Source organism: Sphingomonas faeni (genome assembly GCF_040407565.1).
Lineage (GTDB): Bacteria > Pseudomonadota > Alphaproteobacteria > Sphingomonadales > Sphingomonadaceae > Sphingomonas > Sphingomonas faeni_F.
Window position 1 is genome coordinate 1 of the sequence record NZ_JAPZPR010000016.1, and the last position, 57,671, is coordinate 57,671.

The 57,671-nt window shown below is 60.5% G+C and carries 45 protein-coding genes and 2 pseudogenes (1 of these 47 running past the window's edge); 25 read left to right on the plus strand and 22 right to left on the minus strand.

What is annotated here, in order from left to right; translation table 11 throughout:
* Positions 1–673: pseudogene (locus O6Y00_RS21480) on the plus strand (IS5 family transposase); the annotation flags it as partial.
* 73 nt (positions 674–746) lie between these two features.
* Here the strand turns inward: O6Y00_RS21480 and O6Y00_RS21485 are convergent.
* From O6Y00_RS21485 to O6Y00_RS21495, 3 genes are read right to left on the minus strand one after another with little or no spacing between them, the layout of a single operon-like run.
* On the minus strand, positions 747–1,259 hold the full coding sequence (locus O6Y00_RS21485) for an MgtC/SapB family protein (protein ID WP_353444553.1): 513 nt from the start codon (positions 1,257–1,259) through the stop codon (positions 747–749).
* Complete coding sequence (locus O6Y00_RS21490; RefSeq protein ID WP_037535043.1) at positions 1,256–2,326, minus strand: sulfite oxidase; 1,071 nt, start codon at positions 2,324–2,326, stop codon at positions 1,256–1,258. The genes O6Y00_RS21485 and O6Y00_RS21490 overlap by 4 nt, the downstream gene beginning before the upstream one ends.
* 59 nt (positions 2,327–2,385) lie before the next feature.
* Positions 2,386–3,477 carry a YeiH family protein gene (locus O6Y00_RS21495; protein WP_183128845.1) on the minus strand — a complete coding sequence of 364 codons (1,092 nt, stop codon included), beginning with the start codon at positions 3,475–3,477 and terminating at the stop codon, positions 2,386–2,388.
* A gap of 110 nt (positions 3,478–3,587) precedes the next feature.
* On the opposite strand from O6Y00_RS21495, the pseudogene O6Y00_RS21500 reads away from it, so the two are divergent.
* Positions 3,588–4,465 (plus strand): annotated as a pseudogene (locus O6Y00_RS21500) (LysR substrate-binding domain-containing protein).
* A gap of 372 nt (positions 4,466–4,837) precedes the next feature.
* Here O6Y00_RS21500 and O6Y00_RS21505 read toward each other — a convergent pair.
* Together O6Y00_RS21505 and O6Y00_RS21510 are read right to left on the minus strand one after the other, a co-directional pair.
* Complete coding sequence (locus tag O6Y00_RS21505; protein WP_353444554.1) at positions 4,838–5,056, minus strand: hypothetical protein; 219 nt, start codon at positions 5,054–5,056, stop codon at positions 4,838–4,840.
* Positions 5,057–5,381: 325 nt separating this feature from the next.
* Positions 5,382–5,657: an SDR family oxidoreductase gene (locus O6Y00_RS21510; protein WP_353444555.1), complete on the minus strand. Its 276-nt coding sequence runs from the start codon at positions 5,655–5,657 to the stop codon at positions 5,382–5,384.
* Between O6Y00_RS21510 and O6Y00_RS21515 the strand changes: the two genes are divergently transcribed.
* A complete protein-coding gene (locus O6Y00_RS21515; protein ID WP_353444556.1) occupies positions 5,640–5,963 on the plus strand; it encodes a dienelactone hydrolase family protein in 324 nt (107 codons plus the stop codon). The genes O6Y00_RS21510 and O6Y00_RS21515 overlap by 18 nt on opposite strands.
* Positions 5,964–6,030: 67 nt before the next feature.
* On the opposite strand, the gene O6Y00_RS21520 is transcribed toward O6Y00_RS21515, so the two are convergent.
* The 4 genes from O6Y00_RS21520 to O6Y00_RS21535 form a co-directional block, all read right to left on the minus strand.
* Positions 6,031–7,290 (minus strand): ROK family transcriptional regulator, encoded by a 1,260-nt coding sequence (locus O6Y00_RS21520; protein ID WP_235518210.1) that lies wholly within the window; start codon positions 7,288–7,290, stop codon positions 6,031–6,033.
* A gap of 136 nt (positions 7,291–7,426) precedes the next feature.
* On the minus strand, positions 7,427–10,360 hold the full coding sequence (locus O6Y00_RS21525; RefSeq protein ID WP_353444557.1) for a TonB-dependent receptor: 2,934 nt from the start codon (positions 10,358–10,360) through the stop codon (positions 7,427–7,429).
* 187 nt (positions 10,361–10,547) lie between these two features.
* Positions 10,548–11,531 (minus strand): alpha/beta hydrolase family esterase, encoded by a 984-nt coding sequence (locus tag O6Y00_RS21530; protein ID WP_353444558.1) that lies wholly within the window; start codon positions 11,529–11,531, stop codon positions 10,548–10,550.
* Positions 11,528–14,410 carry a TonB-dependent receptor gene (locus O6Y00_RS21535; RefSeq protein WP_353444559.1) on the minus strand — a complete coding sequence of 961 codons (2,883 nt, stop codon included), beginning with the start codon at positions 14,408–14,410 and terminating at the stop codon, positions 11,528–11,530. The genes O6Y00_RS21530 and O6Y00_RS21535 overlap by 4 nt, the downstream gene beginning before the upstream one ends.
* Positions 14,411–14,769: 359 nt before the next feature.
* Here O6Y00_RS21535 and O6Y00_RS21540 point away from each other — a divergent pair, with 359 nt between their 5' ends.
* The 12 genes from O6Y00_RS21540 to O6Y00_RS21595 all read left to right on the plus strand — a co-directional run bounded on the left by O6Y00_RS21540 (position 14,770) and on the right by O6Y00_RS21595 (position 34,633).
* Positions 14,770–18,123 carry a glycosyl hydrolase 2 galactose-binding domain-containing protein gene (locus tag O6Y00_RS21540; RefSeq protein WP_353444584.1) on the plus strand — a complete coding sequence of 1,118 codons (3,354 nt, stop codon included), beginning with the start codon at positions 14,770–14,772 and terminating at the stop codon, positions 18,121–18,123.
* On the plus strand, positions 18,087–19,145 hold the full coding sequence (locus O6Y00_RS21545; RefSeq protein WP_353444560.1) for an ROK family protein: 1,059 nt from the start codon (positions 18,087–18,089) through the stop codon (positions 19,143–19,145). Before O6Y00_RS21540 ends, O6Y00_RS21545 begins: the two co-directional genes overlap by 37 nt.
* Positions 19,146–19,377: 232 nt before the next feature.
* The gene (locus O6Y00_RS21550) at positions 19,378–20,526 is read left to right on the plus strand and encodes a hypothetical protein (RefSeq protein WP_056484368.1); all 1,149 of its coding nucleotides are present in this window, start codon (positions 19,378–19,380) and stop codon (positions 20,524–20,526) included.
* A gap of 106 nt (positions 20,527–20,632) precedes the next feature.
* A complete protein-coding gene (locus O6Y00_RS21555; RefSeq protein ID WP_353444562.1) occupies positions 20,633–21,946 on the plus strand; it encodes a gluconate:H+ symporter in 1,314 nt (437 codons plus the stop codon).
* A gap of 29 nt (positions 21,947–21,975) precedes the next feature.
* Positions 21,976–23,148 (plus strand): mannonate dehydratase, encoded by a 1,173-nt coding sequence (gene uxuA, locus O6Y00_RS21560; protein WP_353444563.1) that lies wholly within the window; start codon positions 21,976–21,978, stop codon positions 23,146–23,148.
* Positions 23,145–26,621: a glycosyl hydrolase 2 galactose-binding domain-containing protein gene (locus O6Y00_RS21565; RefSeq protein WP_235518207.1), complete on the plus strand. Its 3,477-nt coding sequence runs from the start codon at positions 23,145–23,147 to the stop codon at positions 26,619–26,621. The genes uxuA and O6Y00_RS21565 overlap by 4 nt, the downstream gene beginning before the upstream one ends.
* Before the next feature lie 121 nt (positions 26,622–26,742).
* The gene (locus tag O6Y00_RS21570) at positions 26,743–27,567 is read left to right on the plus strand and encodes a class I mannose-6-phosphate isomerase (RefSeq protein WP_056484353.1); all 825 of its coding nucleotides are present in this window, start codon (positions 26,743–26,745) and stop codon (positions 27,565–27,567) included.
* A gap of 192 nt (positions 27,568–27,759) precedes the next feature.
* A complete protein-coding gene (locus O6Y00_RS21575; RefSeq protein WP_353444564.1) occupies positions 27,760–28,809 on the plus strand; it encodes a LacI family DNA-binding transcriptional regulator in 1,050 nt (349 codons plus the stop codon).
* Positions 28,810–28,868: 59 nt separating this feature from the next.
* The gene (locus O6Y00_RS21580) at positions 28,869–30,164 is read left to right on the plus strand and encodes a sugar MFS transporter (RefSeq protein WP_056484348.1); all 1,296 of its coding nucleotides are present in this window, start codon (positions 28,869–28,871) and stop codon (positions 30,162–30,164) included.
* An 866-nt stretch (positions 30,165–31,030) separates the two neighbouring features.
* Entirely contained in the window at positions 31,031–32,227 is a 1,197-nt protein-coding gene (locus tag O6Y00_RS21585) for an AAA family ATPase (protein ID WP_353444565.1), read from the plus strand.
* A gap of 62 nt (positions 32,228–32,289) precedes the next feature.
* Positions 32,290–33,330: a ParB/RepB/Spo0J family partition protein gene (locus O6Y00_RS21590; protein WP_353444566.1), complete on the plus strand. Its 1,041-nt coding sequence runs from the start codon at positions 32,290–32,292 to the stop codon at positions 33,328–33,330.
* Between the two features lie 103 nt (positions 33,331–33,433).
* Complete coding sequence (locus O6Y00_RS21595; protein WP_353444567.1) at positions 33,434–34,633, plus strand: replication initiator protein A; 1,200 nt, start codon at positions 33,434–33,436, stop codon at positions 34,631–34,633.
* Between the two features lie 660 nt (positions 34,634–35,293).
* Here O6Y00_RS21595 and O6Y00_RS21600 read toward each other — a convergent pair.
* The gene (locus O6Y00_RS21600; RefSeq protein ID WP_353444568.1) at positions 35,294–36,376 is read right to left on the minus strand and encodes an HAD family hydrolase; all 1,083 of its coding nucleotides are present in this window, start codon (positions 36,374–36,376) and stop codon (positions 35,294–35,296) included.
* A gap of 293 nt (positions 36,377–36,669) precedes the next feature.
* Between O6Y00_RS21600 and O6Y00_RS21605 the strand changes: the two genes are divergently transcribed.
* Positions 36,670–37,074, plus strand: coding sequence for a hypothetical protein (locus O6Y00_RS21605; RefSeq protein WP_353444569.1), 405 nt, complete (start codon positions 36,670–36,672; stop codon positions 37,072–37,074).
* Positions 37,075–37,091: 17 nt separating this feature from the next.
* Here the strand turns inward: O6Y00_RS21605 and O6Y00_RS21610 are convergent, their stop codons facing one another.
* Positions 37,092–37,550, minus strand: coding sequence for a hypothetical protein (locus O6Y00_RS21610; RefSeq protein ID WP_353444570.1), 459 nt, complete (start codon positions 37,548–37,550; stop codon positions 37,092–37,094).
* 448 nt (positions 37,551–37,998) lie between these two features.
* Between O6Y00_RS21610 and O6Y00_RS21615 the strand changes: the two genes are divergently transcribed.
* Entirely contained in the window at positions 37,999–38,394 is a 396-nt protein-coding gene (locus O6Y00_RS21615) for a hypothetical protein (RefSeq protein WP_353444571.1), read from the plus strand.
* Positions 38,395–38,463: 69 nt separating this feature from the next.
* Here the strand turns inward: O6Y00_RS21615 and O6Y00_RS21620 are convergent, their stop codons facing one another.
* The 5 genes from O6Y00_RS21620 to O6Y00_RS21640 form a co-directional block, all read right to left on the minus strand.
* Positions 38,464–38,847, minus strand: coding sequence for a hypothetical protein (locus O6Y00_RS21620; RefSeq protein WP_353444572.1), 384 nt, complete (start codon positions 38,845–38,847; stop codon positions 38,464–38,466).
* Positions 38,848–39,200: 353 nt separating this feature from the next.
* Entirely contained in the window at positions 39,201–39,968 is a 768-nt protein-coding gene (locus O6Y00_RS21625) for a HEPN domain-containing protein (RefSeq protein ID WP_353444573.1), read from the minus strand.
* Positions 39,965–40,996 carry a DGQHR domain-containing protein gene (locus O6Y00_RS21630; protein ID WP_353444574.1) on the minus strand — a complete coding sequence of 344 codons (1,032 nt, stop codon included), beginning with the start codon at positions 40,994–40,996 and terminating at the stop codon, positions 39,965–39,967. The genes O6Y00_RS21625 and O6Y00_RS21630 overlap by 4 nt, the downstream gene beginning before the upstream one ends.
* Positions 40,997–41,293: 297 nt before the next feature.
* The gene (locus O6Y00_RS21635; RefSeq protein ID WP_353444575.1) at positions 41,294–41,731 is read right to left on the minus strand and encodes an ASCH domain-containing protein; all 438 of its coding nucleotides are present in this window, start codon (positions 41,729–41,731) and stop codon (positions 41,294–41,296) included.
* Entirely contained in the window at positions 41,718–43,874 is a 2,157-nt protein-coding gene (locus O6Y00_RS21640) for a GNAT family N-acetyltransferase (protein WP_353444576.1), read from the minus strand. Before O6Y00_RS21640 ends, O6Y00_RS21635 begins: the two co-directional genes overlap by 14 nt.
* A 230-nt stretch (positions 43,875–44,104) precedes the next feature.
* On the opposite strand from O6Y00_RS21640, the gene darT reads away from it, so the two are divergent.
* Entirely contained in the window at positions 44,105–44,752 is a 648-nt protein-coding gene (darT, locus tag O6Y00_RS21645) for a type II toxin-antitoxin system toxin DNA ADP-ribosyl transferase DarT (RefSeq protein ID WP_353444577.1), read from the plus strand.
* An 8-nt stretch (positions 44,753–44,760) separates the two neighbouring features.
* The gene (gene darG / locus O6Y00_RS21650) at positions 44,761–45,801 is read left to right on the plus strand and encodes a type II toxin-antitoxin system antitoxin DNA ADP-ribosyl glycohydrolase DarG (protein ID WP_353444578.1); all 1,041 of its coding nucleotides are present in this window, start codon (positions 44,761–44,763) and stop codon (positions 45,799–45,801) included.
* Positions 45,802–46,408: 607 nt separating this feature from the next.
* Here the strand turns inward: darG and O6Y00_RS21655 are convergent.
* Complete coding sequence (locus tag O6Y00_RS21655; RefSeq protein WP_353444579.1) at positions 46,409–46,972, minus strand: recombinase family protein; 564 nt, start codon at positions 46,970–46,972, stop codon at positions 46,409–46,411.
* Positions 46,973–47,067: 95 nt separating this feature from the next.
* Positions 47,068–47,652 carry a recombinase family protein gene (locus tag O6Y00_RS21660; protein ID WP_353444580.1) on the minus strand — a complete coding sequence of 195 codons (585 nt, stop codon included), beginning with the start codon at positions 47,650–47,652 and terminating at the stop codon, positions 47,068–47,070.
* A 657-nt stretch (positions 47,653–48,309) separates the two neighbouring features.
* Between O6Y00_RS21660 and O6Y00_RS21665 the strand changes: the two genes are divergently transcribed.
* The 5 genes from O6Y00_RS21665 (at position 48,310) to O6Y00_RS21685 (ending at position 53,966) form a co-directional block, all read left to right on the plus strand.
* A protein-coding gene (locus tag O6Y00_RS21665) for an IS5 family transposase (protein ID WP_126849408.1) occupies positions 48,310–49,067 on the plus strand; the annotation gives its coding sequence in 2 pieces (ribosomal slippage) (positions 48,310–48,643 and positions 48,643–49,067; 759 coding nt in all).
* Between the two features lie 561 nt (positions 49,068–49,628).
* On the plus strand, positions 49,629–50,066 hold the full coding sequence (locus O6Y00_RS21670) for a DUF202 domain-containing protein (protein WP_056019268.1): 438 nt from the start codon (positions 49,629–49,631) through the stop codon (positions 50,064–50,066).
* A gap of 37 nt (positions 50,067–50,103) precedes the next feature.
* The gene (locus O6Y00_RS21675; protein ID WP_056019265.1) at positions 50,104–51,879 is read left to right on the plus strand and encodes an SLC13 family permease; all 1,776 of its coding nucleotides are present in this window, start codon (positions 50,104–50,106) and stop codon (positions 51,877–51,879) included.
* Positions 51,880–51,904: 25 nt separating this feature from the next.
* The gene (locus O6Y00_RS21680) at positions 51,905–52,186 is read left to right on the plus strand and encodes a hypothetical protein (protein ID WP_132833781.1); all 282 of its coding nucleotides are present in this window, start codon (positions 51,905–51,907) and stop codon (positions 52,184–52,186) included.
* 1 nt (position 52,187) lies between these two features.
* The gene (locus tag O6Y00_RS21685; protein ID WP_082445489.1) at positions 52,188–53,966 is read left to right on the plus strand and encodes a chloride channel protein; all 1,779 of its coding nucleotides are present in this window, start codon (positions 52,188–52,190) and stop codon (positions 53,964–53,966) included.
* Between the two features lie 28 nt (positions 53,967–53,994).
* Here O6Y00_RS21685 and O6Y00_RS21690 read toward each other — a convergent pair whose 3' ends face one another.
* From O6Y00_RS21690 to O6Y00_RS21705, 4 genes are all read right to left on the minus strand, one after another.
* Entirely contained in the window at positions 53,995–54,216 is a 222-nt protein-coding gene (locus O6Y00_RS21690) for a hypothetical protein (protein ID WP_056019259.1), read from the minus strand.
* A 299-nt stretch (positions 54,217–54,515) separates the two neighbouring features.
* Positions 54,516–55,934, minus strand: a complete 1,419-nt coding sequence (locus O6Y00_RS21695; RefSeq protein WP_056056390.1) for a YncE family protein — start codon at positions 55,932–55,934, stop codon at positions 54,516–54,518.
* Positions 55,931–56,299 (minus strand): CopM family metallochaperone, encoded by a 369-nt coding sequence (copM, locus tag O6Y00_RS21700; RefSeq protein ID WP_353444582.1) that lies wholly within the window; start codon positions 56,297–56,299, stop codon positions 55,931–55,933. Before copM ends, O6Y00_RS21695 begins: the two co-directional genes overlap by 4 nt.
* A 35-nt stretch (positions 56,300–56,334) precedes the next feature.
* Positions 56,335–56,814, minus strand: a complete 480-nt coding sequence (locus O6Y00_RS21705; protein WP_277970858.1) for a hypothetical protein — start codon at positions 56,812–56,814, stop codon at positions 56,335–56,337.
* Positions 56,815–57,058: 244 nt separating this feature from the next.
* Here O6Y00_RS21705 and O6Y00_RS21710 point away from each other — a divergent pair, with 244 nt between their 5' ends.
* On the plus strand, positions 57,059–57,671 hold the 5' portion of the coding sequence (locus tag O6Y00_RS21710) for a YncE family protein (protein WP_019054675.1). The gene runs 557 nt beyond the window's last position; only the first 613 of its 1,170 coding nucleotides appear in the window; its start codon is at positions 57,059–57,061; its stop codon lies off the right edge, out of view.

Here is a 57,671-nt window from a genome sequence, read left to right on the forward strand (position 1 = left end):
ACGACCGGCGGGTGTTGAGCGGCATCGTTTTCGTGAATCGCAATGGGCTGCGCTGGCGTGATGCGCCCAGCGACTACGGCCCGCACAAGACGCTCTACAATCGCTGGAAACGGTGGGGTGAGATGGGTGTGTTCCTCCGCATGATGGAGGGCTTGGCTGCCGCTGATGCCGACCCAAAGACCGTCATGATCGACGCGACATATCTGAAGGCGCACCGCACGGCATCGAGCCTGCGGGTTAAAAAGGGGATCTCGGGCGCCTGATTGGTCGCACCAAAGGCGGCATGAACACGAAGCTCCACGCCGTGACCGACGCAAACGGCCGTCGGCTCAGCTTCTTCATGACCGCCGGACAGGTCAGCGATTACACCGGTGCGGCCGCATTGCTCGACGATCTGCCCAAGGCGCAATGGCTGCTCGGCGACCGCGGGTACGATGCCGACTGGTTTAGGGATGCCTTGCAGGCCAAGGGCATCCAGCCATGCATACCAGGTCGGAGGTCTCGGCTTGAGCCCATCAAATACGACAAACGCCGCTACAGGTGCCGTAGCCGTATCGAGATCATGTTCGGACGGCTGAAGGACTGGCGCCGCGTTGCGACCCGCTACGATAGGTGTCCGACAGTCTTCTTGTCCGCCATCGCCCTCGCTGCCACCGTCATCTTCTGGCTTTGATCAACGAGTCCTGACCCTCATGAAGTCCTCCGTCTGCAAAACTACTGGTGCACCGTTTCGCGCCAAGGATTATTCAGGGTTTCTGCTCGGCGTCCCGCCGGTCCGCTTCGGCCGGGGTCTGCCGAGCGCGTTCGCGGATACGGCGTTCGAGCGGTGCGCCGACGAACAACACTAGCATCGCCAGCAGCAGACCGCCCACAAGTAGTGGCCACACCGCCAATCCCGCTGCCGCTCCGAGCGTCGCTGACACCCAGATGCACGCCGCCGTTGCTAGCCCGTGCACCTCCTGCCCGCTGCCAACGCGCAGGACCGCGCCCGCGCCGATGAAGCCGACGCCGGATAGGATGCCCTGCATCACTCGACCTGCTGCATCGGCGTTCACGTTCGGCAAGCCGCTGTGGACGATCGCCTGGATGGCGATGCAACTCGCGAGCCCGACCAGCCCCAGCGTCCGCAGACCCATGATCTGTCGGTTCTCGCGTGACCGTTCCCAGCCGAGCGTCATGCCGGCCGCCGTCGCCACGATCATCCTGCCGATCGCGTCGACCCAGAAGGCGAGATCGACCGACAAAGGCGGCGGATTCACTCGACCAGCACGTGGACGTGGTGCCAGGCCGTGCAGAGGTATCCGGCGAAGTTCCACATCGTATCGGGTAGTTCGGGCTGACCCTGGCCCGCATCGTCGAACGCGCGCACCACAAGGTGCTGGCGCCCCTTGGGCAGTTCCGCATCGAGCGACCAGCGCTGCCAGCTCCACTGCCCGTCCGGATCGTCGGAGAAATCGGCCTGCCGCCAGTCTCGACCGCCGTTCAGCGACACCTCTACCCGCGACACGTCGCGCTCATAGGCGACGGCATAGCCCTCGATCCGGACCTTGCCCGCGGGCAGACTCTCGCCCGAACCAGGCGAGCAGATCGCGGCGTTGAGCGGCATGGCGTTGATCGTCAGCCCTTGCGTCCAGTCCGCCGTCTCGCTGGTCACGTCGGCCGGAAAAAGCTTGTAATCGTGCGCCTGGATCGGCGCCTCGGAGGGCGTGTCCTTGACCTCGATCCGGGTCAGCCACTTGGCGCTACGCACGCCAGCATAGCCTGGCACGACCAGACGCAACGGCGCACCGTGCTCGGATGCCAGCGGTTCGCCGTTCATCGCCCAGGCGAGCAGCACGTCGGGCGCCCGCGCCTTGGTCATAGCGATCGAGACGCCGAACGGTGCCACCTCGCCTTCCACATCCACCTCGTCAGCGCCGGTGAAGCAGACGAACAGGTTGGACGCGTCCGATGCTCCAACTGCATCCAACAGGTCTGCGAGCCGCACGCCCGTCCACTCGGCATTGCCGATCGCGCCTATGTCCCACGGATCGCCTGAAGTCTTGCCCACCTGTTGGAGATCGGTCCGGCGGTTGCCGGCGCACTGAAGCACAGCCGTGACAGTCCGGACCGGAAAGCGCGCCTTCAACTCCGCAATCGAGATGGAGCACTCGCCCACACTGATCCCGCCCACCTCAATCCGGTGATCGGCCGGCAGGTCCGGCACGGGCCCATGGCTGCGCACATAGAACAGGTTCTGTGGCGTCAAGAACCGCTCGATCAAGGCGCCGGGCACCGGCTCGGCGTTGTAGGGCTCGGGGTTCCGCTCTATCATCAGCTCGCTCATGCTATTGTAACGCCTGACAATCGGTTTGGCCTCGGCCTCATCCTCACTATCTTGCCCGATCATGCGATGTGCAGCGCGGCCAGCAGCGTCAGGCTGATCGCGGCCAAGCCGAGCAACGACAACACGACGGCCATGGTCACGCGGCCCCCGGCCTTGGCGACGGTGCGGACGTCCACGCCGAGCCCGAGCGCCGCCATGGAAACGACGGTCAGCAGCGTGGCGCTCCGGCCGATCGGCGCGATGGCGACGGTCGGCACCAGACCCAGCGAGCGGCAGGCGACCAGTGCGAGGAAGCCGATGATGAACCAGGGCACGAGGTGGGCGAGGTCCATCCGCTTGGCCGTAGGCGCACCGGCGACGAACTCGCCTTCGGGAACCGACTGCGGCGCGAGACGAGGCGCCACCAGCGACAGAACAAGGCACACCGGCCCGAGCATCAGCACGCGCACCAGCTTGACGAGCGTACCCATCTGCACGGCGGTGGCGCCCAACGGCGAGGCGGCTGCGATCACCTGCGGCACGGCATAGACAGTGAGCCCGGCGAGCGCCCCGAAGGCGAGCCCGCCCATGCCGAGCGCAATCCCGAGCAGTGGCAGGCCAAGCACTACCACCACACCCAGTACCGCCGTGAACGCGATCGAGGCAGCTACGTCGTCGCTGTCGGCGCCGATTACCGGTGCCACGGCCGCGATGGCGGAGTTGCCGCAGATTGAATTGCCGCAAGCCACCAGCAGCGCCATCCGTGTCGGCAAGCCGAGCAATCGGCCGATCCCAAAGCTGAGCAGGATTGCGCTCACGACCACGCCGGCGATACCGGCGAGGAGCGGCAGCCCGGCCGCCAAGATGGTCGCGGCACTGACCGAAGCACCGAGCAGGACGACCGCCACCTCCAGTAAGTATTTGGCGCTGAATGCGATGCCTTCGTGCCACCTTTCATCCGGGGTCCAAAGGCTGCGCACGGCGGTGCCGATCAGGATGGCGAGCACCAGCGCCTCCAGCCACGCCTTGCCGGCCAGTGCGCGCTCGCCCGCCTCCAGCGCGTAGGCCGAGCCGGTGACGGCGAGGCAGAGGCCGACGCCGGGCAGCAGCGCGGGCAATCTGCTAGTCTGGACGGTAGGGAATATACGATCGGGATAGGCAAAACTGGCCACGGCGGTGTTCCTTCCGTCGCACGATCTAAACCCTGCCTACCGATCGCTCCAACTTAGCCTTGTTGTCATTCCGATCGTCAATCGTGATCGGTTTCTATATCAGGTGCGGTGTGACACTGGAGCAACTGCGCATCTTCGTCGGCGTGGCCGAGCGCAAGCATATGACCGTCGCGGCGCGGCCTTAAACGTCACGCAGTCAGAGGCTTCCGCAGCCATCGCCTCGCTTGAGGAGCGACACGCAACCAAGCTCTTCCACCGCGTCGGGCGCGGCATCGCTCTGACAGAGGCCGGACGGCTGTTCCTGACCGAGGCTCGCGGAGTTCTTGCGCGGGCCGACGCGGCCGAGACGGTGCTGGAGGAGCTTGGCGGGCTGAAGCGGGGCACGCTGCGCCTCGTCGCCAGCCAGACCATCGCCGCCTACTGGTTGCCGCCCATCCTTGCGGCTTTCCATGAGCGCTATCCGGCGATTAGTATCGAACTGTCGATCGGCAACACCGGGCAGGCCGCGGCACGCGTCTATGACGGCAAGGCCGATCTGGGTATTGTCGAGGGCGAGATCGACAACCCGGCGTTGGCGCATTGGCCGATCGGCGAAGACCGGCTGTTGCTCGTCGGAGCACAGCCTTTCGGCGACGCCGACATCGACGTGACATGGCTGCGACGAGCACGCTGGGGGCAACGGGAGCCTGGATCAGGCACGCGATCGACGTTGAATAGCGAGTTGCGCAGCTTGGGAGTCGATCCGGCTGCCCTCGACGTGGCGCTGACGATGCCGTCTAATGAAAGCGACCGAACGGCCGTGGAGGCTGGGGCGGACGTTGCTGTCCTGTCGGCGCTAGTGGTCGACCCGGCCATCAAGGCAGGTCTGTTGCACGTCGCACCGATCACATTCGCTCCTCGCCCCTTCTTCGGGCTGCGGCATAAGGAACGCTATCGCACGAAAGCCGCGGATGCGCTGTTGGACGTGATCGGGTTGCAGCGGCGGTAGGTACGCATCGGCATTCTCAAAACGCCATCCTTTTTGGGACCGCCCGCGATCGCCATCTCCTTCCTGAAACCTGTCTGACCGCACTCTACCAGATTTGCGCCATAGTAGGACGGGACATCGCCCACGAGCGGCCGGATCTGGCAGTAGCTGTCGTTCGGCAGACCGTGCCGGGACGACGCCCTTGTCCCAGAAGGCGTAGATTACGGCGGAAAACCCTGTCGCCATCCTGGATGCACGACAAACGGGTGTTTTACGACACTTGGTCGGATGACATGTAGCGCTGACAGGCATCGACGGTCACAAAGCTGCAGTCGCGAAAATTAGAACTTCTGCGACGCACCTTTTTGCAGGAGCCCTCGCAACCTCGCTGGCTTAGGCGAGGCGATCGAGGTGAGCCCGCAGTCCGACCGCCAATGATGCCAGATCGGCATGGTCCTGCTTGGGCAAGCTCGTAACGATGGATGCGAGTGTGGCATCCCGCGTCGCGGGCGATAGCTGCGGGTCGCGCTCGTCCTCGGGAAGTGCAAGCAAGGTCGTCACCGTGCCGACCCCGGCAGCATGGATCAGCGCCACCGCGCGATCTACGGGCATTCGCAACCGGCCCGCTCTCGCGATACGCTCCACCCGCTCGCAATACGTAGATCTGTAGCGTGACCACGGGGAGCCGTGCGGGTTCGTCACCCATGAAGACTGCATCAGCCTGGTAATCGCTGAAGTAGGTCCAGACGGTACTTCGCACCAGAGGCGAGTGCGGCAGGCGCTCGCAATCGAGCCCAAGCGTCATGAGGGCACTCGCTACCCGCTGCCGATCCGCCGCATCGAACGTGCCGGCAGGAGAATGAATCAACATCTTGGGCATGAGATATCTGAGGTCCGGAATGTGGGAGTACCTCGCGACAGCGGCACTCGCAGTGAATCACATCGTCTGTCCGCCGGACACTTCGATGCGCTGGCCGTTGACCCAGCGGTTGTCTGGACCGAGCAAGCTCGCGACCATGGGGCCGATGTCGTCAGGCAGGCCGACGCGGCCGAGCGCCGTCATGCCGGCGAATGCCTGGTTGTAATGGGGGATCTCGCGCACGGCACCGCCCAGGAAGTCGGTCTCGATCGCGCCGGGGGTGACGGTGTTGGCCGTGATGCCGCGGCTGCCGATGGCAGACTTGGCACGTTCGGCGTGTGCCTCGGTGGCCATCTCCCCTATCGGGCGGCACTCGATCCGCGGGTGTCTGCGGCCGCCTGCTTTTACCCCACCGACATCCACTCGGCCACACTCGGAGAAGGTGGGTCGGACGACAGCCTGAAGCGCATGTCGGACTTGAAGGCCGAAACCATGTTCGTTTGGGGGCGGCAGGATCCACACGTCCCCTTTGCAGGACGGGAGATGATCCGTGCGCGGTTGCAGGACGTCGCTGCGCACTACGAATGGCATGAGGTGAACGCACAGCTTGCGTTCCTGAGAGACGGAGGGCCGCGCTTTGACCCGGCGCTGTTCCTGTAGTCCGTGACGCTGACGTTGGACTTCTACCGCCGCGCCATGTCGGGACGCGACGATCAGGAGCAGGGCGTCAGCTAAGGTTCTTCATGAGTGCAGCGTGCGACGGCAACGTATGGGCTATGAACGGCAAAATGGCCGCACCGATCGCGACGGCGTCCTCGTCATGACTGGCTCGTTGGATCAAAGCCATGTTCGGGACCGCGCTTCCGAGCGCGGCGATGTTACGGTTCAGTTCGAGTATGAGGCTGTCCAGCAGGCACGACGGCAGTCGCGCGCCGATGAAGATCGCGGTCGGGTTGAGGAGGGCGTTCACCGTCATGATGGGGAGCGTAAGAGTCTTTGCCGCCTCTAAGGACCAAGCGCGGACGACCGGGTTGTGGCGTTCGACGTCTGCACGAAGTTCCGCCACGCTACCCGAATACCCCGCTTTCTCCAGCCTGAGTCTAAGTTCAGACAAAGACACGCAGTCCTGGACGGTCGGCCCTGCGGGATGGTTGAAGTCCGCAGGAAGCAGTCCGAGTTCACCTGCTCGCCCGTTTCCGCCGCGCACATACTCGTTGTCCACGACGACAGCACCGCCCAGTCCGGCGCTGATCAACACGTAGAAGAAGTCGGTGAATTGCCGTCCGTTGCCGAACTGCGCTTCCCCGATCGCCGCCGCTGCGGCGTCGTTGTCGCGGAGGACGGGCAGGCCCAGTCCATCTTGAAGTAGGAGTGAGACGTTCGTCGTTGCCCAGACGCCGTATGCCTCGGGCATCTTCGGCAGCGCGATCGTTCCAATATCGTCAGGTATCGCAAGACCGATGCCGATGAAGCGTTCTCGGTCCAGCTTCAATGCGTCAGTCGTCTCGGCGTACCACTCCTGAACGAAGTCGACGACCATTTCGGGGCTAGGAAAATCAACCTCCTTGACGGATCGCGCGCGAACGCCTCCCGCGAGGTCGAGGATCACCACGGCGACATGATCTCGATCGATGTTTACCCCTAGCGAAAAGCAGCCGTCGGGATCGATCGCGAGCCGCGAAGCGGGGCTACCTCTGGGGCCTTTGATGCGGGCGGTCTCGTGGATGAGACCCTCGTCGATGAGACGACGGGTGATGTTGGCTATGGTGGGAAACGTGAGGCCGGTCGCCGCGGCGAGTTCGGACCGCGAAACCTCGCCTCCTGCGACACGGATGGCTTGCAGCACCACCCGCTGGTTGAAGTCGCTGACGCGGACAAGATTGCTGCCAGACAGGCCAACGGTCAGCCGAGGCTGCCGGTCGTTGCCACGCATGCCGTCGTCCTTGGACACCGTCGCCACCATCTTGTTGTTACCGCTATCATTCATCCCCTCCATATTGCATCAAATACGGCTGGTGACGCGAACAAAAATATGGCCGCAGCGAAATGTCGCTGCGGCCTGAGTGAACCCCGTGAGTGGCTGGTCAAGGGGAGGAGAACCAGCCTAGGGTATCGCGTGAAGCTCAGTTGCGGATGCGGACGCCAAATGTCACTCGTCGTTCGAAGATGCTCGAGCCATACCAGAAGTTCTTGAACTGGGCGTATTGCTCCTCGTTCTCCTTGGTCAGGTTCGACCCTTGCACGAACATCGTGAACTTCGGTGTCACGTCATAGCTCGCGGACGCGTCCAGATAGCCTGTCGCGCGGTTCCAGACGGCCAGATTGTCATCAGCCGCGGCAACGAACCCGCCGAAGCGCTTGCTCCGATAGTTGTAGGCCACGCGACCCTGCACTGGGCCCTTCTGATAGAACAGCACCGCGTTGGCCTGATGCTTCGAGTTGTCCGGAACGGGCAGCGACTTGCCGAAGAGATCGACGTTTGAGCTGCCGCTGTCCGAGTAGGTGTAGTTCAGCTGGCCGCCGAAGCCGCTGAGCGCGCCGGGGAGCCAGTCGAAGACGGTCTGGAAGCCGACTTCGACACCCTTGATGGAGCCGCCCTTGCCATTGACCGGTCGCGTGACCGGACCGCCTTCGCGGACGACGCCATCGGCGTCAGGCTGCGCCTCGATCAGCGTGTTCGTCTGCAGGAAGCTCTTAACGTCGAACCAGAAGGCGGCGACCGAAAGGAGGCTGCTCTGGTTGAAGTACCACTCGTAAGAGACGTTGTAGTTGGCGGATCGCGGCAGTTCGAGATTGGGGTTGCCCGCAGATCCGGAACTGTAGCGCTGTAAGCTCGGATCGAGTGCCACCCCTTGATAGGTTCGCGTTCCGTTCACAGCGTACGACGATGCCAGACCGCGGCCGAACTGGGAGAGATCGAGTTGGCCGAGCGTTTTGGCGTAGGCGAAGCGGAGATACATGTCCGGACGCACGTGCAGGCTCAGGTTGGCGTCCGGCAGGAAGTCGTCGCTATCGTTGTTCGACTTGGTCGTTCCTGCTGCGATGGCGACGCCGTTGAACGAGAGATCGCCGATGAACTGGCCGTTCGTCGGGAAGGAGTAGATGCCGAGCTTCGTCTTCACGTAGCGCACGCCCGCGTTTCCGGTGAATTCGAGCGAGCCCACCGACCCGTCGAAGTTGGCTTCGGCGTAGGCGCTGATCTGGCGTTGGGTCACGCGATAGCTGTTCTGGGGGTCGAGGTAGGCCTTCGTGCCCGGGAAGAGCAGCGCGTTGTAGGCGTTCACGTCGTTCAGCGCGTTGGGCGAGATGGCAGGAACGTTGGGGATGCCGCTGATGGGTCCGAAGCCGCCCGCGGACGTCACCAGTCCTGGGAGATCGTTGAACTTGCGGATCGGTACCACGCTGTAGCCGACCGTGTCGACGATGAGGGGATCCTTGTAGAAGTACAGATGGCCGGCCGGACCGATAGGCGACAGATATCGGAATGCGTTGTTGCCGGCGTCGCGATTGCCGTACCTGCCGCCGATGCGGATGTTCTTGAGCGGCCCCAGGTCGGTATCGTATTGCGCGTCCGCGCGGTAGACGTCGAGCGTAGCCTTCTGCTTCGACGCTTGCGACCAGGTGGAGGTCAGGGAGTAGTTGGCTGGGTTCGTCACGTCCGTGAGGAAGTTCACCGAAGGCTCCGATCCGCGGAAGTCCACCGTAGCGCGAACGGCGGCCAAGCCGCCTGGGTTGGCGTAGCTACAGTTGGCCGGAATCGTGGCTCCCGCGCAGCTGGTCGGAAGCGAACGGGGAACGACGCCCGCTCTGGTCGCCCAGGAGTCGATGTCGGTCTGGGTCGAGCTGTTCCGCGAATCCCCGTGCACGTAGCGAAGGGTGGCGCTGAACGGCCCGTCGTTCTTGAAGCGGGCCTCGAGGTTCGTGTTGATCGACCGAGCCTTGCTGTAAGCGTTCAACGTGTGGACCTGGAACCGCGACAGGTTCAGATCGGCGAACTGGACGACGCCGTTGCTGTCGATGATCGACGACGGGAGGTAGCTGTCGTTCGAGAAGTTGCCGTGCAGCACGGCGGTGTTGCCCGAGTTCCTGTTGCGGAACCGCGTGTAGGCGACGTCGCCGATGAGCTGGATGGAATCCGTGACGTCGTATTGGACCGAAGCGTTCGCGCCGATCCGCTCGCGCTGCGTCTGCCCGTTGTCGAACTCGAGCGCGACGGGATTGTAGAAATAGTCCTTGTCGGCGAGCTTCTTGCTGTTCGTGATGTCGCCGTCCTTGCGGACGTCGAAGCCGGCCTGGGCATCGGTCGTCTTCAGGATGCCGTTGGTCACGCGCGGGTTCTTGTTGCTCAGGATCTCGTGGTCATACGAGCCGGCAAGGAGAAAGCCGATGCGACTGCCGTTGTATGCGACCAGGGCAGAAGCGTTCTGGCTCCAGTCCTTGGTGATGTTCCCGTACGTGTCCTGCACCGAGCCCGTCGCCGTCAGCCCCTTGTGGAGATCGAAGGGCCGGCGGGTCTTGAGAGCGATGATACCCGAGTTGCCGCCCGTGAGGTCGGCGGCCGTTGGCGACTTGATGACGTCGACGCCCGCGAACAGGGTGGACGGAATGTCCGTCAGGTTGGGCTGCGCCCCGGTGATGTTGGATGCGCCGAGGAACTGCTCGCCGTTCAGCGTCGTCAGGACGTTCGCCAGACCGCGGATGTTGACCGAGGCGCCCTGTCCGGCCGACCGCGTGATCTGCACGCCGGTGACCCGCTGAAGCGAATCGGCGATGGTTACGTCGGGCAGCTTGCCGATGTCTTCGGCGGCGATCGAGTCGACGATCTGCGACGCCTCGCGCTTGACGTTGATCGCCTTCTGCTGCGCCCCACGGACGCCTGTCACGACGATGTCCTGCTCGTTGGCGCCGTCCTGAACCGGTGGCGTTGCCGCATCCGGGGCCGCTGCTGCCGGACCGTCCGACGTGGTCTGCTGCGCCGTTGCGGACTGTGCGCCTAGAAGCGCTACAACGGAGCTAGCCGTGAATAGAACCGATCGGAGTGCTGTGAGTTTACGCATTGCCTTCATCCCCTCATCCTGACCGGGAGGGAACTCGAACGTGCACGGCGCTTCGGCGCAGTGTCATGTTCCCTCCCCCACTCGGCTCTTTCCAAGCCCTCTTGGTCTTGCCTGAAAAGCAGCTTTCATTTGCGTTTGCAATACTTATTCAATTTGATTGAATAAAAGTTGACGTGCTACTTTCCGCTTAGGGCTCTGGTGGGGCTGCTGGGTCACTTCTGAGTAGACGGCTATGCTCGGACATGAAGCGCCACATAAGCCGCGTGTCTGCGACGCCCCACTCGTGTGTGCCACTCCTCGTCACATAGGAGACTACGTCCACCCCCGGCTGGCAGCCGAGATAACGACGCTTCATTCTTCCAGACCTGCCAAGTTCAGTTTCGGCGACGCCTCGGCATCCATCAATGTCCGCCCAACGGCGCTCGGCTGCCAGCAACCCATACTGCCAATACCTCGCTCCACCGCCATCGATCGGATTTGTGGTGTCAGCGCCGCCCGAAAAGGCAACGACCGGCATAGGCCTTGTCGGCTGGCAGGTCTTCACGTCGGGTTTCGGAGGCGTCGAGCGATCTGGCGCACCCGCTCTAAGCCCTACCACCGGCGCGATCGCCGCCAGGCGATCAGACAGAACGCAGCCAAGCAGTGAGACCATCCGGCCGCCTCCGGATAGACCGGTTGCGTAAATGCGTTCTGGGTCGGTGCAGCCCTTGGCGATCAAAGTGTCGATCAACGCCAAGATGCGCGCGACGTCATCCGGCGCATCGGCGGGCGGCAAGGTCCCGGCCGTGGTCGGCACGCCTGGTATATTCCAGGCCAGGCCACCGGAGGGGAGAGTCAACCCCCCATCCGGCGAGGCCACGATCACGTGGTGGCGATCCGCGAGCTCCATCAATCCCGAACGGTCGAGCTGCTGTGCGCCATTCGAGCCGCTACCATGCAGGTTGAGAATGAGCGGCAGAGCCTTCCAGGACCGGGTCGCGTGAGGCACGTACAGCAATACCGGACGCGCCATGCCCACCGTCCCGATCTCGATGATCTGTCGCCCGGATGGCGTCAGTTCGCAGCGGGGACGTGCCGCGGATGCTGCGGCGCCGCCCGAAAGCGCGACAACCGCGATCACGCTCCGGACGATCCAACTGGCAAGCTGTGCAGACGCGTTCGTGCGTTTCATAGCCGTATCCGAACCCCGCCCAAGACGCGGCGTTCGAAGATGGCCTGATCGAGATAGAAGTTCTTGAACTGGGCGTAGCGCTCCTCGTTCTCCTGCGTGAGGTTGGTGCCCTGCACGTATACAGTGAAGCGCGGCGTGACGTCGTAGCTGAGTGATGCGTCCAGATAGTTCGTCGGTTTCGTGAAGACGGCCAAATTGTCGCTTCCGGCGGGGGTCAGGCCGTTGAACCGCTTGCTGCGGTAGTTCATTGCGACCCGCCCCTGGAATGGCCCCTTCTGATAGAAGACGACAGCGTTGACCTGGTGTCGGGAGTTGTCTGGAACGGGCAGCGTCCTTCCAAAGAGATCGACGTTCGAGCTGCTGCTGTCGGACAACGTGTAGTTCAGCTGCGTGCCGAAGCCGCTGAGCAGACCAGGCAGATAGTCGAAGGTCGTCTGGAGCCCAATCTCCACACCTTTGATGATCCCGCCCTTCCCATTAGCAGGGCGCGTCACTGGTCCCCCCTCGCGAACGACGTCGTCTTCGTCTGGCTGCGCTTCTATGGCCGTGTTCGTTTGTAGGAACGATTTGACGTCGAACAGGAAGGCAGCCACCGACAGGATGCTGTTGCGCGAGAAATACCACTCATAGGAAACATTGTAGTTCGTCGACTGCGGAAGCTTCAGAGATGGGTTTCCGGCGGATCCCGAGTTGAACCGTTTTAGATCCGACGGGAGGGGCTGCCCGTTGAACGTCCGCGAACCGTTGATGACGTAACTGAACGCGAAGCCCTGCCCGAGCGTGGCCAGATCGTAGGTCCCGACGACCTTGGCGAACGCGAACCGCAGTCGCATGTCGCTCGCCAGCTCAAAATTGAGATTGGCATTCGGTAGCCAGAAGTCGCTGTCGTTCTTGTATTTTACGGTGGGCAGCGCGAGCTGGACGCCGTTGTTGGCGTTCAACCCGACGAAGGCGATCCCGTTCGCTGGGTTGGTGAAGATGTCGAGCGAGTTGCGCGCGTAGCGCAATCCTACGTTCCCAGTGAACGGAACGATCAGCTGCCCGCCGACGTCCGCCTGAAGGTAGGCGGCGACGTCACGACTGTTGACGCGATACGACTGGGTCGGGTTTGCGAATTCCCGCGTACCAGGAAACAGTGCCTCATTGAACTGCCGGACATCGTTGAGCGCGGTCGGATTGATCGCTGGTAGGGCTGGAATGCCCGTAATGGGACCAAAGCCGGTGGCCATCGTGGTCAGGCCGGGAATGTCGGCGAACTTGCGCACCGGCACGAGGGAGCGGTTGAGCCCGTTTACCCGGTTAATGCCAGTCGCGTCCTTGAAGTAGTAGAGATAAGGCGTCCCCCCGAACGAGATCGGAGACAAGAGCCGGAAAGCGTCGTTGCTGACGTCACGCGTCCCGTATCGGCCGCCGAACTGTAGCTTTCGCAGAAGGCCGTCGTCGCTGACCTGGTAGGCCCCATCAATCCGATACGCGTCGAGCTGTGCTTCGGAGCGGTTTCCGAAGGCCCATGTGGACGTCAGCGAGTAAAGCGCAGGGTTCGTCACGTCGCTCGCGAACGACACCGCAGGGTAGTGGTTGCGGAAGTCGATGCTAGCGAGGACGCTGGGAAGACCGCCCGGATTGCCGTAGACGCAGGACGCCGGCGTCGTCGTGCAGTCGGCGACGCTCGAGCTCCTCGGAACGAGAATGCTTCTGGTGGCCCATGCATCGACGTTGCCGGAGATGTAGCTCGATTTCGAATCCGCCTGCACCCAGCGCGCCGACGCTGTCAACGGGCCTCCGTCGTCGAAGCGCAATTCAACGTTCGTGTTTAGCGAACGAGCCTTGGTATAGTTGTTGATGGTCGATGTGTGGAAACGGAACAGGTTCGCGTTTCCGACCTCCAGCACGCCGTTTCCGTCGATGATCGAACTGGACTGGTAGGCGTTGTCGGAAAAATTGTTGTGCAGCACGGCCGAAACGCCAGAGTCTCGGTTTCGCAGGCGCGTGTAGGCCAGATCTCCAATGAGCTGGAGCGAGTCCGTGATCTGATACTGCGCCGACGCGTTGGCGCCCAGCCTCTGTCGATCAGTGATCGAGTTGCTCATTTCGAAGGCGACGGGATTGTAGAAGTAGTCGCCATCGGCGCGCAGGGTGCTGTTCGTGATGTCGCCATCGCCTCTCGTGTCGAAACCCGCCGCCCTGTCCGTCGTCTTGCGGATGCCGTTGGTGATCGATGGGCGCTGATTTGACAGCGTCAGGTCGTCGTATGCTACCGCAAGCAGTCCGCCGAACCGGCCGTTGTTCCATCCGACTAGCGCCGAATACTGCTGGCTCCAGTCCTTGGTGCGGTTTCCGTAGACGTGCTGACCCGACACCGATGCGGTCAACCCCTTGGGTAGGTCGAAGGGGCGGCGCGTCTTGAGATCGACGATCCCGGAGACACCGCCGGACAGGTTGCGCGCCGTTGGCGACTTTATCACGTCGACGCCGGCGAAGAGTTCCGATGGGACGTCGGTGAGGTTTGGCTGCGCTCCCGTTATGTTCGAGGCACCTAGAAACTGCTCCCCGTTCAATGTCGTAAGCACCTGACCCAGACCACGGATGTTTAGGGAAGCCCCCTCCCCTGCGGATCGCGTGATCTGGACGCCGGGCACCCGCTGCAGAGAGTCCGCGATGGTCGCATCCGGCAGCTTGCCGATGTCTTCCGCCGCGATCGAGTCCACGATTTGTGCTGCATCGCGCTTGACGTTGATCGCCTTCTGCTGCGCGCCGCGGACGCCCGTGACGACGATATCCTGCGACACGTCCTCCTGTGCGGCAGACGATACCTCTTGCTGCGCCAATGCAGCGTCAGGATGCATCAGAATAGCTGCCGAGCCTGCAAGCAGGCGCATTGCGATGAGTTGTCTGCCCGTACGCATGGTGTCGTCCCCTGTGTTGATCGCGCAAGCGGGGACGAGCGCCGCGGTTGCCGCAGCGTCGAGTCCTCTCCTGTGACGACCGGTGTCTAAGCCCTGTCTTAGAGTTGCAGAGAAACACACTGAGAAGCCGAGATCAAGACTTATTCAATTTGATTGAATAAATTTAGGGAGGTGCTATCCCAGTCATCGACGATCGATCATGGCTGCCCCGAACTGGTAGGCAGCAAATGGTTTTGACGCCTGAGGGAGGAAGCATGAAGTATTTGGCGGTAGCGCTTGCGGCAACGGCGCTTAGCGGGTGGCAGGCCTCGGCTAGCAAGCCATCAGCCGTCATGGGCGGTCCCATCAACGTCGACATCGCGCGTGGCGGCGACAGCGTTAAGGTCCCAATCGCGGCGCGGTCAGCGAACGCTACGGCTCGAACCGGTGACTTCACACTGAGCGGGTGGGTATTGCCCAAGGACGCTTCGGCAGCGGACGCGCCGCTGATGGCGCAAGCTGATCAGGGGAAGGTCGCGTTCGCGCTGAACCTGGTCAAGGGGCGTCCTACATTCATTGCGGGCTCGACCAGAATTACCGCCAATGCGACGATGCCGGTCGGGCGTTGGACCCATTTTGCGGTGATCAACGATGCCAACGGCCTCGTCCTGTACGTCAATGGCAGAACCGCGGGGCGGGCTCGACGCCTAGAAGGGTTCGCTTCCCAGGGATCGATGACTGTCGCGCCACGCCAGTCCGGCTACCAGACGTTTGCAGGCCGCTTGGCGGACGTTCGCCTGGACCAGTCCGGGACCCCGTCAGCAACGATCGCATCTGAGGCGGGTCGGCTTCCTAATCCGGATCTCATCGGCTTCGCGACGAACAGCCCGAAATGGCCGGTGCAGAAGAAGCAGCAGATCGGTATGGAGGCGCCTCAGTCCGCCGATACGCTCCCGAAGTCAGGTGCGCCCTTTTCGGCTCCGATCGCCAAGCCGATCCCGGATCTGCCGGTTCTGGCGAGCGGCGCGGACGGGCGCTGGACGCTGAACGGCTGGCGCCTCGTTGCCGCACCGGACATCCACGACGCAGGAGCGGTCGTGTCCAGGGCTGGATACGACGTCAGCCGCTGGCACGTCGCCACGGTGCCGGGAACCGTCCTGACGACTCTGGTAGATCGGGGCGTCTATCCTGATCCTGGTTACGGCCTCAACAACATGGCCATTCCGGAGAAGCTCAGCCGACAGGCCTACTGGTATCGCACACAGTTCCGCGTGCCAGCGGGAAAAGCCGCGACGAACACGTTCCTTACGTTCAAGGGGATCAACTATGCCGCGGAGATCTGGGTCAACGGGCAGCTCGTAGGCGATGTGAAGGGCGCATTCGTTCGCGGCCGCTTCGACATCTCGAAGGTGGCCGCGCCTGGCACCATTGCCGCCGTCGCCGTGAAGATCCTTCCCCCGCCCCATCCCGGCATCGCCCAGGAGGAGTCCTTGAAGGCCGGTGCCGGCGAGAACGGTGGCATGCTCGTCCTTGACGGCCCCACCTTTGTCGCAGCCGAGGGCTGGGACTGGATACCGTCCATCCGCGATCGGAACATGGGGATCTGGCAGCCCGTGCTGATCGAACAGGTCAGCGCGGCGCGGATAGGCGATCCGCAGATCGTCACGACGCTTCCAAAGCCTGACAACAGCCTCGCGAACGTCGAGGTTCGCGTCCCGGTCGAGAACCTTACGGATCAGCCTGTCGAGACCGTCGTGCGCGCGAGCTTCGACGACGTCGCCGTCAGCCGTTCCGTTCAACTCGCCCCGCGGCAGAAGACCGTCGTCGCGTTCATGCCCGGCGAGTTCCCGCAACTCACCGTCCGAAACCCGCTACTCTGGTGGCCTAACGGCTACGGCAAGCCGAACCTCCACGATCTGCGCATCGAGACGTCGATCGCAGGGAGGAAGTCCGACGAGCGCACGACGCGCTTCGGGATTCGGCAGGTGACCTACGACATGTCGTTGATGGACGATGCGGGAGAGCTGCGTCGGGTCGGCATCGATCTTTCTCGCGCCAGATCGATGGGACAGCATATCGTCGATGGCACTCACGACGGAATCCGCAAGGTCAAGGGCGGCTGGGCCGCATCCCTGGCGCCAGGTGCGCTCAAGTCGGCCGCTGTAACGCGGATCGATGGCGAGGAGGAGCTCGCGCCGCATCTCGTCATCCGCGTGAACGGCGTCCGCATCGCCGCTCGGGGCGGGAACATCGGCATGGACGATTTTATGAAGCGCATCGAGCGCGACCGACTGGAGCCTTTCTTCCGCCTGCACCGTGACGGCAACATGAACATCATCCGCAACTGGGTCGGCCAGAACACCGAGGACGTGTTCTTCGATCTGGCAGACGAATATGGCCTGATGGTTCTCAACGATTTCTGGGAATCGACACAGGATTACAACCAGCAGGTCGACGATGTGCCCCTGTTCATGAACAATGCGCAGGACGTCGTGGCCCGGTATCGGAATCACCCATCGATCGTTGCGTGGATCGGCCGGAACGAGGGTGTTCCGCAGCCGTCGCTCAACGTTGCTTTGCAGTCGCTGATCGAAAAGGAGGACGGAACCCGGCTTTACATGGGCTCCTCCAATAACGTGAATCTTGCCGGAAGCGGGCCCTATGACTGGCGGGAACCCGAAACCTACTTCACCGAGCATGCCAAGGGTTTTGCGGTGGAACTCGGCACGCCGTCATTCCCTACTCTGGAAAGCTGGAAGCGCGCGATCCCGAAGGAGGATCTCTGGCCGATCAGCGACGCATGGGCCTACCACGACTGGCATCAGGATCGGGGCGGATCGGTCAAGACCTACATGGACGCCATGCGCGTTCGTTTCGGTGAGCCGACCAGCCTAGAGGACTTCAGCGGCAAGGCGCAGCTTCTGCAGTATGACTCGCATCGGGCCATCTTCGAAGGGTTCAACGCCGGCATCTGGAAGACGAACAGCGCTCGGATGCTGTGGATGACCCAACCTGCCTGGCCATCCAGCGCATGGAACATCTTCAGCTCGGATTACGATACGCAGGCGTCCTACTACGCGGTCCAGAAATCGTCGGAACCGGTCCACGTGCAGATGAACCTGCCGGATCACAAGATCGTGGTGGTCAACAACACGCGCGAACCGCTGCGCGGGCTGAAGGTTCGAGTGAGGATGACCGATCTGCAAGGCAAGTTCATCGCGGATCGTTCCGTGCAGTTGGATGCGGCTGGCGAAGGCGTTTCAGACGCCATGACGATCGCTCCTGAAATGCTGAGTTCGACTCCGGTGACGCTGGTCAGTCTCGAAGCCGTGGATGCAAAGGGCACGAGTCTCTCGCGGAACTTCTATTGGGAGGGCCGCCAGCCATCGGACCTGAAGGGTATGACGGCGATGTCGAAGGTCGGACTGACGGCGTCCACGACGGCACGGATCGACGGAGCGGAGACAGCCGCTACCATCACGCTTCGGAATGCCACTCAGACGCCGATCATCGAGGCGAAGGCCACGCTTTTCGACGCAGCCGGAAAACAGGTTCTGCCAGCCTACTTCACCGACAACTACGTCTCTCTTCTTCCAGGAGAGGAACGGGTGATCGCCGTGCGATACCCGACGAGCCGCGCGGCCGGACCGGTGAGCGTACGCCTTAGCGGATGGAACGTGACGCCTTCGACGGTGGTGGTGCGATGATGGAGGTGCACACTCAGGACATCCGTGCCGGGGTGGAGCCGACGGCTGAGACGATCCGCGGGGACTGCATCGTCGGGATAGAGCTTGGCGGCACCAAGATCATCTGCACACTGGCCCGAGACCATGACGAAATCGTCGAGACAAGACGGCTTGCAACGCGCGACCCGGTCTCGACGCTCGCCGACATCGAGAGGATACTCGATGGCTGGATGCGAATGCACGATGTGCGAGCGCTCGGCATAGGCAGCTTCGGGCCGATTGAACTGAACCGGTCGTCCGACGACTTTGGCCGCATCGGGAAGACGACCAAACCCGGATGGCATGGCGCCGACGTGGTCCAGCGGCTGATGCGACGCTATGACGTTCCGACCGGGGCCGATACGGACGTGAATGCGGCAGCGCTGGCCGAAGGTCGATGGGGTGCAGCCCGAGGACTTTCGAGCTGGACTTACATCACCGTTGGCACGGGGGTGGGTGCGGGCATCGTAGTTGGTGGGCAAACCGTTCATGGGCTCGGCCATCCCGAGGCGGGACACATGCTCGTGAGGCGCGAGCCTGGTGATGACTGGGAGGGCTCATGCCCGTTCCACGGGGACTGCGTCGAAGGTCTGGTTTCCGGTCCGGCGATAGAACGGCGGACCGGCATGTCAGGTGACGCCATCGCGGACGATCACCCGGTCTGGGAGCACGTCGCGGATGCGTTGGCGACCATGATGCACAACATGCTTTTCACTGTCGTGCCGGAGCGCATCCTGCTGGGAGGTGGCGTCCCATCTCGGCGGCCGTTCCTCATCCCCATGATCCGCAGCAGACTGGAATCGCGGATGGGCGGCTATGCCGGTTCGGACGTCATCGCGGCGCAGCTCGAGACGCTGCTGGTGGCGCCGGGTCTTGGCGACGAAGCTGGTCCGATGGGCTCGCTCGCGTTGGCTTTGGACGCTTTGCAGCAAACGATTGAACCTGGCGCTGTCGCTCAAGCCTGCTTTTCCGAAGTCATCCACGATCAGCGTGGATTGCTTTGATATCGAGAGAGAAAATCGATGAATTATTACCAGAGACGCTTCCGTCTCGAGATCAAGTGCGACGATGCGCCGAACGAGGCTCCTGCGGTGTCCGTTCGAGTATGGAACGTGGTCAACGCCGTCATCAAGCCTCGTTGATTAGGGCCGCAGGTTGCGGTGGCTGATCTAGCTTGCGGGTCCACGATGGAAGTCGGAGCCCGCGACATTCTTTCAGCAGTGGAGACAGTGCGTCATGCTGCACGGGATAAATCTGGAAGTCGCTGCCGAGTGGAACCGGCGGATGTTACTGCAGATTCTTCGAACGTCCGGTCAGAAGACCCGGCGCGAGCTTGCAGCGGTTACCGGGCTTTCCATGCCGGCGATCGCGAACATCGCGGGCCTTCTGATCAAGGACGGCTTCGTTCGGGAATCCGGCCGGACGAGCGGTGGCCGAGGCCAGCCGGCGATCCGATTGCAGATGGTGCAGGATCGAGCGATCTGCGTAGGCGTCGATGTCGGTTCCTCCGCGATGCGCCTCGTTGCCGTCAATCTGGCAGGGCAGGTGGTTCACCGACAAACACAGGCGCGGGATGTCGCGGACGAGACGGAAGTCTGCGCCGCGATCACCGTCGCCGTCGCTGACCTGCTCGCCAGCGGGATCCTTGATGCGAGCAAGGTCATCGGCGTTTCCGTGGCGCGGTGTGGTTCCCGGATCGATCGTGCAGATCAGGGTGAAGCGTCTACGACCAACGCGATCGGGAGGCTGGGAGGGCGAGCGGATCAGCATGCCTCGGAAAGCGAGTTCACCTTTGTCTCGAGCTACGAGGCGTTGGCGGCGATGGAGCCATTTCACCGGACCGGTCATGAGATCGGGCGCTTCGGATACGTCCACCTCAGTGCCTCCCCGTTGCTCGTAACGGTCACGGGAAGGTCTACGGGCCATCTTCACGTAGAGGCGAAGCGCATTCCGCAGGGAGCGAAGATCGCAGCGAGGCTTCAAGCAGCGAGCGAAGCGCAGCCAATCGTCGCAACAACGGCCGCAAGCAACGGCGCGGTGGCCGATTGCGCTGGGGATCTGCATCTTGCTCTGCACGAGGCTTACGGCAGGTCCGTGCCCACGACATTATTTGTGGGAGGATACGTAACGGACTCCGTCGCGATCGATCTGGCCACGGCGCTAGGCAAGCTTCGCGGAAGCGGATCGGTGGTATCTCCTGCGACCGAGCCCGATTACGCCGTCGCCATCGGCGCCGCCGCAATGCTGATCGAAGATCGCCTCATGCCTCAGGGCGTGCTTTGCCCGAAGATCAACGACGACATCGGCGGAGAGCTCGAGACGCTGGCTAGATCCAACTTCCGACTGGCCACCTGTGAACCAGTCGACCGAGGGGTGGCGAATTGATCGCCTCCGTCATGCTGTCGCCGTTGAGTTGTCATTCGGAAGCGCATGCGGATCGGCATGTTTCCGAACCACGTCTTCAGTGCAAAGTCATCCGCCGGAGTTCGATATGACCCTGCTCGCCGTGCTGGTCGCGGTGGGAGCGCTCGTGCTTCTGATCTCCGTCGTTAAGCTGCATCCCTTCGTGGCGTTCCTGATCGCCGCGATTCTCGCGGCCATGCTGCTCGGGCGTCCGATGGCCAGCATCACGACCAGCTTGAACCACGGCATCGGCGACATGCTGGGCTCGTTGACCGCGATCCTGTGCCTCGGAGCCATGTTCGGTAGGATCGTCGCTGACAGCGGTGCCGCACGGAGGATCGCGGACACGTTGATACGCGTCGCGGGGATGAAGCGTATAACGCTCGCCCTCGCGGCCTCCGGGTTCCTGGTCGGGATCCCGCTGTTCTACAACGTCGGCTTCGTCCTGATGGTGCCGCTCATACTGTCGGTCCAGCAGCGCTCACGCCTGCCTGCGGTATATCTCGGAATACCGATGCTGGCTGGTCTTTCGATCGCCCATGGATTTCTGCCGCCCCATCCCTCCCCTACCGCTCTCGTCGGACTGTTCGGCGCGAACATGGGAAGAACTCTCGTCTATGGGCTGATCGTCGGGGTTCCAACGCTGCTGATCGCAGGGCCACTGTTCGCCCACACGCTGAAGGGCATAGTGGCGAAGCCTGACACGTCCCGGCCGGATAGTAGCTCGACAAGTCTTCATGTTCCTGGCGTCGCCGCCAGTTTCGGGGTCGCGCTCTTGCCGGTCGCGCTGCTAGCCGGTGCAACCCTCCTCACGTCTTTCCACGGCATGCGACCAGAAGCGCTGATGGCGGCTGCCGTTGCCGGTGATGCGAACGTAGTGATGCTAAGTTCGCTGCTCGTCGCGACAATTGTGCTCGGCGTCGCGCAAGGTAGAAGCGCTTCCCTTCTGTCCGTCGGGTCCGTCGACGCTATCAAGGACATCGCCGGCATTCTCCTTGTCATTGCAGGCGCTGGCGCGCTCAAGCAGGTGTTCATTGACGGCGGGGCGGATGTTGCGCTGGGCGGCTGGCTTTCAGGACTTCACGTTCCGCCTCTTGTCCTCGGCTGGACCATTGCCCTTGCGATCCGGCTGGCTCTGGGATCGGCCACGGTGGCGGGCCTGACCGCTGCCGGCATGGTGCAGCCGTTGGTGGCCTCCCAGCACGTTGATCCCAGTCTAATGGTTCTCGCCATAGGTGCCGGCAGCTTGATGTGCAGCCACGTCAACGACTCCGGCTTCTGGATGTTCAAAGAATACTTTGGACTGAGCCTAGCGGACACCTTCCGGTCCTGGTCGGTCATGGAGACGCTGGTCGGCGTGTTCGGCCTGATTTTCACTCTCATGCTGAGCCTAATCGTATGAACGATCGGTCCCTTTCGTTTCCATACCCCATGGAACAGACAATGCGATGGTTCGGCCCGCGTGATCCTGTGTCGTTGTCCGACATTCGACAGGCCGGGTGCACGGGCGTCGTCACGGCGCTGCACGAGATGCCCAACGGCGCGGTGTGGCCTGTCGAGGCGATCGCGCATCGCAAGGCGCTCATCGAGCAGGCCGGTCTCAGGTGGTCGGTGGTCGAAAGCCTGCCGGTTCACGAGGCGATCAAGCTTGGCGGCCCGAGCCGGGATGACGCGTTGGCGAACTACAGAAAGAGCCTGGTCAACCTCCATGCATGCGGCGTCACGACGGTGACCTACAACTTCATGCCGCTTCTCGACTGGACGCGGACCGATCTTGCCTACGAGCTTCCCGATGGCGCGTTGGCCTTGAGGTTTGAACCAGAAGCGCTGGCGGCCTACGACATCCACATCCTGCGACGTCCTTCGGCGGAAGGGAGCTATCCCGATCACGTCAGGGCTCGCGCCGCAGTCTATTTCGCTTCGATGGACAGCGCGGCGCGCCACCGCCTGGAGCGCACGATTATCGCCGGACTGCCCGGTAGCGAGGAGAGCTTCGGTTCCGCGGAATTCCTTGCGGCGATAGAAGGCTACGCACAGATCGACGCGCAGACGCTGCGCGAGAACCTTTTCGGCTTCCTGCGCGCGGTATGCCCGCTCGCGGACGACCTCGGCATGCGACTGGTGATCCACCCCGACGATCCACCTTTCGAGCTTTTCGGCCTGCCGCGAGTGGTCGGATCCGCGGACGACCTGGGCAAGCTGTTCGACGCCGTGCCCAACGTCTCCAACGGTCTCTGCTTCTGCGTCGGCTCTTTCGGCGTCGCCGCGCAGAACGATCTGCCCGCGATGATTCGCCGCTTCGGCGACCGTGTTCACTTTCTCCATCTCAGAAACGTGCGGCGCGAAGCAGGTGGCGGATTCCACGAGGCCACACACCTGGGTGGGTCCAGTGACATGGTCGCGATCATGAAGGCTATCCGTTCGATATCAATGTCGGGACGGCGTTCGATCCCGATGCGTCCGGATCACGGTCACCGGATGCTCGACGACCTGGAAAAGTCGGGAAGCAACCCCGGCTATTCCGCGATTGGGCGGCTCAGGGGGCTCGCCGAACTGCGCGGGCTGGAAATCGGCATTGCCGCCCATGAAGGAGCATCTCAGTGAAGCGCATCGTCTTGAAGAGTGTCCTTCTCGCGGTAGTAGCCGGAGGAACGGTTCCCGGAATTGCGCAACAGATTGACTGGGCTTCCCCGCGACTTCCGCAGCCGAAAATGGATGCGTTCGGCCCCTACGACGCCGAGTTCATTGCTGGTGGGGACACCATATCGAAGCGCGCTCAGGGCTATGCCGAAGGCGAGCACATTCCCGCAGGTGCCGCATGGACGATGTCTGCCTGGATCAAACCGGCAAGGCTCGTGCCTGGCCGGGTCGAGGTCGCCGGCGTCGGCAGGCCCGGGGACGATGCTTCGCGATCGTTGGATCTGATTGATGGACGATTGAGCTTATCAATGGGTGAACGATCCCTCCAAGGCGGTGGGCCGCTCAAGATCGGCAGATGGCACCACGTGGTCGCAGTCAGCGACGGCGGAACAGCCCGTCTCTACGTTAATGGACGCGAAGTCGGTAAAGGGACCACGTCGGCGTCTTCGCCCGAAGCGCTGATCGTGCTCGGCTCGCGCACGCTAGACAAGCCAGGCTATGCTGGCCGCCTCGCGGCTTTCGTTGCCGCTCCGCAGGCTTACTCCGCCGAACGGATACGTAGTGAGGCTGCAGTCGTGCCGGACGAAGATATCGTCCGTTTCGAGACAAACAGCCCCAGTTGGCCGCTGCAGGTGCGAACGCAGTACGGCGAGGCCGTGCCGCAGCGGGCCTGGACCCTTCCGAAGGGCATCGCGCCGTTTTCGAGACCTCAGCCCTCGCCCGTGGTGGAAGGCAGCCCGCTGATTCCGGTTCGAGATGGCCTGTTCGCGGTCAACGGCTGGAGAATGGTCGAAGCTCCGAACGTCTCGAGCCCGCCGGAGCTGCTATCGAGCCCTGGCTACGATGCGAGCAGATGGTTTCACGCGACGGTCCCCGGAACCGCGCTGACGACCCTGGTCGATCGTGGGGTTTATCCGGACCCGCGCGTGGGACTGAACAACATGGCCATCCCCGAGCGGCTTGCACGGCAGGACTACTGGTATCGGACCGAGTTCACCCTTCCTCGATCGGAAGAGGGAAAGAGGCAGCGTCTTGTTCTGAACGGCGTCAACTATCATGCCGACGTCTGGGTCAATGGTCGACGGGTGGGGGACGTCAAAGGCGCTTTCGTGCGAGGTCGGTTCGACGTTACGAGCCTGCTGATGCCCGGTAGGTCGAACGCGATAGCGATCCGCGTATCCCCGCCGCCCCATCCCGGCATTCCCCATGAGCAATCGATGACGGGCGGGCGGGGCGAGAATGGCGGCGCCATGATGATCGACGGCCCGACCTTCACCGCCAGTGAGGGGTGGGATTGGATACCCGGCATCCGCGACCGCAACACCGGGTTGTGGCAAGGCGTCGAACTGCAATCTACAGGTGCCTTGGCTATCGGTGATCCCGAAGTGTCCACGGATCTGCCCAAGGACGATAACTCGCTTGCGGATGTCTTCATCGACGTGCCTGTGACGAACGTTAGTGATACCGCGCTGGATACGACCGTGATCGCCGCCTTTGACGATGTCTCCGTAGCTCGCCGGATCAGCGTACCGCCTAGGTCGACCGTGACGGCGCGGTTCAACCCATCGGAACACGCCGCCCTGCACGTTCGGAACCCGAAGCTCTGGTGGCCAAACGGATATGGCGCCCCGGCACTGCACCAGCTCAGGCTTGCCGTGGATGCTGGGGGCACGGTGTCCGATCGACGGCAGCTGTCCTTCGGAATGCGGAAGGTAACCTACGAACTGTCCTCGCTTGATCAGCACGGTGACTTGGAGCGCGTCGATGTCGATCTCGCGGAGGCGAAGCGACTTGGGACCCCGATCATCGACGAGCGGAACGCGGCTCTTCGAAAGGTCCCCAATGGGTGGGCGAACTCGTTGCGGCCCGGTTCCGAGCTGTCACCGGCGGTCCGCAAGGTCGTCAGCGACCCGCGCCTTTCTCCGAACCTCGTCCTGAGGGTCAACGGAGTCCGGATCGCGGCGCGTGGCGGCAACTGGGGCATGGACGAGATGATGAAGCGGGTGGAGCGAGAGCGGCTCGAACCCTATTTTCGCCTTCACCGCGACGCCGGTCTGAACATCATCCGAAACTGGATGGGCCAGAGCACCGAGGAGAACTTTTTCCAGCTCGCCGACGAATACGGCATGATGGTCCTCAACGATTTTTGGGAGTCCACGCAGGACAACAACGCGGAAGCCGAGGACGTCCCTCTGTTCCTGCAGAACGCGCGCGACGTCGTCCGACGTTTCAGGACCCATCCGTCAATCGTTATGTGGATCGGTCGCAACGAGGGCGTACCCCAGCCAATCCTGCAGACGGCGTTGCAGGACATGGTCTGGGAGGAGGATGGAGGCCGACTTTACAAGGGTTCATCACGAATCATAAACCTCGGCGGATCCGGACCATACAACTGGCGTTCCCCGGAAGGCTACTTTACCGATTTCGCGAAGGGCTTCGCGGTCGAAGTAGGCACGCCGAGCTTTCCCACGCTTGAAGCCTGGCAGAGGGCGGTCCCCGGGGCCGATCAATGGCCTATAAACGACACTTGGGCCTACCATGACTGGCATCAGGAACGAGCGGTCTCGGCGGCCAGTTTCATGGATGCGATGAAGCTACGCCTGGGGGAGGCGACGAGCCTGCCCGACTTCGAGCGCAAGGCTCAGCTGCTGAACTACGAGTCCCATCGTGCGATCTTCGAAGGCATGAATGCCGGGCTGTGGAGAACGAACAGCGCCCGCATGCTCTGGATGTCGCATCCCGCATGGTCATCGGCGAATTTTCAGATCTATTCGTCCGACTACGACACGCACGCTTCTTTCTATGGAACGCGTAAAGGGACGGAGCCCATCCATATACAGATGAATTTGCCGGATCGCAGCCTAACGCTCGTGAACACCACCAATGCCCCGTTGCAGAACGTCACGGTCACCGCTCGCATCGTATCGCCCAGCGGGCAGGAACTAGCCACGAAGTCGGCTGTGGTTAGCGCCGCAGCCGATGACATAGCCGATATACGTAATCTCGACGTCGGTAGGGATGCCGGATTGAGGTTCGTCAAGCTCACGGCGACGAGCGCCAAAGGCGTTCTGTTGTCTGAAAATCTCTACTGGGATGCGAGCGATCCGGCAGCGTTCAAGGCGCTCGACGACCTGCCCAGGATCCGATTGGAGATCGCGTTTGGTGGCACGTCACCGAATTCCGATGCCGGGATCGACGTCATCATACGCAACACCTCCACCGCGCCCGTGCTCCAAGCAAAGCTGACGCCGTTTGATGCGGCGGGAGTGCAGATACTACCTGCCTACTTCACGGACAACTACGTCTCCCTTCTCCCCGGCGAAACGAGACGACTGCGTCTGCAGATACCGGCTGAACGGAAGCTCGGTGAGCTTCGGGTCCGGGGCTGGAACGTCGAACCCGCGTCGCTTCCCTTTTCCTCCCGAAAGGGCGGCTGAAAACCGGGAGAGAGCATCGGTTCGACTAGAGATCCGAATCCGCCTTCACCTGCCCACCTTATTCGAATGGCCGGCCAAGAGGGCCTGCCACCCACCCTTCTCGATCAGGAACACACACGACATGCCTGCTGAGCTGCTCACGACGAAACGGGTGGAGAAACCTTGGGGTCGCCACAGCCTCTACGGGGGCTTCACGGACCCGGCGGAGAACGATGAACCGATCGGGGAGATCTGGTTTCAATCCTCCGAACTGTCCGACCCGGAGCTTCTGATCAAGTATCTGTTCACGAGCGAAAAGCTATCCGTGCAGAATCATCCCTCCGACATGGAAGCCGCAAAACGTGGCCTTCCGCGTGGCAAGGACGAGTGCTGGATCATTCTAGATGCGGAGCCAGACTCGACGATCGCTTTAGGTCCTTTGGAGCCCATGACCCGAGAGGTTCTGCGCACAAGCGCGGAAGACGGAACCTTGGAAGGCAGACTGGACTGGAAGACGGCCAAGGCAGGCGACTTCTTCTATTCGAAATCCGGGGTCGTCCACGCAATTGGGGCGGGTCTCACGCTGATCGAGGTTCAGCAGAACTCCGATACGACCTATCGCCTGTTCGACTACGGCCGACCGAGGGAACTCCATCTGGACGACGGCGTCGCTGTAGCGGAACTCGATCCTTGGACGGCGGAGCCCCAAGGCGGGGTCGTCGAACCCGGCCGTGAGATACTGGTGGAAGGCCCGACGTTCGTTCTCGAACGCTGGACCGGCGGTGATCGGAGAATCGATATGCCTGGGAATGCCCGGGGCTGGCTCGTTCCGGTCCGCGGCACGGGAAGCGTAGGCGGGATCGCCTGGAAGGCAGGGGAGTGTCTTATCGTGACGGGAAACGAGGATCTGGACGCGTCGGACGATGCGGATCTCCTGTTCGCCTACCCTGGCGCGGCCCGGATTTGACCGGCCTAGACGCGAGCGGACGCGACATGTCTCATGTCACTTGGGATAGACGTGTTGCGTCGCGCAGCGACGATCGTGACGCCACACGGTTCGCGGGCCGCCTGATGGGTGTGGCTCAGTGTTGAGCGGGCTTAGGTACAGCATGGTGTTCAGGATCCAGCATCAGCGGCTCCCGGCCGAGTTGATCGCCGGATGACCAGAAGATGCACTTCGTTCGACGTCGCCGAGGGGGCCGGGGTATCCCAGTCGACCGTCTCGAAGGCCCTGCGCGGCAGCGAAGGCGTCAGTGTCGAAACCCGCCGACGCGTCCTGGAGGTGGCGGCAGCGCTGGACTATCGACCGGACCAGCGAGCGGTCAGCCTCCGAAGCAGCGCAACGGGACGTATTGCGGTCGTTATCCTAGGCGATCCCAAAATTCGTGGGGCTCCGATCAACTCGTTCTACATGGACCTTCTCGCCCACGTCGCGGCCGCAGCGGCTGACCACGACCAGGAGATTCTGGTTTCCTTTCAACATGATCCTGCCAATTTCTTCGCCAGCTACTGCCAAGACCGAATCGCGGACGGGATCATCGTCATCGGGACCGCGAGAAACTCAGCGGGCTGGAGGTTCTTTGCAAAAGCGCGATCTCAGGGCGAAAACGTCATTTGTTGGGGAAGTCCGGACGACGTCCTTCCAACGCTGAGATGTGACAATCATGCAGGTGCGGCGACTGCTGTTCGCCACCTGGTTGCGACGGGTCGCAGGCGTATCATCTTCATAGGCCCAGGTTGGCGTCGCCAGCACGCGTACCGAGATCGCCGTTCCGGCTACATCAGCGCGATGAGTGAGCAGCGCCTTCCAGTCTTCGAAGCACAGGCAAGTTTGACGGGCACCCGCGAGCTTCAAGGATATGCTGCAACACTGGATCTCATGAACAACGATGTCCCGTTCGACGCCATCTTCGCGGCATCGGATGGACTTGCTGTGGGAGCGATGCAGGCGCTTAACAAATGCGGTCGCATCATCCCAGAAGATGTCGCCGTTATCGGCTTCGACGGCATTGGTTCCGCACCATACACGGTTCCCCCGCTGAGCACGGTCGAGCAGAACGGCGCCGTTGCCGGCAGTTACCTCGTTGAAGCCCTTCATCGAATGATAGCTGGCGAAGACTATCAGCTGCCAGCCGTCCCTTTAAAACTGATCTGGCGAGCAAGCAGCTGCGCATCCTCCACCAATAGCTCTTCGATAAATCGATACTAGACGCAGAAGAAACTAGAAATCTGTGCGTTACCCGCAATGTGCCACGAGGATTTGAAACGATGCACGTCAATACAGAGTCTGCTTTTGCGGCGGACGGCGATGCCAGCCACGGCTACAACGCACCCGACCTGCGCGTGTTTGTGTTCGCGCTGTTCTTCATCTTCGGCGGTATCACCTCGCTGAACGACATCATCATCCCCAAGATGAAGGAACTCTTCACGCTCGACCATGCGACCGCGATGCTGGTCCAGTCGGCGTTCTTCCTCGCCTATGCGCTGTTCTCGATCCCCGCCGCCGCGATCGTGCGGAAAGCCGGTTACATGCGGACCGCGTCGATCGGACTCGTGACGATGACCGCGGGCTGCCTGCTGTTCATTCCCGCCGCAGGCCAAGCGAGCTTCGGCATGTTCCTGTTCGCGCTGTTTGTGCTCGGCGCAGGCATCACCGTCGTGCAGGTCGTTGCCAACCCGCTGATCTCGGCGCTCGGCCATCCCAAGTCGGCGTCGAGCCGGCTGACTTTCGCGCAGGCATTCAATTCGCTCGGCACCACCATCTTCCCGTATGTCGGCTCCGCGCTGATCCTCGGCGGGCTGGCCTCGGTCGATTCCTCGAAGCTCACCGGCGCCGCGCTCGACGCGTACCGCACGGAGTCGTCGCGGACGGTCGTCCACACCTATATCGGCCTCGCGGTCGCGCTGCTGATCGTCGCTGCGGTTGTGTGGACCCGTCGCAACCGGCTCAACGAGGAGCAGGACCAGACCGGCAGCATCTTCCACGCGTTCACGCTGCTGAAGCGCCCGCGCTTCGCAATGGGGACGGCGTGCATCTTCCTGTACGTCGGCGCCGAGGTCGCGGTCGGCTCGCTGATCGTCAACTATCTGATGCAGCCAAGCGTGATGGGCCTGAGCGATGTCGCTGCGGGCAAGCACGTGCCGTTCTACTGGGGCGGCGCGCTGGTCGGCCGGTTCATCGGCGCGTACGTGCTGAACAAGGTCTCACCGGGCAAGGTTCTCGCGGGCGTCGCGACGGGGACGCTGGCGCTGATCCTGATCTCGGCGAACGCCGAGGGCGCTTTGTCGGGCTGGACGCTGCTGGCGATCGGCCTGATGAACGCGGTGATGTTCCCGACGATCTTCTCGCTGGCCTCGGAAGGGCTCGGCAAGCGTGCCGCGGAAGGCTCGGGCGTGATCGCCACGGCGATCGTCGGTGGCGCGATCATCCCGTATCTGACAGGAATGCTGGCGGACAAGTCGGGCAGCTTACACTTCGCGCTGCTGCTCCCGGCGATCTGCTACGCGCTGATCCTCGCTTATGGGCTTTATGCTCGGGCTCCGGCCACCAAAGTTACGATCTAAGTGGACGTTCGTTTACGAGACAGCGCTCGGCGCTTGATAGTGTACAAACAAGATCTGTTTCCTGCCTAAAGTTCCGCTTCGGGACCCTGACTGGACAGTCGAAAATCCAAATTTCAGTTAGGGTATACCCTTTTTTACAGCCATAGCCTTCCCATAAATCCGTCTGCCGACCATGATGATTTGGGAACGATTTTTGGGAAAATGTAGATCTCGGTCACTCGGTAAGGCGGTAGGATGATCCAGGCGGTGCAGCCCTGATCCGGCCCGCCACGTCTGCCGTCACACGCCGAATATCGCCTTGTGACAGCCTATTCCGGCCTCATCAGAGCATAAAAACCCGAACAGGCTGGTCCCTAGCCATTTCTCAGCGGGGGATCGTACCGACCTTGATCACGGGCGAGTTTTCGGACGGTCTGGATCCTTTTTGAGAAAGGCCGCAGCATCAGGCGACGTCCGCTAACGCCATGTGCCTTCCCAATAGCGGACGGGCAGCTTTCCTCCCCATTGTCGGCATTCAACGGCCCGAAGTGTGGAAAACCCGGTCGTAATCACCATTGTGCGACAAACAGGTGTTTTCGGCACATATCATTCCAATAGCCGGCAGCAGTGTCCGTATCGCAAAATCAGCACGTTCGCGACAAGGCTGCGACGGCGCGCTACGTATCGCTAACGGCGATCCGCTGTAGCGCATCTGCTTGCTGGTGAGAGGCAAGGCTTGTGCAGATAGGCACCTACAAGATCGCAGCGTAGCACGTTAATGCTCATACCGATTCATCCTAAACCTTTTTGTGCCGCTCTCTTACGTTTTGAATTTCATTCGCGTATAAATTCGGTCGAAAGCTTCAAATGAGCGATCGGACCGGTTCATGAATGCCATCGTCAACCATATCGGTGAACTTGCGGACGCGGGGGAGCGGATGATCGAACGCTTACGGCGCAAGGCATTCCTGCCCGAAAGCCGGAAGGGCCTCAATGTCCGCTTCGGAATCGCCGAGGCGGCGCAATTGCTCGGCTGTTCGACTAACCGGATCCGCATGGCCGAGGATGATGGTCGCCTCCCCCCTGCCCCGGCGGGTGAAAATGGGCGGAGACTTGGCTATTCGGTCGAGGAACTGCTGCAGATGCGCGAGGTGCTTGGCGCCTCTCCTGCCCGCGCGCCGCTTGATATCCCCGCGATCATCGCAGTGCAGAATTTCAAGGGCGGGGTGGGCAAGTCGACGGTTACCTGCCACCTCGCGCATTATTTCGCGGTGCAGGGGTACCGTGTGCTGGTGGTCGATTGCGATAGCCAGGCGACGACAACGACGCTGTTCGGGTTTAACCCCCATTTCAATATCACACGAGAAGAGACGCTCTACCCCTATCTGTCGATCGATCCGACCCAGGCCGACCTGCTGTATGCGGTCAAATCGACGCCGTGGCCCAACGTCGACCTTATCCCATCGAACCTCGAATTGTTCGACGTCGAATATGAACTCGCCGCGGCGGGATCGGACGGGCAGTCGGTGCTCGCCGCCCGCTTCCGCAAGCTCAAACAGGGGCTGGCCGATCTCGCGCGCAATTACGACGTGGTACTGCTCGATCCCCCACCTGCTCTCGGGACGATCAGCCTCGCGGTGATGCAGGCGGCAAATGCGCTGCTTGTCCCGCTCGCCGCGACGACGCCCGATTTTTGCTCAACCGTCCAATTTCTGTCGATGATGAACCAGGTACTACAGCAGCTCGCGCATGCCGGAATAGAGGTCGAATACAGCTTCCTCCGGCTTATATGTTCGAAGTTTGACAGCAACGATCCCAGCCACGCGATGGTTCGCACGATTATGGAACAGAGTTTCGGTCCAGCCTTACTCCCGGTGCCGATCTTAGAATCCGCCGAGATAAGCCATGCTGCGATGCGGATGATGACGATCTACGAACTTGAACGCCCGATCGGTACGCCCAAGACGCACAAGCGCTGCCGTGCCAATCTTGACGAGGCCATGGGGCAGATCGAGCAGCTTGTCCGGCAAGGCTGGGGCCGGGTCGAGCCCGCACGCGAGGAGGATCTACTCCATGTCGCGTGAGCCAGAATTGGTGCTGTTCTGCTCGGCAACGTTCCTAATAAGTCTAATGCGGGAGGTGCCGCATGGCGCGTAAGCAATCCGACTATCTGGCGGCCTTGCTGGCCGACGAACCAGCCGAAATTGACACCGGCGCGCGCCCTGCCCCGCCCGCGCCTGAACGGACGCGTGGGACGACACTGCTCAACCGCGAGACTGCGCTAGCGCGCGTGACCAGCGGGGAAGTGCGACAAGTGACGCAGCTGCTGCTTGACCCTGCACGCGTACGGATCTGGCCGGGTAATGCGCGTAGCTACCAGCATCTGACAGAAGAAGGCTGCCGCGAGCTGATCGATTCCATCATCGCCGAGGGCGGGCAAAAGGTTCCTGCAGTGGTACGTCGTGTCAACGGCGATCCTGCGCATGACTTCGAGGTAATCGCGGGCACGCGACGCCACTGGTCGATCAGCTGGCTACGCGCGCATTCCTATCCGGAGATGCAGTTCGTGGCGCAGGTTGCCAACCTCGACGACGAAGCCGCATTCCGGCTTGCCGATCTCGAGAACCGCGCGCGTAAAGATGTGTCAGATCTCGAACGTGCCCGTAATTATGCCGAGGCGCTCAAGGCGCATTACGGCAACCACCTGACGCGGATGGCGGAGCGGCTCAAGGTGTCAAAGGGCTGGCTGTCAAAGATGGTAAAGGTCGCACAGATCCCCGACGCGGTGATCACCGCGTTCGCCTCCCCCGCCGACGTCCAACTCAAACCTGCCTATGCATTGGCGCAGGCGCTCGACGACAAGGTTGCCGCTAAGGCTATTCAAAGTGCTGCTCGAGATCTTGCGCGTGAACAGGCCGCACGGCGCGATCGGGGTGCGGCCCCCTACCCTGCTGCCGACGTGCTGCGGCAGTTGCTCGAGGCATCGAACGATCCCGCCGACGCGGCGCCCCCGTTTACATGGACCACGCCGCATGGGCGCCCTGGGCTTAGCATCCAGTCGAGCAACCGACAGGGCGTGACGATCCGGCTCCATGCCGGGTCGGGCGCCGGGAACGAAGAGCTGGTCGACGCGCTGCGGCAGGCGCTAGTGCATCTGGAGGCCGAAGGCCGCGGACTGCAGCGATGATTGTGTTTCCCCGGGGAAACATGCTACGTCCCATATCAACGCGGATGGTGGCCCCCACCGCCCCGACGATGTTTTCCCCGGGAAACACTCAGGGCGTGGCGGCATGACCCGCGCCGATCGTCAGAGGGTGTCCGAACGGTTCGACCTGCTCCTCCCCTATCTCGCCGACCTACCGCTGCGCGACCAGCGCGAGATGATGGAGCGTCCGTTCTTCAGCCTCGCCAAATCGAAGCGCGTCAAACCGATCGATTATCATAGCCCCGACGGCAAGTTGTGGGTGCACGTCTCGGGCAACCCCGATTACGGGATGGCGACGATCTGGGATGCGGACATATTAATCTATTGCGCGAGCGTTCTTGCGGACATGGCCCGACGCGGAGTCAACGACGTTCCGCGCAAGCTCCACCTTATGCCCTACGACCTGCTCCGCGCGATCGGGCGGCCCACGACCGGACGCGCGTATGAGCTGCTCGGCCAGGCGCTCGACCGGCTGGTATCGACCACGATCAAGACCAACATTCGCGCCGAAAACCGCCGAGAGGCGACGTTCAGTTGGCTAGACGGCTGGACGCAGCTGGTCGACGAAAAAACCGAGCGGTCGCGTGGGATGACGATCGAGGTGTCGAACTGGTTCTGGGAAGGCGTGATGATGCAGGGCGGAGTGCTGTCGATCGACCGTGCCTATTTCGACCTGACTGGCGGGCGTGAGCGCTGGCTCTACCGCGTCGCGCGCAAGCATGCTGGCGGGGCAGGGGAGGTCGGCTTCGCGATCGCCATGCCGACGCTGTTTGAGAAGTCGGGCGCCGAAGGGCAATATCGCCGCTTTAAGTTCGAGATCGCTAAGATCGTCGAGCGCAACGAGCTGCCGGGCTATGCGCTCGCTTTGGAGACGCCGGCTGGCAAGCGCGAGCCATCTCTGCGGATGCAACGCCGCAGCGATGTCGAGCGCCCGCTGAAGACCGTGGCGGCGCACGGGGCAGGGGGCGCTAAGGCTGGAGCAAGGCCAACGTCAACCAACCCCGCTGCGACGGCCAACGATGCGAATGAGACGATTGACGTAACAGCGCTGCTGCGACGGTCGCGGACCAGTCTGGCGACACGAGCGACCGCTGGCGAAATCACCGACGCAACGATGGCAACGCTGCGCGCGGAATGCCCGGGATGGGATTACCAGACGTTGCACGATGAGTTTCGTACGTGGGTTGAGGCGGACAGCGCCCGAACGCCAGTTAGTTATCAGGCGGCGTTCATCGGATTTGTCCGGCGCTACCATGAAAAGCACCGCCACGAACTTGGGCGTTAAGACCTGTTCGTCTTACGAACCGCTCTGCCCCGGGAGGGCAGGGGAGCCGCGCGTACGTCAAAATCGATATAGACTGGCCCAACCGTTCCCGAAGTGTCGTGCTTGTGAATGTCCCTCCCGCAGGACGCTTGAGTACCTATCGCAATTGAACGTCCCTTCGGACAAACCTTACCGAACTGATTCAATTGCTCCGAAAAAATTACGCAATCGAACGCGCCTTCGACACTCCAGGAACAAGGCTCGGTCCTTCAGGAACGCAAAGTCGATCCTTCGGGAACCTTGTCATCGACACTCTAGGAACGAGACGACGACACATCCGGAACAGCGTTATCGAGCTAACTCACGGAAAACAGGGCAGTTAAGCCCATCAAAAAGCCACCTAACTCATTAACATTAGGTATAAACCCTCTAACCAGCGAGTTTCTATATCTTTGAAAAATGGATTGAGTCGTGCCTGTATCCGAGCATTTACGATGATGCGGAGGCCGATTACCGGCTGCTTGTGGATCGCTAAATGGAGTGGCCCGGTGGTCGAAAGCGAAAATAATCTAATCGCAGCGTAAACGCCATCGGTAGCGGACCAAACCGATCCGATCGGAGGTTCCCCAGGGCCGGCTAGCCGTTAAACGAGATACGCGCCTCCTGCCCCTTCCATGGCCGTTAGGCATGCTTTCGTGCCGCGATAGTCGCAATCGCGTTTCGCATCAGTCGAGCACGGCTGGTTTCAGCCTGATCGCGAGTATCAAAATGATCGTCCAGCGCGCGTGTCGCAGCTACCTTTTCTGCATCCGGGGCATCCGTAAGGATCTGCCGCAACAGACCCGCCCGAACCGCCCACCACTGGGCATGAAGGTGGTCAAGGTTCGCATCGATGCCGCTACGGACAAGTTCCAGCTCCGTCATTTGCGCAGCTTTCTGGCGATCGGGATAGGCGTGACCAAGTTTGCGAACAGCAATGAAGCGGCGGGCGTGGGAGGCACGGCCTTCGCGATCGACCCACCGCGCACGTGATCCGGCCTCCACGGCGCCGACGATGTCATCGCGCCAGGTGTCGCCCACCATCAGCAGTTCACTGGCCTCGCATCCCAGGTGTGTCGTCAGGCCTGCGTAGAACGCCCTGTCAGGCTTGATCGCACCTGCATCGAAGGAGAAGTGCCAGATATCCACCAGATCGCCCAGGAGGACCTTCAGCGGGGCCGCGTAGGGTAGAGCGAGGTTCGAGGCGACGGCGATCTTCACACCCTGCTCACGGACCTGCCGCAGCGCATCCAGTGTGTCGGGGTAGAGCGCGATCGTCGCCAATTCCTCCTTCAGCGCCGCCAGTTCGGCATCCGGTTGCGGCAATCCCAGCGCTGCGGCGTAATCGGCGAGGCCGATCGGCTGGATTATCGGCGAGGGCAGGGCCTCTGCCCGGTCACGGGCCTGCCGGATCAACCGCTCGAACGGATGCCGCTTGCGTCCGATATGGACCAGCGTGCCGAACGCATCGAATGCGACGGCGCGGGTAACCGGCGGCGGAGCATAGAGCCGATCGACAGCAGCGAGCAGGCGGTCGTACAGCGCGTCGTTGACACTGCCGGCGCGGATCATGGCATCGGCGACCACGGCCGCATCCGGATCGGTCGGCTCGCGAAAAACCATGACCGCTTCGTCTCCCCGATCACGGCGGGCGAGATCGTCCAGGACCGCCGCGTAGGCGGCATGCTCGGTCGGTGTGCAGAAACTCGGAAGGGCATCGCTCATGGCAAAGATCATCCTGGCTCGATGGGGTGATGACGATCGTCGAAACGTCCGTCTTTGTCGCAGGAGCTTGTCCGAAGCGTTCCCTTCTGCGACCATAGACCTGCGGTTCGGTCAATCCCGACCGTGGGGCGTGGAAACCCCGACAATCACGTGGTCCGGTCGAGCTTCTTGGCCGGGCGGCTGTCACGCATGTCCAAGGCTTGCCCAAAGGTGGCAGCGCCTTGTCCACGTGCAGGGTTTCCAACGCCCGGCTCTTCAGCCGGGTCTGCCTCTATTCCAAACGAGGAGGCAGCATGACCGACAAGCTGGAAAAACCCGATAAGCAATTTGCGGATCTGGAATACAGAACCCGGGAATTCATGCTTGGTCTGCGAAAACTGCGCAAACGCGAGCAGCATGCATCAGCCCCAGATGACCAACAGAATGCAGCAGCGATAACCGGGTTGGAGGTTGCCTTGAACCGCCCATCTCAGATGACCAAGTCTGAGCATGCTTATGTCGAGTTCGTGATCGAGGAATTGGAGGACTTCACTTCCATCTCGCAGACGATGCTACTGGAAACGTCCCGGGGCCCACGGCATGATCTGTTCGAAACAATAATAAGCAATTTTCGGAGAGACATGGACCGGTTCAGCAACGATCTGCTTCTGGCAATAAGGGATGGACAGGAAATACACCGACGGATCGAGGCCAGCTAACGCATTGCAATCGAGCATCATGGCTTGTCGCGGTTGCGACCGAACAAAGGGCGCTGCCGGTTCATGAACTGATCCGTGAAAGCATCGCGTTTTTTCCGATCAAACATATCCTCAAACCGACGCTCAGCTTGTGCCTCGTTATCAGGTCCCGGCTCGGTCGTGTCACCAGGATTGCCGTCCTCCATCGGTTCCGGATTGGTACCGGTATTGCGATCCGTGTTCATTAAAGCGGGTGCCTGCGTCGGGATTTGAGTTACGGGTTGCTGTAAGGTTTGAGCGTCCCGTCGATATCGTTGCAGATAGCTTTTGAATGTGCCGAGCGTGACCTCGATTCCGCCATCGGCCAACCATGTAATGATAGCCTGGTGTGACACACCTTCCGAAATGCGTTTTTCAATCGCAGGCATAAAAGCCCGAATTTTTGCAGCCTTGGTACGGGGCGGTATCGCGGCCAGCTGTTCCAATCGATCCGTCATTGAAGCCCCAGCTGCGTATTACATGATCGGTATGATCGGGGTGTCAGAGGTGTCAACCGAATTTGCGCACCATATGCCTTCTTCGTGCCTACCTACTGCTTCCCTGCTGCCTCCTTTTTGCCTCCTTCGTGCGTTCTTTTTGGCTCGTTTGCCCCTTGTTCGACTGTAGAACCTGCTGAACTTCGTTCATCAGGGTAGTTTTGACCCCCTTAAAGCTCGGCCAGCCCGTTTCGGAGCTGTCAGAACTTCATTCTCGATCCTTGAATCCGTAATTTCGGGTCGTACACCATACGCACCTTTCGGTGCCGCTAAGTCACTGAATTACAACGACAATCCTGCAACCGCGGCTAACATGCTGGACCCCAAGCGGACCCCAGATGGTTAGAAGCCAATGGAAACAGGCCATTTTATAGGCTCAACAAGGGTCCATGCTGTAGTTGGAGGCGTTATGAGGCTGTCAGATTCGATCAAAGTACGGTTGAGGGAGGGGCAGGCGCTAGTTTATGCCGCCGAGGCCGAGAGCCGGGGTATTGGGCTTGCAGCTTTCATCCGCGACCGCCTCGACCAGACTGACCGCGTTGCGGACGAGCTGGCGAGCATCCGCGCTGCCATGATCGACATGGGCGAAACGATGGACGAGCTGCGCGATCAGGTGGCAGAACGGCTCGTTGCATCTACCCAGGAAACGCAAGAAACAGGCGAACCCAGTGCCATAGAGATCGAAACTTTGCTGTTGTTGCGCGCCCTTTCAGGATCGCAAACTCGACAGATGGTTACAGCCGAAATTGAGCGACAGGGACTAAAACCTTTCCGAATACCGGGACCGCCGACAGGGAGCCGTTGAGCTGGAAAGGTCGCGACACAGCAGGGGCTCGGCATACAGCCAAGCCAGAAAGTTATAGGCCCGGGGAGATCAATGGGCTGCTCGACGCGAGATAAACGAGGCAACGGGTTCCCACGATATGACCGCTGTTAAAAGCGCGATCACCGTGGTCCAGATCAGGTCGTTGGTAATGGCATAAGCGGCAAGACCGTACATGGCCGTGCAGTAGAGAACGCCGATCGCAGTTGTCGTGCGGGGAAGGGCGCTTGCCAATGCAGTCAGGATTGCGGTTATGACGCCAATTGTGACAAATGCCGCCAGGACGATCAGCGCTGGATGCCAATGCAACGTTGTGAGCGCGTTCCATCCCCACACTGCGGAATAAATCGGCACCGCGAGCAGCGGGGCAAAGAAAACAAGCTTGATGGCACCCAGAAATAGGCCATCACCTTCGCGGACATAGATGCGATCCATAACCCACCCTCGACGGATCTCTATCTTCACCAATGCCCGATCGAAGGCATACCGGCAATGTTGGCGCGTAAATTGCCAGCAGCGAGTGTCACAACCCCTCGGTTTTGAAGCCGGCTTTACCTCGGCCGCTAAGCGCCTGCTCTTGTCATTCGGCGGTGACCTTGCCTTCCGGATTGAGGAGCCTGCCCCTTTAACATATGGGAGCAGAGCGGCAGGTTAGGCCGGGGTGGGGGCGATTTTGTATGGCTACGAGAATCGCTGTCGTTCCTGCCGGGGAAGACGTTCCTTCGGTTGATGAAATCTCTCCGATATCGAAGGAAACCTATCAGTAACTTCCAAATCCGGATGCTTAGCTAGTGCAGCGACAGTATACTTAGGAGGCTAGTGATAGGCCCGCTGTCATCCTTAATGCTCTTTCCGATAAAAGAAATGTCATCTGCCGGAATAGGATTACCAAGCGCCGCTGCTTCCAAAATCGCCGTACGTGCTGCTAGCAACGGTAATGCCAATGCTGCATGGTCTGGGTCAAAAGCATATAAGATCAGATCCGTTGAGTACGATGCAGCAACTCGGCGAAGTGTGTTCGATCCTACGGACTTTTCAAACCAAGGAGGGCTATTAGGCTCCGTAAATCGAGGAAGGCTATAGTTTACCTCCTCTCGAAGGGATTTGAGCCATTCTAAAGGGTCGCTCATACCTATAGGGGTAAGAAGTACGCTTGAAGGAGCAGTATTTCTGAAAAGACGAAGAGCAGAGCCGTGACTGCCCCCTCTTGATTCCCCAGTTGTTAACTTTCGTACAAGACCACCAGGCTTGATCTCAACTAGCCCAGGTTTGGAATCGTAGTGAAACATTCCTATGCCACGGTGAAGCAGAAGCGCCTTTATTGAGTAGAAAAGAGAATAGTACAACTTTACAGTTGCCCAAGAATAAAATCCGGATTGAATGCCCTGAGCAGCGTCGATAATGGAAATTACCGAGCTATACAGCGTATCAGTGATATCAGCGCCGACATGAGTCAGAAGCCCGGCAGACTGGATGTGATTGATCGGTGGGGCCGATGCAAACGTCCCGCCATGTTGATCCAGATGCGCGCGCGCGAAGTTTGTAACGGCGCTCACAGGGTAAAGTTGGCTAGTTCTTCAACCTCAGGATTGAAATAGGAGTCTAAGCGCTCAAAAACGACACGGGGCGCATCGCGTCCCCCAAGTCCTTTCACCTCTGACTGCAAAATCAAGTCATCTTTCGATAAGCCGATAACATTGAGAAACAAATCCTTCGAGAAGGATCTTTGTTTATTGCAGTACGGTATAAGCCTTTTCCTGAAAAACTCTATGCCACCAGAAAAGCCGGCAGCGAATAGAAAAGCATTTTGCGTACTTTGCCATTCATCACCATATTTGGAAGCTAAGGCCGCCCAAAAATTGGTAAGAATCTGGATTTGTAGCTCAAGCTCGCTAATTCCAAGCTGATCAAAATCGCCTTTCGGCTCTAACAAAGGCTTTAGCTCCGTAACTGCGGTTGACAAGGCTATACCACCACGCGTTCGAGGAGCGCCTGGAAACTTAAAGTAGTCTTTATAGGGTGAGTTGCTATTTGAGTTCAAATCGAGAACTATATCTTTAGCGCGTACGGCTGTACTATCGACAAGATCGGCAGTGGCTAGTCCGTACAAATCAAATACCAAGCTTCGAGCTACGGGTTTCTGTTCAGTATTAATAGAGAGAAAGATATCGGCGCACTGCTGAGTTGATAGTCCGCTAAATACAGCTACGGGAACCTGAAGATTACCTAGGTCTCTCCTTTCTTCGATCGCCGCTCTCAGACCAGCAACGCGGTGCTGACCGTCGATAATCTGCGCCGTTCGAGGAGTGGGCTCGAAAGTAAAATTCTCTCGGTCCGCTGTGAAGGCTTCACCCCCGGACCAATTAAGAATTATATTTGTTGGCAGATCTCCGCCGGCTAGGAAAAAATCTTTTATTGATGCGATGCGCCTGGTATTGAGAAAGCGCTGCACTGCTCCTGTTTCATCATCGATCCCACGGACCGCTGCGTAGCTGATCGCGGTCAGATCAGCTGCAAGCATACGGACCTGCAGAAACGTCTGATTCCCTTGGGTGATTGGGATCGCGGGAACGGTAACTGCCATTTGCAACTCTCACGCTAAGCCTTCGCCAAAGTTTGGTTCATAGAGACGTCAGATGCAAACCAATCCTGTGGTCACCTGAGCGCTTCTGGGTGGCGGAGCCGACGACCACACCGCCAACCGCGTTGTCTCCAGGGCTACAGCTGGTCGCTGTCGGGGCGCGGGTGCTGCGCTATTCGATGCAATAATTTAGACCTTCAGACTGTCAGCAGTGTCACAACCGAAGGGCTGTGACACTTAGCCCTATCGCTCGATTCGACGAGCACGCCAAAGCAGTCGTTAACGCCCAATGCCTTCCCGTCAGGTGGGGAAGAGATGTCGGTGAAGCCCTTCCGCTTCTGCAACGGTCAACCGAGTAATGACTTGCGGCGGATGGAAGCCCGCACGAAGGGTCCTCAACACCTCCATCGAAGCTGGGCAGCCGATTTCTACCTCTTGTAGAACAAGACCGTACGCTTTCGCCGAGCCTTGTAGATAATCGTTAAAGGCGGCTCGAGCCAGTCCAGTTCGCGGACCGCAAGCACGCCACACCGCGTCTGGATCGCCTTCGACGATCTCAGCAACTCGGGCTACACCGCGGACCTCGCCGACGGGCTTCGTAACATAAATCCAGAGCCGTATTCCCTGCTTGATCAGCGGGATTTTCCGCCTGATCTCGACCGTTTTAGAACCGTTGAAAATGGCACAGGCGAAGTTTGGGCGTATGGAAATTAATCTATCGTCGTCAACCAATGCCACGAAGCCATCCTTGGGTGAGAATCTGCGTAACTTTCCCACTGGACAGCGAGACAGCGGAAATGAGGTTAGCGTTTCCGGCAGCGTCAATCGCCTTCAGGTAGCGTAACGGAACCGGCGCAGGTAGCGCGAACAGGTTGTCGAAGCTCGTAACGAGAATATCGTCGGTAGCAGAGAAGGCATCAACATCGTCAACTACGAGCCTGCGCTGGCTGTCGACAGAGAGGTCTGCTTTTGGCTGTAGGGTGCAATCGACGATACGCCCCACTGCCACTACCGCGCCTCGTCCACCTGTACGGCTAGATTCATAAAACAGGATCGGCCCGTCCACCGGCATAAGCGGAACATTGCGCGGAGCGCTTACGTAGGCGCGTCGAGCGTGAAATGCCGCATCCTTCGCCTCTACGAAAGCGAAGGTGTGCTGCGGCGCCGTGCCGAGCAGGTCATCGGCAAAGGTCTTTGCGATCGGGACGATTACCCCGTTTTTACCTGGCCATATTACAATCGTGGGTGAGAGCAGGTCGGTAAGTTGCGATGCTGGATAGGCAAACGATTGGCCGCCCGGCGAAACCAACGAGATTTCAGTTTCTTCAAGAGTTGATATTGGCATCGAAACAGGGAGCGAGAACCCTGTTCTCCGCCGCGTTTCCGCTGCGCAATCGACCCAGTTGGGCTCCATGAGTGGTCGACCGAGCGCGATCTTTTGATACATCAATCCCGATCGGGAGCGCACAAATCCTCTCGACTGCGCAACCCGGCTTACGCTCGATTGACCCGGAACATGGATTAACTCGATCGCGGTCGGATGCACGCTAGCCGCATCGCGGGTGAGCCGGTCGATCAGAAAATCTGCAAACAGGCCTGCATCAGGCTGATCTTCGCGGGCATGGATGAGCAACCGCGCGATTGGCTGCATGCCTTGCGGTACGAGGAGAATGCCAATCGCCAGTAAATGGTCGGAGGACCGGATCGCCCTAGCTACTCGACCCGTGCTAAAAACGGATAAGTCACAGAATTCTTCTATGAGGCCCGAAGGCGTCATCGCGGCGGTGAGGTACGCTGCAAGTTCGGCATCGCTGGCCTCCCCGAAAGAGAATCCTGTCCCCGATCGCGGGGCAGGGGTTTCGGAAGTCGCTTCGTCGGGGAGAAGCGATATAATCTCTTCAACAGAAATTATATCGATCCCAACTTGGTCGAGCAGAGAGCCGCTGGCGGCGAGAAGTGTTTTATCACGTGTGATGAAAGCAGATGCACGTGATAAGGCGGCGTGAGCTATATGTGCGGCATCGCTAAGCGATTGGGTACTGCCTGCTGAAGACAAGCTTGGGTCAACGAACACCATCTGGTGGACTCGCGCAGCAAGCTCGTCCCGCCGTTCACAATCAACCGGCGGCAGCCGAGGTAAACGAAGGGCCATTTGCAGCACAGGGTCATTCGCCCGATCTGCTGATGTCCGCCTTAGTTCGAGCGCAAATTCATCTGCAACGGTAAGGCGGATCTGATGCGCCAGCGCCGCGCCAAACAACGCCCGCGCCTTATCCGACTGACGCCGGTCCCGGACCAGGTCAAAATATACGTTAAGGTCGAAGGCATAAAGTGGGGCCTCGCCTACGCTGCGCCGCTTAATGCCAAGGTCAAGGTCGGCGGTCTGTTGCCGATCAGCAAAAGCGAAAAGATTATCGGATTCCAGCTCGCGCACATGGACAAGAATTGCCCGGTTTCGCGCTGACCCGCCTTTACGGCTCATTACCTCGACAAAGCCGTTACTGCGGTAAAAGGCAAGCGAACCCGCAAGCGTTTCCGCAATCTCGGCTTTCAAGCTCAGGAAACCGTGGCTTTCGAGCTTCGCAACAAGCGTGCGGATTAGTATTGACGCGACACCCTGTCGCCGCTGGCCAGGGGAGGTCGCGATCTGCTGAACTTTGGCATGCGGGAAGACCCCGCTGTAGTGGATGTAGCCCCACAGCTCTCCATCCGCCGCGAGCGCAATCAAGCGCCCGCGGTCAATCGCCTCACTGATCGAATTCTCTGGCCAGAAACCCAGCGCTTCCTTTTCAGAATCGGCGAGTGCGACAATGGCCGGTAGCAGCCGGATCAGATGGTCGCGCTCAACGATGGTCCCCAGCGACTTTCGCGCACTCGTCACCTCCTACCAGTCCTTTCCGTCTCGGAGGAAAAAGCCCGCTGCGGGGCAAGCCGGCCGATACCACGATCATCCATCAAAAGTCGGGCCAAGGCCATGCTTTAGTACGATCAATTTGGGCAGCGCGAGTTCGGGTGTGTCAGATGCCTGGGGCGGGTTAGAGCAGGTCATTTGACCGATGGTGGCGATCTGGTGGAAGGTGGCGTGTTGATCGACTAGGATAAAGCCGCCTGATGATGCCTGCGCCCGCCCACGCTAAAATCTATCATATCGTTCACGTGGACAAGCTGGCAGCGATTGCGGCGGATGGGTTCTTGTTTTCCGATGCGGTTATGGCTCAGCATCCCGCCAAGGGAACGGTTATTGGTATGAACAATATCAAGGCGCGGCGTATGAACGAGTTGACGCTCGACAGCCATCCAGGCCTCTATGTTGGTCAGTGCGTACCGTTTTATTTCTGTCCCCGCGCAGTGATGCTCTATCTGATTTACCGCCGGAATTCCGAACTTGCTTATCAAGGTGGGCAGGAACCAATTGTGCATCTCGTCGCTGACCTGAACACGGTCGTTGCCTGGGCGGAGGCAAATCAGCGACGTTGGGCGTTTACGCTCTCCAATGCAGGATCTTACTATTTTGAAGATCGCCGCAATCTCGACCAGCTAGGCGAGATTAACTGGAACGCAGTACAAACGAACCAATGGTCGGGAAGCCCAACCAAGGAGCAAAAACAGGCCGAGTTCCTTCTCGATCGGCATTTCCCTTGGCACCTCATCGAGCAGATTGGTGTCTATAATCAGGTGACAGGTCAGCAGGCTGGACAGGCCATCGCTGCGGCTGCGCATCGTCCCCCGGTTCACATTCTACCGGCATGGTATTACTGAGAACAAACATGGCACAAATTAATCTCAAAACGGGCGACATCCTGAAGGCGGACGCAGAGGCAATCGTCAACACGGTGAACTGCGTCGGCGTTATGGGGCGCGGGATCGCGCTCCAGTTCAAGAAGGCATTTCCGGCGAACTTCCGGGCATATGCGCTCGCCTGTGATAATGGCGAGGTTCAGCCGGGCAAGATGTTCATTTACGATACCGGCTCGTTCACCAACCCCCGCTTCATCATCAACTTTCCCACCAAGCGGCATTGGAAGGGCAAGAGTCGGATAGAGGACATTGATAGCGGGCTGGCCGCGCTGGCTCGGAACATCAGCGAGCGAGGGATCAAATCCGTTGCTATTCCACCGCTCGGCGCAGGCCTTGGCGGGCTGGAATGGAACGATGTTCGTCCTCGCATTGAAGCAGCGTTACGCGATCTGCCAGACCTTGAGGTCCTTATCTATGAGCCTAAAGGCGCACCCGAGGTCGTTAAGTCGCGCGATGTGCCTAATATGACGCCCGGCCGTGCCGCGCTTGTTGTGCTGATGAACCGCTACCTAAAAGGGTTGATGGACCCGTTCGTCACGTTGATCGAAGTTCAAAAGCTGATGTATTTTATGCAGGAAGCCGGGCAGCCGCTGCGACTGAACTACATCAAGCATCACTATGGCCCCTACGCCACCAATCTCTCCCATGTTCTCAACAAGGTCGAGGGGCATTTCGTTGCGGGCTATCAAGACGGTGGCGATCAGCCAGATAAGGAACTGACCATCGTTCCTGGAGCGGTCGCAGAGGCAGAAGCTACGTTAAAGCATGAGGGAAAGACTCACGCCCACTTCAGCAATGTTGCCAATCTGGTGAATGGTTTTGAGACACCGTATGGGCTAGAGCTGCTTGCGACGGTGCATTGGGTTGCTACCCGAGAGGGTGCAGACACCGCCGAGAAGGCTTTTGCGGGGGTTCGCGGATGGAATGACCGCAAAAAGGTATTTACCGAGCGGCAGGTCGCCATCGCGTTTGAGACGCTCAAATCTAAAGGCTGGCTCACCGCTGCGTGATTGGGAGCTCCGCTCCCAGCCCAGTCTTGAGAAAGACCGTTGTGGTAACTTTGTCTACCGGCTCTATCGAATCCAAACGTAGAGTGGTTGGCTACCGTCCAACATGCTGTTTGGCGTGGGAGTGATCCAATCGCTCCCCAACACGGGATAGGGACCGTAGAACAGGTCGCCGAGCGCACGCCGGTAGTGCGCGTTCATCCAGCGTCGGCGCCGATGTTCCGGGCCATCGTAGAGCATGTGGCAGCGCTGGCACAGTGCCGCCAGCTGATGAAGTGCACTGTCGCTGGGATCATGATTGAGGTGTGCACAGGCCAGCACCACTGGCGTCCAGGCACCGTGCGCCAGGATGTTCTCTGTTGGTCGCCGCACGCGCCTCCCCTGCCCGTTGCGCCAGCAGCGCCGGCTCCGGTCCCACCATCGTCCATCCCGCAGATGGAATACCCTTTGCCCATGGGGACGTCCGCAATGTTCGCAGCAGCCGCCTGCTCGCACGAAGCGCACGTGGTGTGAAAGCTGCGGCCAGTCGATCGGGTATAGGAACACGTGCTCGGGTCGGATCGGCATCAGGCCTCTCCTTCCGAAGCGTCAGATTGCTGAGCGCTTGGCATCATGGAGCCAACGCCGCGGCGGTCAGCGCCCTGTAAAGCGTGGCATGGTGACATTTGAGCAGCTTGGCGGCTTCGCGTACCGACGTGCCTTCGCTGACCAACCGCTCGCCTAACTTGATCTGATCGGAGGTGAGCTTGGGCGGTCGGCCGAAGCGGACTCCCCTCGCCTTTGCCGCCACTCGCCCGCTGCTGGTGCGCTGGTGGATCAGTTCGCGCTCGAACTCGGCAATGCCGGCGAACACCGTCAGCACCATGCGGCCGGCGGGCGATGTCGTATCTGCCCAAGGCTCGGCCAGCGAGCGCAGGCCCGCACCCGCCTCTTTGAGCTTTTCGGCAATATCGAGCAGATCACGGGTCGAACGCGCCAACCGGTCGAGCCGCGTCACCACCACTGTGTCGTCGTCGCGGAGCTGCTTAATCATCCTAGCCAGCTCGGGCCGGTCGCGCTTTGCGCCGGAGGCCTTTTCCTCGAACGTCCGTTTGCATCCGGCGCCCTTCAGCGCCGCGCGTTGCAGCCGAAGGTCTTGGTCATCAGTGGACATACGGGCGTAACCGATCATCATGTCGCACAACTGTATCATAACTACAACTTATGCAACTGACTTTTGCAACACCGGCATACGAGAGAACATGAGCGTAGAAGGTGTTGTCGCAAAACTTAGGTCTTCCCCGGTGCGGCCCAGCCGATCCGGGCCAGCGTGCCAAGTAAGGTAGAGCGCGGTACCTTGAAGGTCCGGCAGACAGATGCCTTGCTAGCCCCGCCATCCAGCGCTGCTGTGATCCGTTCGAGCGTCTCCGCATTGATCATCGGCGGGCGGCCACCCTGGCGTCCTCGGCGTTTAGCCGCGGCCAGTCCTGCCATCACCCGTTCGCGTGTCAGCGCACGCTCATATTGTGCTAGCGCGCCGAACAAGGAGAACAGCAACTCGCCATGCGGCGTGGTTGTATCCATCTGCTCTGTCAGCGACCGAAACGCGATGCCCCGCGCCTTCAGGTCGGTCACGATCGTCAGCAGGTGCGGCAGCGAGCGGCCGAGCCGATCAAGCTTCCACACGATCAGCGTGTCGCCCGCGTTCAGATAGTCGAGGCACGCTTTCAGGCCCGGTCGGTCGTCGCGCGCGCCGGATGCCTTGTCGGTATGGAGATGCCGATGATCGACGCCGGCTGCGACCAGCGCGTCGCGCTGGAGATCGACCGACTGGCGATCGTCGGTCGACGACACCCGCATATATCCGACCAGCATGTGCGACAAACCCCCGAAAACATATTTTCGTACATTTTATCAAAGCGACAGGGTTTGTCGATCGTTATGAGCCGAGGCGGGTGTGGTTCAGCAAAAGCGCAGGTCGGGGGTGTCGCCAATCATGTGTTTTCCGACACTGGCGGGGCTAGTCGGCGCTTAAAAACGGCAGGGCCGTTCACGCCCACACCCGGACGCTCGGGTTAGTAATTCGGAGTCCCGGTAGTAGTCATTCGTTCAGTGGGATTATGGGGAACTTTCCAGACATGAGTTGCAATCGGGGCGCTCGGGATTGGTAAAGCTGTCTAGTTACGGCCAATGGGCAAGCGCGGTAAAATGGATCGCAAAAGCGATTACGCTGATATAATCTGGCATCGGAGGTAAATGCAGAAATGGAAAGTAGCCGTCAGCTGGAGAGCATCGCCCTCGCAATTGCTCCAATGCTAGCGGCTTCTGTATCCGAAGTATGGATCGTGGCAGAAGTTCATGACGACTGGATACAGAGGCGCTACGATGTCGTGTGCAACGGTAAGCTTGTTGAGGGGGTGGAAGGTGAGAGAACCATGAACCGATCCGTCAATGATGCTCTATCCGCCCTAGGGTCAGGACCCATTGATGTGAGAGGCGCGATCTGATTCAGGCTCCGTGAGGAGACTGAGGATGAGCGACCTGTACTGGCTGACGGACGAGCAGATGGCACGCCTGCGGCCATATTTCCCAAAGAGCCATGGCAAGCCGCGAGTTGACGACCGGCGGGTGTTGAGCGGTATCGTTTTCGTGAACCGCAATGGGCTGCGCTGGCGTGATGCGCCCAGCGACTACGGCCCGCACAAGACGCTCTACAATCGCTGGAAACGGTGGGGTGAGATGGGTGTGTTCCTCCGCATGATGGAAGGTCTGGCTGCCGCTGATGCCGACCCAAAGACCGTCATGATCGACGCGACGTATCTGAAGGCGCACCGCACGGCATCGAGCCTGCGGGTTAAAAAGGGGATCTCGGGCGCCTGATTGGTCGCACCAAAGGTGGCATGAACACGAAGCTCCATGCCGTGACCGACGCAAACGGCCGTCCGCTCAGCTTCTTCATGACCGCCGGACAGGTCAGCGACTACACCGGTGCGGCCGCATTGCTCGACGATCTGCCCAAGGCGCAATGGCTGCTCGGCGACCGCGGTTACGACGCCGACTGGTTCAGGGATGCCTTGCAGGCCAAGGGCATCCAGCCATGCATCCCAGGTCGGAAGTCTCGGCTCGAGCCCATCAAATACGACAAACGCCGCTACAGGCGCCGTAGCCGTATCGAGATCATGTTCGGACGGCTGAAGGACTGGCGCCGCGTTGCGACCCGCTACGACAGGTGTCCGACGGTCTTCTTGTCCGCCATCGCCCTCGCTGCCACTGTCATCTTCTGGCTTTGATCAACGAGTCCTGACCCTAAGGCGTGACATGCTTAAAGAGAGTCAGGAAGATTGGCATCATTGCACCTATGTTTTGAGGTCTGACGGAATCTTCAAAATGGAGTTCGATCGTAGCAGACCGCCGAGCGTGTGAATGTAACGATAGATACTCCTGTAAAAGGAGGCAGCGCCACAGAATGTCGGCCATCGCCAGCACCTTCCCGAAAGCCGCCGTTCCGCTTTCCTGCCCAACCCGGACATTCCCGAAATTCGATCCAGACCGTGCGAAAACTCACCGCCGCCCCCGATACAGACGTGATGCTCGAAACATAACGTCGCCAGATATGGCTGCGACGCAAGATAGCCAATCACCTGGCAACCGACACGCAGCTATATTAGTACGCTACATTCGGGGTTGGAGTTTTCGCACGGTCTGGATCGTTTTCGAGAAAGGTTTCGTGCCGCAACCAGCCGGTTTTGACACCTGTGAAGGCGGGGGATCTGCTAACCTCGATAACTTATTCGGCATGATCCTTTTTAACATTCGATGTGCTGAAAGCGTGTGGGTATCGTTGATCATCCATGGCCAACGAACGACTGTCATTGACCCGTGATTTCAACGGCCCATTCGTTCACGGTGCGGACCGGTTGGAGCATAGCGCCAAGCAGCAAGCAGATAGCGCCGATCGGCGCACGGAGCTTGCTGCCGATCGAACAGTCATGGCAGCGGAGCGCACCTACGCAGCCTGGGTCCGTACCGGGCTTGCCGCTCTAGCCGCAGGAATTGGCGCCCGCGCATTGCTTGAGAACATCGTGCCCGGCTGGCTTGCCGGTGCGACCGCAACCGTCCTGATCCTGTTCAGCGGCTTCTGCTTCGTTGCAGCGGTCTGGCGTGAAATGATTCCTATCGCCCCACCGCGGCCCGACACTCAGCGACTGCCGGCTTGGTTGCTGATCTCTGTGAACGGCTTCCTAGCGATTGCCGTCTTGGCGGCACTCGTCGGGATTTGGCTGCAATAACCGGCGTGACTATCGCCATTTTACGGATTCTGCTTGCATGACCACGCCGCAACTTATGTCGATTGGCCTGCTGATTGGCATGATGGGCCTCTTTCTTTGGGGCCGATTTCGCTATGATGTCACGGCCATCATCGCCCTGCTTGCCGGGCTGTCGCTGGGATTGGTGAAGCCCAAAGCGGCATTTACTGGCTTTTCCGATGACATCGTTATCATCGTTGGATCGGCGCTGGTGATCTCATCGGCAATGCAGCGTTCCGGCCTAATCGAGAGCGCGCTCGGGATACTGGCGCGGCGCGTGACACGCGTCCGGTCGCAACTCGTGGTGCTGACTACGGCAGTCGGGGTATCGTCCGGGCTCGTAAAGAACGTCGGTGCCTTGGCTATGCTGATGCCGGCAGCCGTGCAGACGGCGAAGAAATCGGACACTAGCCCCTCGGTGTTCCTGATGCCGATGTCGTTCGCTTCGCTCCTTGGCGGGTTGATGACCCTCGTTGGTACGTCGCCGAATATTATTGTCAGCAGAGTACGAGAGCAGATGACCGGTGAGCCGTTCGGCATGTTCGATTATCTGCCAACGGGGCTGGGCCTGCTTGTGGTCGGCCTCATTTTCCTGCGTTTCGGCTACCGCCTCCTGCCCAGGGAACGCCGCGCAGCGCCGACCATGGGCGAAGCTCTAAACATCACGGACTATGTCACTGAGGCGACCATCCAAGACGGATCGCCCGCTGTCGGCGAAACGGTTGAGTCCTTCATCGACCGTCATGATAATGAGGTGACGATCGCCAATGTTGTCCGTGACGATGTGCGCACGAGCATTACGGCCGAGTTCCTTCTGGCTGCCGGCGACACGCTGATCTTGGGCGGTGACCCGGATACGCTTGAGCGTGTCATTGCGGGTGACCACCTAGCACTTGCCGGACAGCATCGTGACCTACCGGAAGGCAGCGAAGATGATGAGGTTGGCGTCATTGAGGCGGTCATCACCACCGGCTCCGTGTTGGTCCGCCAGTCCGCTGGACGACTGCGGCTTCAGCAACGCTATGGCGTCAATCTCATCGCGGTATCGCGCGCCGGCAAACGGCTGACCAAGCAGCTCAGCGAGACCGTCTTGCGCGCCGGCGATGTCATTGTTCTTCAAGGACCCCTCACACTCTTGCCGGAACGCATGCGTGACCTCGGTACGCTGCCGCTGGCAGAGCGTGCCCTGCGTCTGGGAAGTTCGAAGCGTCGCTTCCTACCACTTATCATCCTCGCGGTGGCGATGACCGTAACCGCGACCGGCTATGTGCCTGTGGCCGTCGCCTTCTTCGCCGCTGCCGGTCTAATGATGGCGACCGGAGCGCTACCGCTGCGAGATGCCTATGATGGCGTCGAATGGCCAATTCTCATCATGCTGGGCGCGCTCATTCCGGTCAGTGAAACCCTGCGCACCACCGGCGCGTCGGATGTACTCGCGACCTCGCTTGCCCATCTGGCGGCCTCCTTGCCGCCATGGGGCGCGGTCGCCCTGATCCTCGTAGCGGCGATGGCTGTGACGCCGTTTCTCAACAATGCCGCGACGGTCTTGGTGATGGCGCCAATCGCGGCGGTGTTCGCGCATGACCTCGGATATCGCCCCGAAGCCTTCCTCATCGGGACCGCTATCGGGGCAGGATGCGATTTCCTGACGCCGATTGGGCATCAGTGTAACACCTTGGTTTTTGGTCCTGGGGGCTACCGCTTCAGCGATTACGCCCGGCTGGGCGCACCACTATCGGTTCTGGTGGTCTTGGTTGGTACGCCTCTAGTGATGTGGACTTGGCCACTGCACTGATCGCCGGGTACTGTTGATGGGCAGCATGGCCAAGCCGCAGGCGTTCGAAGATACTGAATGGCGTCCGTGGCGAGGAAGCGTACCGGGCGGCTCGGAAGGTTGTGGCACCGCAGATGTAGCAGGCGTAGGCGGCTTCATGCGTTTTTTCCACTCGCGGGCAGCCATGCCCGTTCTCATCGTCCTACTGCTTGCAACAATCACGGCAGCTGGACTGGCGACGTCTTGGACGCTGTCGATTGTGATGTGGCTTTCGAGCGCCGTTCTCGCCGCAGCCCTGTTTGCAACCTTGATGCAGGACGCCGACTGACATGGCTTCAGCGCCACTGATCGATAGCGCAGCTAGTCCACCTGGATCTGGTCGGGTGGCGCCATCGTGGCTCCGTAAAGCTTTTCGATCCAGCGAAGCTGCACTCATCGTGCTGGCCATCATGATCGGCAGTGCAGCCGGATTGCTCAGTGTCGTCCAGGGTACGCTCGCACAGGCGATGCAGCATCTGCTTTATGCCTTGTCGCCGGATGAAAGGCTGAGTGCGGCCACGACGATCCCTTACCTTGCTCTACTTGCCCTGCCGGCTGGTGGAGCCGTCCTCGCACTCTTCTCTTGGGTTACTCATGCTCGCCGGCGCCGGATGGTCGACGCTGTAGAGGCGAACGCCCTTCATGGTGGTCGCATGTCATGGTCCGACAGCCTCGTTATCTCCGGGCAAACGATCCTTTCCAACGGCTTCGGTGCGTCTGTGGGGCTTGAGGCGGCGTATGCGCAGTTGGGAGGGCTCGTCGCCTCGCTCAGCGGCAACTGGTTTGCGTTACGCAGGTCCGATCTGCGCATCTTGGTCGGCGCCGGAACGGGCGCCGCCATCGCAGGTGCATTCGGGGCTCCATTAGCTGGGGCCTTCTATGCCTTTGAGATCGTAATCGGGGCCTATACGATATCAGCGCTGGCACCTGTCGCTGCGGCGTGCCTGGCGAGTGTCCTTGTGGCGCAGGCGTTTGGTGCTCAACCGTATCTGGTTGCGGCTAATGCAGGCGAACAGATCGAGACGTTCCACTACCTTCTCTACGCCGGTCTTGGGGCCTGTGCCGCTGGCGCTGGTATACTGCTGATGCGGGCTGTTGCGGAGATGGAAGCAGCTACACGCAAACTGCCGATACCCTCGATTTGCCGGCCGATATTGGGCGGTCTTCTGCTCATCCCTCTGGCGATGCTCACGCCGCAAATTCTCTCTGCTGGTCACGGCGCCCTCCACCTCAATCTTGAAGCCGAGGTATCGCTGCGCTTCCTCGCCGCCATCTTCGTCGTCAAGTGCGCGGCCTCCATCATCTCACTTGGCTTTGGCTTCCGCGGTGGCCTGTTCTTCGCATCCTTGTTCTTGGGCAGCCTGCTGGGTCACCTGTTTGCTGGTTCACTCGAATGGATTGTCGGATCGCCTGTGATCGACCCGCACAATGCGGCCCTGGTGGGGATGGCCGCATTAGCGGTCGCCGTAGTTGGCGGGCCGATGACGATGGCGATGCTAGTCCTTGAGGCGACCCACGACTTCTCCCTTGCCGGCGCGGCCATTGCAGCATCGCTGGTCTCGTCCACCATCGTCCGCGAGCTGTTCGGCTATTCCTTTTCTACGTGGCGCCTGCATCTCCGGGGCGAAACCATCAAAAGCGCCCGCGATGTCGGCTGGGTCAGAACGCTTACAGCGGGCAAGATGATGCGACGTGTCGAAAGGGCTACGCCGTGCAACACGACGATCGCCGAGTTTCGTCGGGCGTTTCCGCTTGGTTCCACAAGTCGGGTCCTACTAGTCGATGACCACGAAAATTATGGCGGTATCGTACAGACTGCCAGTGCATTTGCCGAAGAGGTCGATCAGAAGGCACCGATCGGGTCGCTGGCGATCCACACGGGTCTCGCCCTTACGCCGGATTCAGACATCAGAAGCGTCATGACTACGTTCGATACCGAAGGTGCGGACGAACTGGCGGTAGTTGGAAGCGACGGGGCAGTTCTCGGCATCCTCTCCGAGAGCTATGCGCGACGCCGCTACGCAGAGGAATTGGACAAGGCGCAACGTGAGTTGTTTGGAGAAAGCTGACCAGCCGGCACGCAGCAAACGCTTCGTCCTACCGGTCTCGCTTAAGCCGGGCTTCGATTTTGACCCAGAACATGCCGCATCGCAGACCCATTCCGGCGAGTTGGGCGCCATGTACTGACATCAGCTCCGCACCGCGGCGAAACTGTTCAACCGGCACGGATATGGCGACGAACAGCCCGGCGTAGAGCAGCTGCGACATGATCGAGTGGATCACGACGGCGACCCCCAGCACTATCAGGCGGGCAGGCACGGAAGGCCGATGCGGCGCCGGATCGGGGCCTGTAATGAGCTAGGCGTAAAGGCATCCTGCTGCGACGAAATGGAAGTGCACCAGGTAGTGGAGCGCACCTGCCCTCTCTAAAGCAGCCAGTCCGCTTTCCTTCCCATTGTCGGCATTCAGCGGCCCGATATGTAGAAAACCCAGTCGTAATCACCATTGTGCGACAAACAAGTGCTTTCCGACACTCTCGAGACGTCGTGTCGACCTAGCCCAGCGTCATGCCGAATATACCGGACACGGACAGCGGGGCGCAGGTTTCACCGGAATCCTCATTTTTGCACCTGAACGACAGCGCCCGGCATCATCGGGTCGCCCGGAGCAATGACGAGGTAACGGCGCATGTCGCCTTTCGCGTCGCTGACGATCTGGCGGAGCGGTCCGAGCGTGTTTACTATCGCGCCGCCCGCCGGATTGGTCATGAACTTCGCCAGAGGCTGGATCACGCCGCTGCCGTCAGCGTGGGAGGATAATCCAAGGACATAGGGCATCTTTGGGCTGAGGCCCGCAACCGCCGCCTGCAAAATCTGGACCTGGCCTTGATCGAATAGCGTGACCTGGCTGCGCCCAGTCCCGGATAGAGTCAGCTGGATCTTCATGCCGGCCTGCGCGAGCGGCACCAGGTTTGCACGGCCATCGCCTACCGGCACCGCGCCGGGAACATATGCCACGCCTTGCGGCCCCTGACCGATTGGAATCGTCGCGATGACGGTGTTGCTTGCTGTGTCGATCGCCGCGACCGCATCGGCGTTCTCCAGCCCGACATACATCCGCGTGCCGTCGCCCGACGGCCATAGGCCGTGCGGGAGCGCGCCGACCGGGATGCTCGCCACCTGCACGAAGTCAGTGGTGCGGAACACCTTCACGACATTCTCGGTGCCGACCGTCACAAAGGCGAACTGGCCATTCTTATTGCGGGCGATATTGACGTGGTTGGTGATCGCGCCGGTATCGAACGTCTTGAGCACTGCGAAGGGTGGCTTGGCGTCGAACACCATGACCTTGCCGACGTCCTTGAGCGTCAACCAGACCTGCTTACCGTCGGGCGTCGCGGCGATGTCAGGGCAGAACGGGCTCGCCTGCTTGACGCGACCGACGATCTTCTTCGAGGCGGTGTCGATCACAACTGTCTCGGGCGAGAAGCTCGAACAGACGTAACCGTATTTCCCGTTTGGCGAAAAGATCGTCATGCCGGGGCCATTAGGAACGGGGATGCGCGTGGTCGGCGCGAAGGTCTTACCGTCGAGCACCTGGATATAATCCTCGCCGCGCACCGCGACCCAGACTTCGCGACCGTCGGGGCGGAAGAACGCTTCGTGCGGCGATCGGCCCACATAGGTCGTGTGCTTCACGGCATTGGTCGCAGTGTCGATGAACGTCACCGAGTTCGAGCCGATCGATATTACCGCCAGCGTCTTGCGATCGGGCGAGAAGCCCATGCCGTGCACGAGCAGCTGCCCCTTGTAGAGCGGGCTGAGATTGGCCGGGGTCTGGTCGCCGAGCTTGATGACGCCGAGCAGCGTGTTGGTCGACGGATCGATCACCGACACGGTGTTGGAGAACTGGTCCGAAGTGTAGAACCGGTCGTGCGCGCTAACAGGGATGTCGGGGGTCGCGTTCGGTACCTGCTGCGCAAATGCCGGGGCCGAAAAAGACAGGGCAGCACAGGCGGTTAAGGTAAAACGCTTCATGGACGGTCTCCGTGATGGGGGTGACCGGTCGCGGTCGGTTCGGTGTGAGGCAGCAACGCGCCGCCTTCGGATAGGATGCCCTGCATCACCGCGATTTCCTGACGCTGTTCGACGATGATTCCCTGGGCGAGCCGGCGCAGGCGTTCATCCTTGCCGTAACGCAGCTCGATCTCAGCCATGTCGATCGCACCTTGATGATGCGGGATCATCATCCTTGCGAAGTCGCGATCGGGATCGTTTGAATAGCCGGTCATCATCGCGCCGTGCATCCGCGTCATCGCCGCATCCATCGCGGACGCGAAGCCGTCCGTTTGCGCGATAGCAGCGGTCGATACGGACAAGCCTATCGCCATCAGCAAGGTCATGCGTGATCTCATCGTCCTGTCCCTAGTTTTCCTGTTTACGACACGCGAGCGATGATGCCGATAATCGTTGCTAGCACGGCCATGCAGGCCGGGAGAAAGAGCATCTGTATAGCCGCTTCGCGCCCTGTGATCGTGCCCGTCAAGATATCGACCGGGCCCTTGATGAACTCCGAGAACGAACGGAGGGGTTCGCCGGGGGCGGGAGTATCGCTGAGTACGATGCCGCCAGCAATCAGACCGAAATACAGGATCATGAAGACCGACACGACCGTCAGGACGAGCGCCGTAGCTGCATCACGTGCGAAGAAGGTCCAGAAAGTCAGCAACATTGCTGCATACACGCCGACGAGCAAGCCCAACGTGGCAGGATGGACGCCGCGCGATGCGATGCCTGGAGCCGTTCTTTCCAGCTCGTCATAATTGCCTGCATCCGGCACGATTGTGAGATGTCGGCGCACAGGCGTAGGAGCAACGAGTGTCTCGGTAGCGAGATCGTAGATCGGCTGTGTTGCCATGAGGAAGTCTCCGCGCGTCTCGATGAATGCCGAGCGTGACAGGATAGATGATTGCGGCGGGGCGGTCGGTCCAACGCATAACCACAGTCGTTCCGATCATCTAACAAGAACGGTAGACAATCTATGATCGCGTTTTCGTATTGAAACCATCGCGACCATGCGTTGGACGCAGGGGACATATCGGTCGATCTAGCGGCATCGGACTGGCACGATCACCCGCCGGATCCGCGATAAGGATCGAACGATGAAAGCTGCGATCGTTTTGGTTGCCGCGATGTTGGCCTCCGTAGCGCCAGTCCCGGCGATCGCTCAGGCCTATTGGGCTGCACCTGCGGCGGACGACTTTCCCTACGATATCAAGGCGGTTCAGGCACCGTGGTCGAAGGCTGATATCGACCTTAGCCATCATGACCGGATCTATGTGTCTGACCCGACATCGACGAAGATCGTTGTCATCGATCCTGCAGCGGGCAACGAACTGGGACGCATCGACCTCGCCAAAAGCGCGATAGCTGAGCCCAGCTTTTCCAGCCCCAAAGTCCAGCACCTGGCTGCAACGCGTGACGGGCGGACCCTGGCGGTATCGGCATTAGCGCAGCACAGTGTGACGCTCGTAGATCTGGCCACGAACACGGAACGAGGCCGGACCGTGTTCCAGACGTCTCCTACCGCCGTCGCGTTTACGCCCAATGGGCACGAACTTTGGGTTTCGCTCGGCGATGAACATGCCATCGCGGTCGTGGATCCTAAGACCGCGCGGGAGATCACCCGCGTACCAGCAAGTGGCGGAGCAGGCGCGACCATCCTGTCGCCAAACGGACGCTATGCCTTTGTATCGCTTACTGAAAGGCCGTCCA

Bases quoted from the DNA above. Each gene is read 5' to 3' on its own strand.
- O6Y00_RS21595 (WP_353444567.1), top strand. From the start codon at position 33,434: ATGACCCGCGCCGATCGTCAGAGGGTGTCCGAACGGTTCGACCTGCTC.
- O6Y00_RS21610 (WP_353444570.1), bottom strand. From the start codon at position 37,550: ATGACGGATCGATTGGAACAGCTGGCCGCGATACCGCCCCGTACCAAG.
- O6Y00_RS21540 (WP_353444584.1), top strand. From the start codon at position 14,770: ATGGGCGGTCCCATCAACGTCGACATCGCGCGTGGCGGCGACAGCGTT.
- O6Y00_RS21575 (WP_353444564.1), top strand. From the start codon at position 27,760: ATGACCAGAAGATGCACTTCGTTCGACGTCGCCGAGGGGGCCGGGGTA.
- O6Y00_RS21550 (WP_056484368.1), top strand. From the start codon at position 19,378: ATGCTGCACGGGATAAATCTGGAAGTCGCTGCCGAGTGGAACCGGCGG.
- O6Y00_RS21585 (WP_353444565.1), top strand. From the start codon at position 31,031: ATGAATGCCATCGTCAACCATATCGGTGAACTTGCGGACGCGGGGGAG.
- O6Y00_RS21545 (WP_353444560.1), top strand. From the start codon at position 18,087: ATGGAACGTGACGCCTTCGACGGTGGTGGTGCGATGATGGAGGTGCAC.
- O6Y00_RS21705 (WP_277970858.1), bottom strand. From the start codon at position 56,814: ATGGCAACACAGCCGATCTACGATCTCGCTACCGAGACACTCGTTGCT.
- O6Y00_RS21695 (WP_056056390.1), bottom strand. From the start codon at position 55,934: ATGAAGCGTTTTACCTTAACCGCCTGTGCTGCCCTGTCTTTTTCGGCC.
- O6Y00_RS21600 (WP_353444568.1), bottom strand. From the start codon at position 36,376: ATGAGCGATGCCCTTCCGAGTTTCTGCACACCGACCGAGCATGCCGCC.
- O6Y00_RS21685 (WP_082445489.1), top strand. From the start codon at position 52,188: ATGGCTTCAGCGCCACTGATCGATAGCGCAGCTAGTCCACCTGGATCT.
- O6Y00_RS21620 (WP_353444572.1), bottom strand. From the start codon at position 38,847: ATGGATCGCATCTATGTCCGCGAAGGTGATGGCCTATTTCTGGGTGCC.
- O6Y00_RS21655 (WP_353444579.1), bottom strand. From the start codon at position 46,972: ATGATGATCGGTTACGCCCGTATGTCCACTGATGACCAAGACCTTCGG.
- O6Y00_RS21525 (WP_353444557.1), bottom strand. From the start codon at position 10,360: ATGCGTAAACTCACAGCACTCCGATCGGTTCTATTCACGGCTAGCTCC.
- uxuA (WP_353444563.1), top strand. From the start codon at position 21,976: ATGGAACAGACAATGCGATGGTTCGGCCCGCGTGATCCTGTGTCGTTG.
- copM (WP_353444582.1), bottom strand. From the start codon at position 56,299: ATGACCTTGCTGATGGCGATAGGCTTGTCCGTATCGACCGCTGCTATC.
- O6Y00_RS21555 (WP_353444562.1), top strand. From the start codon at position 20,633: ATGACCCTGCTCGCCGTGCTGGTCGCGGTGGGAGCGCTCGTGCTTCTG.
- O6Y00_RS21605 (WP_353444569.1), top strand. From the start codon at position 36,670: ATGACCGACAAGCTGGAAAAACCCGATAAGCAATTTGCGGATCTGGAA.
- darT (WP_353444577.1), top strand. From the start codon at position 44,105: ATGATGCCTGCGCCCGCCCACGCTAAAATCTATCATATCGTTCACGTG.
- O6Y00_RS21520 (WP_235518210.1), bottom strand. From the start codon at position 7,290: ATGAATGATAGCGGTAACAACAAGATGGTGGCGACGGTGTCCAAGGAC.
- O6Y00_RS21670 (WP_056019268.1), top strand. From the start codon at position 49,629: ATGGCCAACGAACGACTGTCATTGACCCGTGATTTCAACGGCCCATTC.
- O6Y00_RS21630 (WP_353444574.1), bottom strand. From the start codon at position 40,996: ATGGCAGTTACCGTTCCCGCGATCCCAATCACCCAAGGGAATCAGACG.
- O6Y00_RS21510 (WP_353444555.1), bottom strand. From the start codon at position 5,657: ATGGCCACCGAGGCACACGCCGAACGTGCCAAGTCTGCCATCGGCAGC.
- O6Y00_RS21530 (WP_353444558.1), bottom strand. From the start codon at position 11,531: ATGAAACGCACGAACGCGTCTGCACAGCTTGCCAGTTGGATCGTCCGG.
- O6Y00_RS21505 (WP_353444554.1), bottom strand. From the start codon at position 5,056: ATGCCCGTAGATCGCGCGGTGGCGCTGATCCATGCTGCCGGGGTCGGC.
- O6Y00_RS21570 (WP_056484353.1), top strand. From the start codon at position 26,743: ATGCCTGCTGAGCTGCTCACGACGAAACGGGTGGAGAAACCTTGGGGT.
- O6Y00_RS21680 (WP_132833781.1), top strand. From the start codon at position 51,905: ATGGCCAAGCCGCAGGCGTTCGAAGATACTGAATGGCGTCCGTGGCGA.
- O6Y00_RS21490 (WP_037535043.1), bottom strand. From the start codon at position 2,326: ATGAGCGAGCTGATGATAGAGCGGAACCCCGAGCCCTACAACGCCGAG.
- O6Y00_RS21615 (WP_353444571.1), top strand. From the start codon at position 37,999: ATGAGGCTGTCAGATTCGATCAAAGTACGGTTGAGGGAGGGGCAGGCG.
- O6Y00_RS21675 (WP_056019265.1), top strand. From the start codon at position 50,104: ATGACCACGCCGCAACTTATGTCGATTGGCCTGCTGATTGGCATGATG.
- O6Y00_RS21580 (WP_056484348.1), top strand. From the start codon at position 28,869: ATGCACGTCAATACAGAGTCTGCTTTTGCGGCGGACGGCGATGCCAGC.
- O6Y00_RS21660 (WP_353444580.1), bottom strand. From the start codon at position 47,652: ATGCTGGTCGGATATATGCGGGTGTCGTCGACCGACGATCGCCAGTCG.
- darG (WP_353444578.1), top strand. From the start codon at position 44,761: ATGGCACAAATTAATCTCAAAACGGGCGACATCCTGAAGGCGGACGCA.
- O6Y00_RS21590 (WP_353444566.1), top strand. From the start codon at position 32,290: ATGGCGCGTAAGCAATCCGACTATCTGGCGGCCTTGCTGGCCGACGAA.
- O6Y00_RS21535 (WP_353444559.1), bottom strand. From the start codon at position 14,410: ATGCGCCTGCTTGCAGGCTCGGCAGCTATTCTGATGCATCCTGACGCT.